This is a genomic window from Methylovirgula sp. 4M-Z18, assembly GCF_037890675.1.
Taxonomy (GTDB): Bacteria; Pseudomonadota; Alphaproteobacteria; order Rhizobiales; family Beijerinckiaceae; genus 4M-Z18.
In genome coordinates this window covers 288,358-344,292 of sequence record NZ_CP149574.1, presented here as the reverse complement: position 1 = coordinate 344,292, position 55,935 = coordinate 288,358, and the positions used below count along the sequence as shown (strand labels likewise).

The 55,935-nt window shown below is 61.5% G+C and carries 56 protein-coding genes (2 of these 56 cut by a window edge); 17 read left to right on the top strand and 39 right to left on the bottom strand.

Going from position 1 to position 55,935, the window contains the following annotated elements; translation table 11 throughout:
* Window positions 1–107 carry the final stretch of a 50S ribosomal protein L31 gene (gene rpmE, locus V9T28_RS01525; protein ID WP_116400463.1) on the top strand. 124 nt of this gene lie to the left of the window's left edge, so 107 of the gene's 231 nt are visible here — the last part of the coding sequence; its start codon lies off the left edge, out of view; its stop codon occupies window positions 105–107.
* 62 nt (window positions 108–169) lie between these two features.
* Here the strand turns inward: rpmE and V9T28_RS01520 are convergent, their stop codons facing one another.
* A complete protein-coding gene (locus V9T28_RS01520) occupies window positions 170–694 on the bottom strand; it encodes a DUF1465 family protein (RefSeq protein ID WP_116400462.1) in 525 nt (174 codons plus the stop codon).
* Between the two features lie 370 nt (window positions 695–1,064).
* On the opposite strand from V9T28_RS01520, the gene V9T28_RS01515 reads away from it, so the two are divergent.
* A complete protein-coding gene (locus tag V9T28_RS01515) occupies window positions 1,065–2,039 on the top strand; it encodes a KpsF/GutQ family sugar-phosphate isomerase (protein WP_116400461.1) in 975 nt (324 codons plus the stop codon).
* 120 nt (window positions 2,040–2,159) lie between these two features.
* Here the strand turns inward: V9T28_RS01515 and V9T28_RS01510 are convergent, their stop codons facing one another.
* A complete protein-coding gene (locus V9T28_RS01510) occupies window positions 2,160–2,939 on the bottom strand; it encodes a TIGR00266 family protein (RefSeq protein ID WP_116400460.1) in 780 nt (259 codons plus the stop codon).
* Window positions 2,940–3,115: 176 nt separating this feature from the next.
* On the opposite strand from V9T28_RS01510, the gene V9T28_RS01505 reads away from it, so the two are divergent.
* Entirely contained in the window at window positions 3,116–4,447 is a 1,332-nt protein-coding gene (locus V9T28_RS01505; RefSeq protein ID WP_158554770.1) for a lytic murein transglycosylase, read from the top strand.
* 64 nt (window positions 4,448–4,511) lie between these two features.
* Complete coding sequence (locus tag V9T28_RS01500) at window positions 4,512–4,724, top strand: hypothetical protein (RefSeq protein WP_116400458.1); 213 nt, start codon at window positions 4,512–4,514, stop codon at window positions 4,722–4,724.
* Between the two features lie 23 nt (window positions 4,725–4,747).
* Here V9T28_RS01500 and V9T28_RS01495 read toward each other — a convergent pair whose 3' ends face one another.
* The 4 genes from V9T28_RS01495 to V9T28_RS01480 all read right to left on the bottom strand — a co-directional run bounded on the left by V9T28_RS01495 (window position 4,748) and on the right by V9T28_RS01480 (window position 8,689).
* A complete protein-coding gene (locus V9T28_RS01495) occupies window positions 4,748–5,791 on the bottom strand; it encodes an ABC transporter ATP-binding protein (RefSeq protein WP_116400457.1) in 1,044 nt (347 codons plus the stop codon).
* 11 nt (window positions 5,792–5,802) lie between these two features.
* Window positions 5,803–6,585: an ABC transporter permease gene (locus V9T28_RS01490; protein ID WP_116400456.1), complete on the bottom strand. Its 783-nt coding sequence runs from the start codon at window positions 6,583–6,585 to the stop codon at window positions 5,803–5,805.
* Window positions 6,582–7,493, bottom strand: coding sequence for an ABC transporter permease (locus V9T28_RS01485; protein WP_116400455.1), 912 nt, complete (start codon window positions 7,491–7,493; stop codon window positions 6,582–6,584). Before V9T28_RS01485 ends, V9T28_RS01490 begins: the two co-directional genes overlap by 4 nt.
* A 95-nt stretch (window positions 7,494–7,588) precedes the next feature.
* The gene (locus V9T28_RS01480) at window positions 7,589–8,689 is read right to left on the bottom strand and encodes an ABC transporter substrate-binding protein (protein WP_199500093.1); all 1,101 of its coding nucleotides are present in this window, start codon (window positions 8,687–8,689) and stop codon (window positions 7,589–7,591) included.
* Between the two features lie 335 nt (window positions 8,690–9,024).
* Here V9T28_RS01480 and V9T28_RS01475 point away from each other — a divergent pair, with 335 nt between their 5' ends.
* The 4 genes from V9T28_RS01475 (at window position 9,025) to V9T28_RS01460 (ending at window position 13,402) form a co-directional block, all read left to right on the top strand.
* Window positions 9,025–10,395 carry an extracellular solute-binding protein gene (locus V9T28_RS01475; protein ID WP_116400454.1) on the top strand — a complete coding sequence of 457 codons (1,371 nt, stop codon included), beginning with the start codon at window positions 9,025–9,027 and terminating at the stop codon, window positions 10,393–10,395.
* A gap of 103 nt (window positions 10,396–10,498) precedes the next feature.
* Entirely contained in the window at window positions 10,499–11,383 is an 885-nt protein-coding gene (locus V9T28_RS01470; protein WP_116400453.1) for a carbohydrate ABC transporter permease, read from the top strand.
* Window positions 11,384–11,400: 17 nt separating this feature from the next.
* On the top strand, window positions 11,401–12,315 hold the full coding sequence (locus tag V9T28_RS01465) for an ABC transporter permease subunit (protein ID WP_116400452.1): 915 nt from the start codon (window positions 11,401–11,403) through the stop codon (window positions 12,313–12,315).
* A 16-nt stretch (window positions 12,316–12,331) separates the two neighbouring features.
* Window positions 12,332–13,402, top strand: a complete 1,071-nt coding sequence (locus V9T28_RS01460) for a sn-glycerol-3-phosphate import ATP-binding protein UgpC (RefSeq protein WP_116400451.1) — start codon at window positions 12,332–12,334, stop codon at window positions 13,400–13,402.
* 34 nt (window positions 13,403–13,436) lie between these two features.
* Here V9T28_RS01460 and V9T28_RS01455 read toward each other — a convergent pair whose 3' ends face one another.
* From V9T28_RS01455 to V9T28_RS01430, 6 genes are all read right to left on the bottom strand, one after another.
* Entirely contained in the window at window positions 13,437–14,210 is a 774-nt protein-coding gene (locus tag V9T28_RS01455; protein WP_116400450.1) for an enoyl-CoA hydratase, read from the bottom strand.
* A gap of 17 nt (window positions 14,211–14,227) precedes the next feature.
* The gene (locus tag V9T28_RS01450) at window positions 14,228–14,716 is read right to left on the bottom strand and encodes a GNAT family N-acetyltransferase (protein WP_116400449.1); all 489 of its coding nucleotides are present in this window, start codon (window positions 14,714–14,716) and stop codon (window positions 14,228–14,230) included.
* Window positions 14,716–15,000: a hypothetical protein gene (locus V9T28_RS01445; protein ID WP_116400448.1), complete on the bottom strand. Its 285-nt coding sequence runs from the start codon at window positions 14,998–15,000 to the stop codon at window positions 14,716–14,718. The genes V9T28_RS01450 and V9T28_RS01445 overlap by 1 nt, the downstream gene beginning before the upstream one ends.
* A gap of 19 nt (window positions 15,001–15,019) precedes the next feature.
* The gene (locus V9T28_RS01440) at window positions 15,020–16,471 is read right to left on the bottom strand and encodes an aldehyde dehydrogenase family protein (RefSeq protein WP_116400447.1); all 1,452 of its coding nucleotides are present in this window, start codon (window positions 16,469–16,471) and stop codon (window positions 15,020–15,022) included.
* Window positions 16,472–16,593: 122 nt separating this feature from the next.
* Complete coding sequence (locus tag V9T28_RS01435; RefSeq protein ID WP_245424061.1) at window positions 16,594–17,664, bottom strand: nickel/cobalt transporter; 1,071 nt, start codon at window positions 17,662–17,664, stop codon at window positions 16,594–16,596.
* 70 nt (window positions 17,665–17,734) lie between these two features.
* Window positions 17,735–18,349 (bottom strand): DUF1007 family protein, encoded by a 615-nt coding sequence (locus V9T28_RS01430; RefSeq protein ID WP_158554769.1) that lies wholly within the window; start codon window positions 18,347–18,349, stop codon window positions 17,735–17,737.
* A 247-nt stretch (window positions 18,350–18,596) separates the two neighbouring features.
* Here V9T28_RS01430 and V9T28_RS01425 point away from each other — a divergent pair, with 247 nt between their 5' ends.
* Entirely contained in the window at window positions 18,597–22,112 is a 3,516-nt protein-coding gene (locus tag V9T28_RS01425; RefSeq protein WP_116400445.1) for an indolepyruvate ferredoxin oxidoreductase family protein, read from the top strand.
* Window positions 22,113–22,148: 36 nt separating this feature from the next.
* Here the strand turns inward: V9T28_RS01425 and ureG are convergent, their stop codons facing one another.
* The 18 genes from ureG to V9T28_RS01335 form a co-directional block, all read right to left on the bottom strand.
* Window positions 22,149–22,766 carry an urease accessory protein UreG gene (gene ureG, locus V9T28_RS01420; RefSeq protein WP_116400444.1) on the bottom strand — a complete coding sequence of 206 codons (618 nt, stop codon included), beginning with the start codon at window positions 22,764–22,766 and terminating at the stop codon, window positions 22,149–22,151.
* The gene (locus V9T28_RS01415; RefSeq protein ID WP_116400443.1) at window positions 22,763–23,461 is read right to left on the bottom strand and encodes an urease accessory protein UreF; all 699 of its coding nucleotides are present in this window, start codon (window positions 23,459–23,461) and stop codon (window positions 22,763–22,765) included. Before V9T28_RS01415 ends, ureG begins: the two co-directional genes overlap by 4 nt.
* 17 nt (window positions 23,462–23,478) lie before the next feature.
* Window positions 23,479–24,138, bottom strand: coding sequence for an urease accessory protein UreE (locus V9T28_RS01410; protein ID WP_116400442.1), 660 nt, complete (start codon window positions 24,136–24,138; stop codon window positions 23,479–23,481).
* 7 nt (window positions 24,139–24,145) lie between these two features.
* Window positions 24,146–24,445: a putative quinol monooxygenase gene (locus V9T28_RS01405; protein ID WP_116400441.1), complete on the bottom strand. Its 300-nt coding sequence runs from the start codon at window positions 24,443–24,445 to the stop codon at window positions 24,146–24,148.
* Window positions 24,446–24,465: 20 nt separating this feature from the next.
* The gene (gene ureC, locus V9T28_RS01400) at window positions 24,466–26,196 is read right to left on the bottom strand and encodes an urease subunit alpha (protein ID WP_116400440.1); all 1,731 of its coding nucleotides are present in this window, start codon (window positions 26,194–26,196) and stop codon (window positions 24,466–24,468) included.
* A gap of 11 nt (window positions 26,197–26,207) precedes the next feature.
* Window positions 26,208–26,930, bottom strand: a complete 723-nt coding sequence (locus V9T28_RS01395) for an urease subunit gamma (RefSeq protein ID WP_116400439.1) — start codon at window positions 26,928–26,930, stop codon at window positions 26,208–26,210.
* Between the two features lie 84 nt (window positions 26,931–27,014).
* Window positions 27,015–27,848, bottom strand: coding sequence for an urease accessory protein UreD (locus tag V9T28_RS01390; protein ID WP_116400438.1), 834 nt, complete (start codon window positions 27,846–27,848; stop codon window positions 27,015–27,017).
* Window positions 27,823–28,518: an urea ABC transporter ATP-binding subunit UrtE gene (urtE, locus tag V9T28_RS01385; protein WP_116400437.1), complete on the bottom strand. Its 696-nt coding sequence runs from the start codon at window positions 28,516–28,518 to the stop codon at window positions 27,823–27,825. Before urtE ends, V9T28_RS01390 begins: the two co-directional genes overlap by 26 nt.
* Before the next feature lies 1 nt (window position 28,519).
* Window positions 28,520–29,275: an urea ABC transporter ATP-binding protein UrtD gene (gene urtD, locus V9T28_RS01380; RefSeq protein WP_116400436.1), complete on the bottom strand. Its 756-nt coding sequence runs from the start codon at window positions 29,273–29,275 to the stop codon at window positions 28,520–28,522.
* On the bottom strand, window positions 29,268–30,398 hold the full coding sequence (urtC, locus tag V9T28_RS01375; protein WP_116400435.1) for an urea ABC transporter permease subunit UrtC: 1,131 nt from the start codon (window positions 30,396–30,398) through the stop codon (window positions 29,268–29,270). The genes urtD and urtC overlap by 8 nt, the downstream gene beginning before the upstream one ends.
* Window positions 30,395–32,002 carry an urea ABC transporter permease subunit UrtB gene (gene urtB, locus V9T28_RS01370; RefSeq protein ID WP_116400434.1) on the bottom strand — a complete coding sequence of 536 codons (1,608 nt, stop codon included), beginning with the start codon at window positions 32,000–32,002 and terminating at the stop codon, window positions 30,395–30,397. The genes urtC and urtB overlap by 4 nt, the downstream gene beginning before the upstream one ends.
* Window positions 32,003–32,370: 368 nt before the next feature.
* Window positions 32,371–33,657 (bottom strand): urea ABC transporter substrate-binding protein, encoded by a 1,287-nt coding sequence (gene urtA / locus V9T28_RS01365; RefSeq protein ID WP_199500091.1) that lies wholly within the window; start codon window positions 33,655–33,657, stop codon window positions 32,371–32,373.
* Between the two features lie 239 nt (window positions 33,658–33,896).
* On the bottom strand, window positions 33,897–35,114 hold the full coding sequence (locus V9T28_RS01360; RefSeq protein WP_116400433.1) for a phosphopentomutase: 1,218 nt from the start codon (window positions 35,112–35,114) through the stop codon (window positions 33,897–33,899).
* Window positions 35,115–35,130: 16 nt separating this feature from the next.
* Window positions 35,131–36,759, bottom strand: a complete 1,629-nt coding sequence (locus V9T28_RS01355) for an ABC transporter ATP-binding protein (protein WP_116400432.1) — start codon at window positions 36,757–36,759, stop codon at window positions 35,131–35,133.
* On the bottom strand, window positions 36,756–37,916 hold the full coding sequence (locus V9T28_RS01350; protein ID WP_116400735.1) for an ABC transporter permease: 1,161 nt from the start codon (window positions 37,914–37,916) through the stop codon (window positions 36,756–36,758). Before V9T28_RS01350 ends, V9T28_RS01355 begins: the two co-directional genes overlap by 4 nt.
* An 8-nt stretch (window positions 37,917–37,924) precedes the next feature.
* Window positions 37,925–39,019, bottom strand: a complete 1,095-nt coding sequence (locus tag V9T28_RS01345) for a microcin C ABC transporter permease YejB (RefSeq protein WP_116400431.1) — start codon at window positions 39,017–39,019, stop codon at window positions 37,925–37,927.
* Window positions 39,016–40,878: an extracellular solute-binding protein gene (locus V9T28_RS01340; protein WP_116400430.1), complete on the bottom strand. Its 1,863-nt coding sequence runs from the start codon at window positions 40,876–40,878 to the stop codon at window positions 39,016–39,018. Before V9T28_RS01340 ends, V9T28_RS01345 begins: the two co-directional genes overlap by 4 nt.
* 218 nt (window positions 40,879–41,096) lie before the next feature.
* On the bottom strand, window positions 41,097–41,639 hold the full coding sequence (locus tag V9T28_RS01335; protein WP_116400429.1) for a c-type cytochrome: 543 nt from the start codon (window positions 41,637–41,639) through the stop codon (window positions 41,097–41,099).
* A 245-nt stretch (window positions 41,640–41,884) separates the two neighbouring features.
* Between V9T28_RS01335 and V9T28_RS01330 the strand changes: the two genes are divergently transcribed.
* From V9T28_RS01330 to V9T28_RS01315, 4 genes are all read left to right on the top strand, one after another.
* A complete protein-coding gene (locus V9T28_RS01330) occupies window positions 41,885–42,613 on the top strand; it encodes a 3-deoxy-manno-octulosonate cytidylyltransferase (protein ID WP_116400428.1) in 729 nt (242 codons plus the stop codon).
* Window positions 42,614–42,723: 110 nt separating this feature from the next.
* Window positions 42,724–43,575, top strand: a complete 852-nt coding sequence (locus tag V9T28_RS01325) for a prephenate dehydratase (protein WP_116400427.1) — start codon at window positions 42,724–42,726, stop codon at window positions 43,573–43,575.
* A gap of 93 nt (window positions 43,576–43,668) precedes the next feature.
* Window positions 43,669–43,920 carry an AbrB/MazE/SpoVT family DNA-binding domain-containing protein gene (locus tag V9T28_RS01320; RefSeq protein ID WP_116400426.1) on the top strand — a complete coding sequence of 84 codons (252 nt, stop codon included), beginning with the start codon at window positions 43,669–43,671 and terminating at the stop codon, window positions 43,918–43,920.
* A complete protein-coding gene (locus tag V9T28_RS01315) occupies window positions 43,917–44,315 on the top strand; it encodes a type II toxin-antitoxin system VapC family toxin (RefSeq protein WP_116400425.1) in 399 nt (132 codons plus the stop codon). Before V9T28_RS01320 ends, V9T28_RS01315 begins: the two co-directional genes overlap by 4 nt.
* A gap of 45 nt (window positions 44,316–44,360) precedes the next feature.
* Here the strand turns inward: V9T28_RS01315 and V9T28_RS01310 are convergent, their stop codons facing one another.
* Window positions 44,361–45,575 carry an acyl-CoA dehydrogenase gene (locus V9T28_RS01310; RefSeq protein ID WP_116400424.1) on the bottom strand — a complete coding sequence of 405 codons (1,215 nt, stop codon included), beginning with the start codon at window positions 45,573–45,575 and terminating at the stop codon, window positions 44,361–44,363.
* Between the two features lie 226 nt (window positions 45,576–45,801).
* Window positions 45,802–47,187, bottom strand: a complete 1,386-nt coding sequence (argH, locus tag V9T28_RS01305) for an argininosuccinate lyase (RefSeq protein WP_116400423.1) — start codon at window positions 47,185–47,187, stop codon at window positions 45,802–45,804.
* Between the two features lie 22 nt (window positions 47,188–47,209).
* On the opposite strand from argH, the gene tlpA reads away from it, so the two are divergent.
* Both tlpA and V9T28_RS01295 read left to right on the top strand, forming a co-directional pair.
* Entirely contained in the window at window positions 47,210–47,878 is a 669-nt protein-coding gene (gene tlpA, locus V9T28_RS01300; protein WP_245424060.1) for a thiol:disulfide interchange protein TlpA, read from the top strand.
* Between the two features lie 98 nt (window positions 47,879–47,976).
* Window positions 47,977–48,810, top strand: coding sequence for an AraC family transcriptional regulator (locus tag V9T28_RS01295; RefSeq protein WP_116400421.1), 834 nt, complete (start codon window positions 47,977–47,979; stop codon window positions 48,808–48,810).
* Between the two features lie 34 nt (window positions 48,811–48,844).
* On the opposite strand, the gene soxR is transcribed toward V9T28_RS01295, so the two are convergent.
* Window positions 48,845–49,279, bottom strand: coding sequence for a redox-sensitive transcriptional activator SoxR (gene soxR, locus V9T28_RS01290; RefSeq protein ID WP_116400734.1), 435 nt, complete (start codon window positions 49,277–49,279; stop codon window positions 48,845–48,847).
* 87 nt (window positions 49,280–49,366) lie between these two features.
* Here soxR and V9T28_RS01285 point away from each other — a divergent pair, with 87 nt between their 5' ends.
* Complete coding sequence (locus tag V9T28_RS01285) at window positions 49,367–50,089, top strand: SDR family NAD(P)-dependent oxidoreductase (protein WP_116400420.1); 723 nt, start codon at window positions 49,367–49,369, stop codon at window positions 50,087–50,089.
* A complete protein-coding gene (locus tag V9T28_RS01280) occupies window positions 50,086–51,117 on the top strand; it encodes an S-adenosylmethionine:tRNA ribosyltransferase-isomerase (RefSeq protein WP_116400419.1) in 1,032 nt (343 codons plus the stop codon). The genes V9T28_RS01285 and V9T28_RS01280 overlap by 4 nt, the downstream gene beginning before the upstream one ends.
* 31 nt (window positions 51,118–51,148) lie before the next feature.
* Here the strand turns inward: V9T28_RS01280 and V9T28_RS01275 are convergent, their stop codons facing one another.
* The 6 genes from V9T28_RS01275 to V9T28_RS01250 form a co-directional block, all read right to left on the bottom strand.
* Window positions 51,149–51,685, bottom strand: a complete 537-nt coding sequence (locus V9T28_RS01275) for an O-acetyl-ADP-ribose deacetylase (protein ID WP_116400418.1) — start codon at window positions 51,683–51,685, stop codon at window positions 51,149–51,151.
* A gap of 100 nt (window positions 51,686–51,785) precedes the next feature.
* Entirely contained in the window at window positions 51,786–52,118 is a 333-nt protein-coding gene (grxD, locus tag V9T28_RS01270) for a Grx4 family monothiol glutaredoxin (protein ID WP_116400417.1), read from the bottom strand.
* A 127-nt stretch (window positions 52,119–52,245) separates the two neighbouring features.
* A complete protein-coding gene (locus V9T28_RS01265; RefSeq protein ID WP_116400416.1) occupies window positions 52,246–52,479 on the bottom strand; it encodes a BolA family protein in 234 nt (77 codons plus the stop codon).
* Between the two features lie 12 nt (window positions 52,480–52,491).
* The gene (gene purL, locus V9T28_RS01260; protein WP_199500087.1) at window positions 52,492–54,684 is read right to left on the bottom strand and encodes a phosphoribosylformylglycinamidine synthase subunit PurL; all 2,193 of its coding nucleotides are present in this window, start codon (window positions 54,682–54,684) and stop codon (window positions 52,492–52,494) included.
* A gap of 57 nt (window positions 54,685–54,741) precedes the next feature.
* The gene (gene purQ / locus V9T28_RS01255) at window positions 54,742–55,431 is read right to left on the bottom strand and encodes a phosphoribosylformylglycinamidine synthase subunit PurQ (protein WP_116400414.1); all 690 of its coding nucleotides are present in this window, start codon (window positions 55,429–55,431) and stop codon (window positions 54,742–54,744) included.
* 27 nt (window positions 55,432–55,458) lie between these two features.
* A protein-coding gene (locus tag V9T28_RS01250; protein ID WP_116400413.1) for a hypothetical protein crosses the window boundary here: on the bottom strand, window positions 55,459–55,935 show its 3' portion. The gene runs 87 nt beyond the window's last position; only the last 477 of its 564 coding nucleotides appear in the window; the start codon falls outside the window, past its right edge; its stop codon occupies window positions 55,459–55,461.

Sequence of the window (55,935 nt, the reverse complement as noted above, 5' to 3'; positions counted from 1 at the left end):
CCACCCATCCGGCCTGGACCGGCGGCTCGCAGCAATTGCTCGACCGCGGCGGCCGTCTGTCGAAGTTCAACTCGCGTTTCGGCAATCTCGGCCTCGGCAAGAAGTAATTTCAAAGATTTAGCGGAAACTCCGTTGAAAGCCCTGGTTGATCGCCGGGGCTTTTTCCGTTCTAGGCCGATGGCCCGGCGAAGGCGCCGCGCAACCGGTCGAATTGTGCCCGCACCGCCGACAGCGGCAGTTCCGTGCGCTTCGCACGCCCGAGTTCGTCCATGCGGACGATCTTGCCCTGCAAGACGAGCGAGCGGGTGCAGAGGTCGCGCAAAGTCTCCGGCAAATCCTCGAAAATCCCTTCGGACGCCGCAAGCGGCTGGCAAACCAGGCGAATTTTTTGCTTGGCGTGGACCGTCTGGGCAGGAGTAAGCTCGCCCTCATGCACCGCTCTGGTCTGCACGAGCCAGGAGGTGAGATGGGTCAAGCGGGTGGTGAGGCGCATGCTCTCGGTCGCGTAGGCCAAAGCCAGCGTGCGCGGCAGGCCGCGCGCCTCGAGCCGGCCGGGGCCGTCGAGATAGGCGGCAGCCGCCTCGACGAGTTCCATGCCCTCACGAAACAGCAGTTTGAACGGATCGGCCGGCATGAACGGCCGGTTGAGCCGCACGACATTTTGCGGATTTGACCGATGAGACGCTTTCACCATCTGCCCCTCGCCGTGGCATTCATGGCCCCGAAAGCGACATCTTAGACGGCGGCGCGGAAAAGCGGGCGTAAAGCTTTTATTAACCTTAATCGGCGAAGAAGCGGTTCCGCCTCCAAAAAAAGCCGCCCGAGGGGCGGCTGAAGTTCTAATCAGGGAGGCGTCAAAGGGAGTGTAGGAGAGCCACTCAGCCCAGCAAAGCTGAACTGAGGAAGAGGCTGCGCCTGATTTGCTAACATAAGGTTAAGAACCAGCGCGGCGCCGCGGATTTCCGAAAGATTCAGCGGATTGAACAGAGCTTGGCCTCATAGGACGCAACCAGTCCCCGTTTGCACTCTCGTCAGCCGAGCTCCGGAATGTTAAGAGCGGCGCCATGATCGAAAATTCCCCCCTCCCTTCCGCGCTCCGGACCCTGGAATGCGAGCGGCTCGGCATCGTCACCCTGGAAGACGCGCTCCGTAACGGCCTGGCCAAAAGTTTCGAGGCCGCCTTCGCGCTGTTGCAAAGCGCCGGCGGCCGGGTGATCGTGACTGGCATGGGCAAATCGGGCCATGTCGGCCGCAAGATCGCCGCAACCCTTGCGTCGACCGGCACGCCCGCGCTCATGGTGCATCCGGCGGAAGCGAGCCATGGCGATCTTGGCATGATCCAGGCCAATGACGTGATTCTCGCGCTGTCCTGGTCCGGCGAAACACCGGAGCTTGCCGACATCATCACCTATTCGCGGCGCTTCCGTATCCCGCTCATCGCCATGACCTCGAATGCCGAGAGTTCGCTCGGCCGCGAAGCGGATGTTTGCCTCGCCCTGCCGAAGGCGAAGGAAGCCTGCCCCAACGGCCTCGCCCCGACGACGAGCACCACCATGCAATTGGTGCTCGGCGACGCGCTGGCCGTGGCGCTGCTCGAGGCGCGCGGCTTCACTGCCCATGATTTCAAAGTGTTCCATCCCGGCGGCAAGCTCGGCGCGCGGCTGATGTATGTGCGCCAAGTGATGCACACGGGAGAGCGCCTGCCGATCGTGCCGCTCAAAGCCGATATGGGCGCGGCGATCGTCGAGATTTCGGCCAAGGGCCTGGGCTGCACCTGTGTGGTCGACGGTAACGGCGCGCTCGCAGGCATCATCACCGACGGCGACCTGCGCCGGCACATGAAGCACGACCTCGTCACCGAGCCGGTCACCGCCATCATGACCCACAGGCCGCTGACCATCGCCGAGGATGCGCTGGCGGCCGAGGCGCTCGAAATCCTGACCAGCACCAAGCGCTCGGTGCTGATCGTGGTGGACGGCGATAACAAGCCGAACGGCGTGGTGCATTTCCACGACCTGCTGCGGCTCGGCGTGGTGTAACGAGTGGGCCGCGCGGCCCTAGAGCATTTTGCGTTCTTTCAGAATCGCAAAATTGCTCTACTTCTTTGTTTTGTCGCATTTTCTTAACCGAAAAGTCGTGCAACTTTTCTGGAAAATGCTCTAATCGTTGCTCGAGCCTAGAAACCCGCCCAGCAGCGTCCCGACTGCCCCGAGCGCGGCGCCCGTCGCCATCGTGCCGGAGGAGGAATTAGCGCCCGTGTCGCCGCCGCTGCCCGGCAGATACCGGCCGATCTCCTCGGCGAGATTCAGGATCGGCATGCTTTGCAGCCAAATATGGCCGGGACCGGTCAACGTCGCGAGAAACAGCCCCTCGCCGCCGAACAGAATGTTCTTGAAGCCCGCGACGCGCTGAATATCGAACCCGACGCTCGGCTCGATCACCCCAACATGGCCCGCATGCACCAGCAGCCGCTCGCCCGGCGCAAGATCGCGCTCGACGAGTTCGCCGGAGAGATCGAGCCAGACCATGCCGGGACCCGTCACCTTTTGCAGCACAAAGCCCGAGCCGCCGAAGAAACCGGCGCCGATGCTTTTCTGCCAGGCGAGTTCCAGGCTGATGGCTTTCTCGGCCACAAGAAAGGTTTCCTTGCGGCAGATCAGCGACTGGCTGGCCTGCAATTGCACCGGGATGATCGTACCCGGAAAGCGCGGCGCGAAGGCCACATGGCCGGCGCCCTGCGCGGTAAAATCGGTCACGAAAAACGAGCCGCCGCCGAAGCTCCGGCGTAAGCCGGCAAGAAAGCCGCCGCCGGTATGGGTATCCATGCGCACCGCATCGTTCATCCACGCCATGCAATTGGTCTGGCTGTAGACCGTCTCGCCGGGCGCGAGATCGATCGCGACCGTCTGCATCACCGTACCGGAAATCTGGTAGCGCATTGTTTACCCCCTTACCCATATACGGCCGGCTTCGCCTTAATGCCGCCGCGGTTCGAATGGATCGTTCTAACCTCTATATCATGGTTAACAACGCGTTAAATCTCCCGTATTTAGAGTCATGCGACCAAGGCCGTGATTCGTTTTCAGTTCCGGCGGAATGGCCTAAGGATCGACCCATGAGCCTCGTCATCGGCAGATTCACGCCGCAGGGCAAGACACCCTCCGCGCAGGATTTTTCAACACCGCTTAAACCCATTCGCTCGACAAGCTGCGCCGCCTCGATGGCGCAGATTCTGCGCATGATCGTGCTCGCGGCCCTGTTCGTCGCGGGCCTGCTCTATCTCTTTCACGCGGGCTACGCCCACGCCAAGGGCCCGCCGCCCGACGCAGGGTTCGCCAAGTTCCTGCAGGAGCTGTGGCCCGATGCGAAAACCCAAGGGGTTTCGCGCGAGACGTTCGACGACGCTTTCGCCGGCGTGACGCCGGACCCGTCGGTCATTGCGATCACCCGCAAGCAGGCAGAATTCGCCCGGCCGATCTGGCAATATCTTGGCGGTGCCGTCACCGAGACGCGCGTGCACAAAGGCCAGGAGATTTCCGCGCAATGGAAATCGACGCTCGACAAGGTCGAGCAGCGATATGGCGTCGACCAGAACGTCGTGCTCGGCGTGTGGGGGATGGAGACGAATTTCGGCGGTGCAGCAGACACCCACTATGTAATCCGCTCGCTCGCGAGCCTCGCTTATGTGCGTTACCGCGGCGACTTTTTCCGTTACGAATTGCTCATTGCTTTGAAAATTTTGCAGAGCGGCCAATTGACTAAGGAAGAGATGCGCGGCTCCTGGGCTGGCGCCATGGGCCAGCCCCAATTCATGCCCTCGACCTTCATCCAATACGCGGTCGATTTCGATGGCAGCGGCAGCAAGGACATCTGGTCGAACGTACCGGATTCCCTCGCCTCCATGGCCAATTATCTCAAGGCGCACGGCTGGATCGCCGGCGAGCCTTGGGGCTTTGAAGTTACACTGCCGCAGGGCTTCGACGCCTCGGCCTTCGATGAATCGCGTTACGTGCCGGTCGGCGAGTTTGCCACCAAGGGCGTAACGCAGATCGATGGGGCGCCGCTGCCGGCACATGGCAATTACGCGCTGATGTTTCCGGCCAGCAGCCATGGCCCGGCCTATCTCATCACCCGCAATTTCAAGGTGATCAAGAGCTACAACAATTCGCTGTCCTATACGCTCGCCGTCGCAATCCTCGCCGACCGGATTGCCGGCAAACCGGGCGTGCAAGGCGCCTGGCCGGTGCATCAGCCGCAATTGAACGAAGCGCAATGCTTCCAGATGCAGCGGCAATTGGTGCGGCTCGGCTACAATGTCGGCAATGTCGACGGCCGCGTCGGCGACCTGATGCGCGAAGCTATCCGCGATTTTCAGCGCAAGCGCGGATTGGTGGCCGACGGCTACCCGACCGTGGCGCTGCTCGACGCGATGCAAAAGGCGCGGTGAGGTATTCGCTAGACGGTATTTTGAGCTAGGCTAGACGCGCTGGGGAGAGCGAACGAGTAAATAGATGACTCACCTTGTTTACTACGTAGCCGCCGCAATCTTTATGATCTCGGCGATTATTGATCTCAAACCTCACGTCGACTGGCGCCGCAGGAGTCGCCGCGAATTTGGCATCGCTCCTGGCGGCTTGATCGAAATGGCGCGATATGATCTTCCTGAGCTAAATGCCTGGCTCAAGTTCGTTGCGGCTGTAGCAGTTTGGGTGCTCTCTATATAAACGTTACTCAATAATCTGAGACTCTATACGACCAGCACATCCTCGTGCCGGAAGCGTAGTTGCACATCTTGACCGGCCTGCGGCGGATGCACGCCCGGTTGGTTGAAAAGATCGAAATGGACTTGGGCGCCGCCCGTCTTGGCTTTCACCCGCATCACCGGTCCGAGGAAATTCACGTCCTCCACCACCGCCGCGATGACGTTCTCGCCGTCCTGGGCGCCGAGGCGGATGGCCTCGGGGCGCAGGGCGATCTTCACATTGCCTGAGCTCGGCAGAGCGCGGCTGGTGATGATCCTTTGCCCCTCGGCGCGCAATTCGCCGCTCGCGGCATTCACCACATCGGCCTGCAGTACGTTGAGCGTGCCGACGAAGGAAGCAACGAAGGGCGTCGCCGGGCTGTTGTAGATCTCCTGCGGCGTGCCGATCTGCTGCGCGATGCCTTCGCTCATCACGACGATCCGGTCGGAGATCGAAAGCGCCTCTTCCTGATCGTGCGTCACGAAAATCGTCGTGATGCCGAGCTGGCGCTGCAGGTTACGGATTTCCTCGCGCAAGGAGACGCGGATTTTCGCGTCGAGCGCTGAAAGCGGCTCGTCCAGCAGCAGGACCTGCGGACGGGCGGCAAGGGCGCGCGCCAGCGCCACGCGCTGCTGCTGACCGCCCGACAATTGATAAGGATAGCGGTCGGCGAGATGCGGCAGCTTGATGATCTCGAGCATTTCCTTCACGCGCGCCGCGATCTCGCTCGACGAGCGTCCGGCGATCTTGAGGCCGAAGCCGACGTTGCCCGCCACGGTCAAATTGGGGAAGAGCGCATAAGCCTGAAACACCATGCCGACATTACGCTTGGACGCCGGCAGATTGGTCAGGTCCTTGCCGTCAACGGTGATATTGCCAGAAGTTGCCGTCTCGAACCCGGCGACCATGCGCAATACGGTGGTCTTGCCGCAACCCGATGGCCCAAGAAAAGAGATGAATTCGCCCTTTTCGATCGCGAGGGAAAAATCCTTAACGACTTGGACCGCGCCATAGGATTTCTTCACGTTTTGAATGTTGAGGAAGCTCATTGGCTGATCCACTATTTCTTGATGCCGGGTGCATTACGCCCGATCACTTGGATGAGGCCCATACAGGCCCAGGTGATGGCGAAGGCGATGATCGCCAAAGCGGAAGGCTCATAGGCTTTATTGGCGCCGACATTCTGAAGATAGGGGCCAAACGCCGGTTGATTGAGCAAGCTGGCAAAGGTGAATTCGCCAATCACGATCGCGAAGGTCAAAAATGCGCCGCTCAGCAAGGCCGAGGAGATATTTGGCAGAATGACGCGAAACAAAATCACGAATGTGTTGGCGCCAAGACTCTCGCCCGCCTCCGTCAACGTACGGACATCAATCGCGCGAAGCCCGGTATCCACCGAGCGATACATGTATGGGAGCGCCAGGGTGACGTAAGCAAAGACCAGCAAGATCTTCGTTCCGATATCAGACCCCGTAAACGGCAGCCAACTTTCGCTATTATAAAGCCGGATATAGCCGAAGACGATGACGATGGCCGGAATGACGAGTGGCAGCAGGGTCACGAATTCGATGAACGGCCGCGCTTTCGGCAAACGCAATTGCGTCCAATAAGCGGTCGGTACGACGAGCAAAATGCCGACAATGATCGTCGCAATCGCCAAACCAATCGAGAAGACGAACGACGATTGAAAGCGCGGATCGACAAGCACGTTACGATAAGCATCGAAACTATATTCATCGCGGCGCAAGCGCAGCGAAAATTCGAATGTCGCGATCAGCGGCAACATAAAATAGAGGATGCCAACGATAACGGCGATCCAATGGCCAAGCTTTGAGTGTTTCATTTCACCCACCTCTCGCCATAGGCGCGCAAGATCAGATAGATGACATTCGAGATGCCGGTGATCACGACCATGCCGAAGGCCATGGCATAGCCCAGATTGGGATTGTGCAACACGTCACCTTGGATTTCCGCGTAAAGCTGGATGGGAACGATATTGAGCGAGGAGCCGGTCAGCGCATAGGCCGTCGCGATGGCGCCGAACGCATTGGCGAACAGCAGAAGCGTCGAGCCCAAAACGCTTGGCCACAGCACGGGAATCGCGACATAGAGCCAATATTGCAAATTGCTCGCGCCCAGATTGGCAGAAGCCTCGCGCCACTCTTTTTTCATGCCGTCAAGGGCGGGCGTGATCACCAGCACCATGAGAGGGATTTGAAAGTACATGTAAGTCAGGGTCAGACCCCAAAGGCTCAGGAGTTTGAAGCCGGCATGATAAATGTTGAGATCGATGCCGATTCTGTCGCCGAATGACGCGAGGATAATCGTGACGAGACCGATGCGGCCCAAGGTGGAGATGAACGCAAACGCGAGCGGCAAGCCGGCGAAATTGGAGGCAACGCCAGAGAAGGTCATCAGCGTGGGGCGCAGCCAAGCGGGAAGGCCGCCGCCGATCACCGCATAGGCGAGAAAGAAGCCGACGAGCGCGCCCAAAATAGAGGAATAGGCGCTGACTTTCAGACTGATAATATAGGAATCGCGGATGGTTTCTTGGGCGAAGAGAGCGACGATATTGTCGAGCGAGAAATGCCCGTCCGCCGATTGGAAGGCGCCGACGAACAGGTTGATGGTCGGCAGGATGAGAAACAAGAGCGCAAAAAGAAAGAACGGCACGACGCCAAGCCAGGATAGAAGGCGCTTGGACCTGGCAGATCCCCCTGTGCGCACGGCCGGAGCGGTTACACTCGTCATGAATTTTCGTTCCGATATGTCAAAGCGTCGCTGCCGGGAGGGATTCCCCGGCATAAAGAATGGGGCGCAACACATGCGCCCCATTCTGTAAAAGCTTACTTCACATTCGCGCCAACGGCCTTATCCCAACCTTCGGTAATGGCCTTCTTGCCGGCGTTCTGCTGATCCAGCGTCGGGAAAGTCGCCTTGGCATAATTTTCTGCCGGGGGAAGTGCGGAGAGCAGATCCGCCGGAACCTTCTTCGCGTTCACCAGATCGTTGAAGCGGACCGGGTGGCAATAGCCCTTCAGCCAACCAAGCTGGCCTTCGTCGGAATAGAGATATTCCATCCAGAGCTTGGCGGCGTTCGGGTGCGGTGCAAAGGCGCTGATGGCCTGGACATAGACGCCCGCGACGACGCCGCTCTTCGGCACGACGACTTCCACCTTCGGATTGCCCTTCAGCGTGTCGCGATCGGCAAGCGCGTTATAGTCCCAGCGGACGACGATCGGCGTTTCGCCCTTCGCCAGCGAGGCGGACTTGCCAATCGTCGGCACGAAGTTACCCGCCTTGTTCAGATCGCCAAAGAACTTAAGGCCCGCGGCAGCTGCCCCGTCGTCCTTGCCGGCGGCCGAGAGGCCAGCGGCGTAAACGGCTTGCACAGCCTGGTTGGCGGTGCGCGGATCACCGGCGAGTGCGACCGAATCCTTATATTCCGGCTTTTGCAGATCGGCCCAATCCTTCGGCGGGTTCTTGACGAGATCCGCATTCACTTCGAAGGACAGAACGCCGTAATAATCGCCGTACCAGAAACCATCCGCATCCTTCTGGTCTGCGGGGATCGTGGACCAGGTTGCAACCTTATAGGGCTGGATCAGGCCGTCGGCCTTGGCGGTCGGGCCGAACGACAGACCGACGTCGATCACGTCGGGGGCCTGCGGGCCCTTGTTGCCTTTGTTGGCCTTGATGGCTTCGACTTCGTCGCCCGAACCTGCGTCGGGGTTGAGCTCGTTGACGGTCAGGCCGTATTTCTTCTTGAAGCCGTCGATCACGTCGCCATAACCGCACCAATCATGCGGCAGCGCGATCACCGTGAGACTGCCTTCCTTCTTGGCTTCGGCGGCGAGAGCATCCAGCGATTGCGCCTTGGCGACACCAGCAAAGGCACTCAGCGCCACCACGGCAGCCGATGCCATCAACGCAAACTTCTTCGTCATGATTCCCCCTGTCAGGATAAGGACCGCTCTTACTCGTCAAGCGCTCGCAACGCGGGTCTAGTCACCTCGTATTGCAATCATGTGACAATCGTCCAAACGGAACTTGCGCCCTTCAGAGAGGGCGAGCTTATAACCTACGATGCCGATCGCAACAGAAATGTGACAATCGCGTGACAATTGTCTACGAACGCCATCAGGCGCCTCGGCACGGATTTGGCCCTTCGGGGCCGTTCCCTGCAAGGCGGCGGGGCCAGCGGGCAATCATGTGTTCACAAACTGTCACATAGACTGATTAGGGCCTTCCTGAGCGGCTCAATGAACGCTGGGGAATAGCCATGACGACCTTCCGAAACATTCCATTCGCGCGCCTGGCGGCGACTGCGGCGATCGGCGCGCTGATGCTCGCCGGAGCCACCGCGCCGGCCTTGGCCGATAAGACCAAGATCGACTTCTGGTTCGGCAACCAGGGCGACATCGCCCAGCGCGTCCAGGACGTCTGCAAGCATTTCAACGAGTCGCAAAGCGATTACGAGGTGGTCTGCACGAGCCAGCAAGGCTACGCCAACGCGCTGCAGAACACGATCGCGGCCTTCCGGGCCGGCAAACAGCCGACCGTGGTGCAGATCTTCGACATCGGCACCCTCGACCTGATGCTGTCGGGCGCCTATTACCCCGTCAACAAGCTGATGGCAGACAACGGCTACAAGATCGACTGGAACGATTATCTCGGCGGCGTGCGCTCCTATTACGCCACCTCGAAGGGCGACATGCTGTCGATGCCGTTCAATTCCTCGACCGCGCTCCTCTACTGGAACCAGGACGCTTTCAAGAAAATCGGCAAGGACGCCGCACCCAAGACCTGGGAAGAGGCCGCCGACGACATGAAGGCCTTGAAGGCGGCGGGATATGATTGCCCGATGGGCATCGACGTCAGCCACGACGAAGTCTGGCAGCTGATGGAGCAGTTTTCCGCGACCGAGAACCAGCCCGTCGCAAGCCTCAACAACGGCTATGACGGATTGGGCGCCGAGCTCGTCTTCAACAAGACGTCCTTCGTCAAATTCGTGACCGATCTCAAGAAATGGTACGATGACGGCCTGGTCAAATTGAAATCAGCGCAAGCTGGCGAAGATTATGTCGCAGCCTTTGCCGACGGCCATTGCCAGATGACCCTGACTTCGGTCGGCGATCATGGCCAGATTTCGCGCACCGCCTCGCCGGACATGCATTGGTCCGTGGCGGAATATCCGATCTATGCCGGCGCCGAGCGCAAGAACTCGCTGGTCGGCGGCGCGTCGCTGTGGGTGCTGCAGGGCAAATCGCCGGCCGAATACAAAGCCGCCGCCGCTTTCCTCAACTTCATCGCCCAACCCGAACAGGCGCTTTGGTGGTCGAGCAACACCGGCTACATCCCCGTGACCAAGACCGGCTACGACTTCATGGTCAAGAACGGCTTTTACGACAAGGCGCCCTACAAGGGCCGCGAAGCCGCCATCCAAAGCCTGACCGCGTCCGACCCGACGCCGATTACCCGCGGTTTGCGTCTCGGCGGCATGCCGCAGATCCGGCAGGAAGTGGGCAATGCGCTGCAGGCCATCTTCGCCAATCAAACTTCGGTCCAGCAAGGTCTCGACGATGCGGTCGCCCGCGGCAACACCGTGCTGCGCCGTTTCGAGCTGACCTATAAGGGCAAGCAGCTCCCGTAAAAGCCGGACTCAAAGGCCGCAGCAGTGGCCTTCGCGTTTCCTTGCGCGGCCGGCACGGGCAATAGGCCCGCGCCGGCCGAGACACTCAATTCGAGACAGCCGGATGCAAAAGCGCGCAATCTTCCAGGCCAAATGGCTCGGCATCGCCTTCATTGTCCCTCAGCTTCTGCTGATCTTCACCTTCTTCTATTGGCCGGCCGGCCAGGCGATCTTCTGGGCCTTCACCCGCCAGCAACCCTGGGGCGGCGGCAACGAATGGGCCGGCCTCGCCAATTTCATCGATGTCCTATCAGATCCCCTTTACTGGTCGTCCGTCGTCCTCAGCCTGGCCTTTGCCTTCCTGGCGACGGGATTGTCGATCGGCTCGGCGCTCATCCTGGCTTTGCTGGTCGATCGCGAACTGAGCGGCAATCGCTTCTACCGCACGATTTTCGTCTGGCCCTATGCCATCGCGGCACCGGCACTCGGCCTCGCCTTCCGCTTCATCTTCGCGGCCGACGCCGGCCCGCTGTCCTTTTTCAATCATGTCTGGCCCGGCTTCTGGGACCCGCGGATCAACGGCACCGAGGCTTTGGCCTGCGTCATCTTCGCCTTCGCCTGGAAATATGTCGGCTATAATTTCATCTTCGTCCTGTCCGCGCTGCAGGGCGTTCCGCGCGCTCTGATCGAGGCGGCGGCGATGGACGGCGCCAAATTCCTGCGCCGGGCGCGCGACATTCAGATTCCGCTGCTGACGCCGACGCTGTTCTTTCTGCTCGTTCTCAACATCACCGACAGTTTCCACGACAGCTTCGGTATCATCGACATCATGACCGGCGGCGGTCCGTACCGCTCCACCAATCTGATGGTCTACAAGATCTATTTCGACGGCTTCAAAGGCTTGGATTATTCCGGCGCCGCGGCGCAAAGCATCGTGCTCATGACGCTTGTCATGGTGCTCACCGTCTTCCAGTTCCGCTTTCTCGAGCGGCGCGTGCATTACAAATAATGAAGTGAGCGAGCGCCATGGTCGAACGCACTCCCATCCTCAACATCGTCACGCAAATCCTGCTGGCGCTTGGTCTCCTCATCACGCTCGCGCCCTTCGTGCTCGCCGGCATCGCCGCGACGCAGGACCTTGCCACCGTCAATGAGGTGCCTATGCCGCTCTGGCCGGGGCACGAGCTCATGACCAATCTGAAGGCCGCCTGGGAGCGTGCGGATTTCGGCACCAAGCTGCCGAATAGCCTGATTTTCGCCTTCGGCGTTGGGTTCGGCAAAGTGATGATCTCAATGATCTCCGCCTATTCCATCGTGTACTTCAACTATCGCGGCCGCACGGTCATCTTCTGGCTGATCTTCGTGACCCTCATGCTGCCGCTCGAAGTGCGCATCGTGCCAAGCTATGCGGTCGCCGCCAATGCGCTGTCGCCTTATCAAACGATCCTCGACATCACCGGCATTTCCTGGCTCGTCGCGACCGTCTCGGGCCTGCGCATCGACCTGCAGTGGAACATGCTCAACTCCCACATGGGCCTCATCCTGCCGCTGATCGCGACGGCGACCGGCACGTTTCTGTATCGGCAATTCTTCCTCACCTTACCCGAGGAATTGGTCGAAGCCGCAAAAATGGACGGCGCCGGCGCGCTGCGCTTCTTCTGGGATATTCTCTTGCCGCTGTCGCGCACCAATATCGTGGCGCTGTTCACGATCATGTTCGTGTGGTCCTGGAACGAATATCTCTGGCCGCTGCTGGTGACGCCGGACAACAATTCGCGCGTCGCCGTCACAGGCCTGCTCGAACTGGTTCCCGGCAAGAACGGCATTCCGGAATGGAACATCGCCATGGCCGGCACGCTGATCGTGATGCTGCCGCCGCTTCTTTTGGTCGTCTTCATGCAACGCTGGTTCGTGCGCGGCCTGATCGCAACGGAAAAATAATTGAGGATTGACTCCCATGACCGAAATCAGCCTGCGCCAGGTGCGCAAAAGCTACGGCAAGATCGAGACCATTCACGGCGTCGAGTTCGACATCCACGATGGTGAATTCATCGTCATGCTCGGGCCCTCCGGCTGCGGCAAGTCCACCTTGCTGCGCATGATTGCCGGGCTCGAGGAGATCACCTCCGGCGAAATCTCCATCGGCGGCCATGTCGTCAACAAGCTGGAGCCGAACGAGCGCGGCTGCGCCATGGTGTTTCAAAACTATGCGCTCTACCCGCATATGTCGGTTGCCGAAAACATCGGCTACAGCCTGAAGATCGCCGGCGTGCCGAAGGCCGAGCGGCAGCAGCGGATCGACAAGATCGCCGCGACCTTGGGTCTGAAGGACTATCTCACTCGCCGCCCAGCGGAATTGTCGGGCGGCCAGCGCCAGCGTGTCGCGATGGGCCGGGCGATGATCCGCGAACCCAAGGTCTTTTTGTTCGACGAGCCTCTGTCCAATCTCGACGCGCGCCTGCGCGTGCAAATGCGCGCCGAATTGCGGCGGATGCACCAGCGCCTGCGGACGACGTCGATTTTCGTCACCCATGATCAGATCGAGGCCATGACGCTCGCCGACCGCCTGGTCGTGCTCAACCAGGGCCATGTCGAACAGATCGGCACGCCGGCCGAAGTCTACAACAAGCCGGCCACCCGTTTCGTCGCGAGCTTCATCGGCTCGCCGCCGATGAGCCTCATCGACGGCAAGATCGACGGCGGCAACATCTTCGTCCAAAGGGACGGCGGCGCGCGTCTTGCCCTGACGCCGAACCGGGCCGATATGGCGGGCCGTCCGGTGACGCTGGGCGTGCGCCCGGAAGCGGCAAGCCTCGCAACGAACGGCGCAGCCGGAACGGTGGCCGCCCGGGTCGATTTCGTCGAGGAATTGGGAGCCGGCCGCATCGTGCAGGCCGATCTCAACGGCACGCCCTTCGCCATCGCCCTCAACGATGAGCGCCGTATCAATTCAGGCGATACGGTCCATATCGACGTGCCGCCGGACGCGATCCATCTTTACGATTTGGCGACCGGGTCGAGACTGTAAAGTTCGGAAGCGGCCGGAAAGCTCCGGCTCGCCCCTACCCGTGCTTGAACTGTGCCGGGCGCTTCTCAACGAAGGCCGCCATGCCTTCCTTCTGGCCTTCCGTCCCCAACAGCGAGTGGAACACGCGGCGTTCGAAGCGGACGCCTTCGGCCAGGGTCGTCTCATAGGCCCGGTTGACGCTCTCCTTGGCGATCATGACGGCGGGCAGCGACAAGGCGGCGATCGTGGCGGCTGCTTTCAAGGCCTCTTCAAGCAATTGCGCGGCCGGCACGACGCGGGCGACAAGGCCAGAGCGTTCGGCTTCCTGCGCGTCCATCATTCGGCCGGTCAAGCACAGATCCATCGCTTTCGACTTGCCGACGATCCGGGTCAGGCGCTGCGTGCCGCCCGCGCCGGGAATGACGCCAAGCTTGATCTCAGGCTGGCCGAATTTGGCCGTGTCGGCGGCAATGATGAAATCGCACATCATCGCGAGTTCGCAGCCGCCGCCCAGCGCAAAGCCCGCCACCGCCGCGATCACCGGCTTGCGGGCGCGGGAAAGCTGCTCCCAGCTCGAAATGAAATCTTCGAGATAGGCGTCCATATAGGTTTTGGACTGCATCTCCTTGATGTCGGCACCGGCCGCGAAAGCCTTTTCCGATCCGGTCAGGACGATACAGCCGATGCCCGCATCCGCCTCGAAGGCGGTCAGCGCAGCATTCAATTCGGTGATCAGCGCGGCATTCAAGGCGTTGAGCGCCTGCGGGCGGTTGAGGCGGATCAGCCCGACCCGGTCATGGGTTTCAACCAGGATCGTCTCGTAACTCATCGTACCTCCCGTCATGCTCATACCTGCCGCTGCATCAGCAGGAGATCCAGAAATTGGTTCTTCTTGTAGCCGACCTGGGGCATCAGGCCAACCTTGTCGAAGCCCATTGCCTTGTGCAGGGCGACCGAGCCATCGTTCGGCAGGGCGATCGCCGCGACCATCATATGCACGCCGCGCTCCCGCGCGATATCGAGGAGCGCGTTCATCAAGGCCCGACCGACGCCCGCGCCGCGCCGCTCGGGCATGATGTAGACCGAATTTTCGACCGTGCGGTGATAGCCGGCAAAGGGACGGAAATCGCCATAGGTGGCGTAACCGGCAAAACCCTGCGCATCTTCGGCGATCAGGAGCGGAAAGTTGCGCGCCCGCTTGTCGTGCAGCCAGGTGCGCCGGTTGTCGAGATCCACCGGATCGTATTGCCAGATCGCGAGACTATTCAGGATAGCGTCGTTGTAGAGGGCAAGCATGGCGGGAAGATCGCGCTCTTCCGCCTCGCGAATCTGCATCAGAATGGCTCCGTCCAGTTTTTACCGGGTTGTTTCTTCAAGTAGCCGGACCGACCGATCCAAAACGGGAGCGCGGTCAGAGCAGAATAGAACAGCAAATACGGAGTCACGCCGAGGTTGAAGGCGTCTCCTCGTATCGCCTGCAGCAGCATAAGAGCGAAGCCGCAAACAATGAGAATCCAGCCAACAACCCATGAGTGGCCCTCCCTGCCAAGGTGATAGCCAAGCATGGGCAGCGTAGAGATAAGAATGAGCGGCAGATGGCTAACAATCCATGAAAGCATACGAAACCTCGGATTGCGATCAATCCTCGCCCCAGTTCAGCATGCCTTTCAATTCGACGAAAGCCTCCAGGCCCCATTCGCCATATTCGCGACCATTGCCGCTTTGCTTGAACCCACCGAACGGCACGGTGAGATCGCCGGCCGGTTCGTTGATATAGATCGAGCCGGCGCGCAGACGGGTGGCGATGTCGCGCACCACCTTCATATCCTTGCCCTGGATGTAAGCGGCGAGGCCATACACCGTGTCATTCGCCTCAACGACCGCCTGCTCCAGATCGGAATAGGGCAGAATCGCCAGGACCGGGCCGAAGATTTCCTCGCGCGAGACTGCCATCTCGTGTTTCACATTAGCGAACACGGTCGGGCGGACGAAGCAACCGCGATTGATGCCCTGCGGCAGGCCGAGGCCGCCGGTCACGAGCGTCGCGCCCTCCGCAATACCGCGCGCGATCAGCCCCTGGATGCGATTGTATTGCGCCGCATAAGCAACCGGGCCGAGCGTCGTTTTCGGATCGCTGGGCGAGCCGACCACGAAAGCCTCCGCCGCCGCTTTGGCGTAATGCGCGGCCTCGTCATGCAGATGCGCCGGCACGAACATGCGGGTCGGTGCGTCGCAGGACTGGCCGTTGTTGACATAGCAATTGTTGACGCCGCGCGTGACCGCGAGCTTCAGATCGGCATCGGCGAGAATGATATTGGGCGACTTGCCGCCAAGTTCCTGATGCACGCGCTTGACCGTATCGGCGGCGGTCTTCGCCACCTGAATGCCGGCGCGGGTCGAGCCGGTGAAAGACATCATGTCGATGTGCGGATGGCGCGACATCGCCTCGCCCACCGAGACGCCATCACCGTTGACGAGGTTGAACACGCCCTTCGGCACACCCGCCTTGCTCAACACTTCGGCGAACAGCAGCGCATCGAGCGGCGACACTTCGCTCGGTTTCAGCACGATGGTGCAGCCCGCCGCGAGCGCAGGGGCGACTTTGCACACGACCTGATTGATCGGCCAGTTCCACGGCGTGATGAGCCCGCACACGCCGACTGCTTCGCGCACGATTTTGGTGACGCCGCGCGTGATCTCGAACGGGAAATGTTCGAGTACGCGGATCATTTCGACGAAATGTTCGCGCCCCGCCGCTACTTGCGACTCGCGGCTGAAGGTGATCGGCGTGCCCATCTCCAAGGTCATGAGCTGGGCGAAATCCTCGGCGTGCTGGTCGTAAACCGCAACGATGCGCTCGAGCAAAGCGCGGCGCTCCTGCGGCGTCGTGCGGGAGAAGCTCGGGAAAGCCCGGCGCGCTGCCTGCACCGCACGATCGACATCCGCCGCATTGCCATAAGCGATTTCGGCGATCGGCTCGTTGGTCGCAGGATCGATGACATCGCCGCGGACGTGGCTAATGGGATCGACCCACGCGCCGTCGATGAAGAACTTCTTGTGCCAAGCGTGGCTGGCGAGCGCCGATGTCATGATGCCTCCGGGGAGCGAATGATCGCATGAAGGCCTGGACTATGCCGGAGAGGAAGATAGGTCAATCCACGCGGCCCGACGCCGCGCGTTCTGAAAGCGACCCTAGGGGCGGGTGCCGATCTCTAAGCGCCGTACTGGATGAGGCCGAACAGCAGGCCGGTGCCGAACAGGAAGATGAAGACCGCAGCGACCACTTCTAAGCCTCGCAAGGCGACTTCTCCCTTGCGCGATTGTGCGCCGGTGAGCCGCAGCGCGACGCCGCGCGCCAAGACCGCCACGCTCGCCAGCGCGCTCGTGGTGATGGCCGTGCCGACCGCCATGGCGAAAGCCGCTGTGACGCCGACCCAGAACACGCCCTGGGCGAGCGCGAAGACCAGGACGAGAATGGCGCCGGAACAGGGACGCGACCCCGCGGCGAACACGGTCAGAAGCGCGCTTTTCCAGGAAAAATCGTCGCCGAGCGTACGCGGATCGGGCGCATGGTAATGCCCGCAGGTCTCGTCATGAATATGGATGGCGCCATAGCCAAGGCCATGCGGATCGAAGCAGGTCAGATCGGCGCTCGGGGGCGCGGCATAATAGCCCGCGGCGAAGGACAGCGCCGGTAAGGCCCGTATCGCGACGAGCCCCTGCAGGGCGCGGAAGAAAGCCTCGCCCTTCGTCCAGATTAGCCACGTGCCGAGCATGGCGATGCCGCCGTAGCTGATGAGCTCGACCTTGTTGGTGGCACAGGTCATGATCGGCGCGGTGGCGTGAAAGCCGATGGCCGCGATGCCGATGATCGCGACGGCGACCATCGCCTGCAGCGCCGAGGCGATGGCCGCGATGACGATGCCACGCTTCAACGCCTGCTCGTTGGCCAGCATATAGGATGCAACCACCGCCTTGCCGTGCCCCGGCCCTGCGGCGTGGAACACGCCATAGGCAAAGCAAACCGCCAGCAGCAGCCACAGCGCCGCCGGACTGGTTTGGGTCGCGCGCACTGCCGCCGCGATCTGCAGGTTGTATTCGCTCTGTTTGCGCAAAATCCAGCCGGTGAACCCAAACGGACTGCCGCCGCCCTCCGTGATGCCCATGCTGAATGGGCTCAGGCCGCCGGGACGGGCGCAAGACAAGGCCGCCGGATGCCAGATCAGGAAGGCGGCGATGCAGGCGGCAGCGACCGTGAGGAAGAAAAGGAGGCGTTTATTCATGCCCAGCGCGTTCCGAATCCTGCTCCCCGTTTCGCTCAAGAGAATGGATAGAGGCCCAATTATGGTTCTTTCAAGGACAGGCGACGACCAATTGGCTGGCGAGCTTGATCGAGAAGGCCGCGTCGAGGGCAAAATTCTCTGACTTTGCCATGGCCAATTCCTGGGTTTCGTTCGCCATCAGCGGCCCCGGCCGGATGACGCTGGCCGAACAGCCTTTCGGCGCATTGATCAAGGTCACCGCATCGTTGCCCTTGGTGACTTCGAAATCGACGAAAAAGGTCGGGTCGTAGACTTTCACCGAAAAGGACTTCTTGGCGCTCGCCGGCTCCTTCAGCGGCAACGTGTAATAGAGCGTCACCGTCTTGTCCGGGTTTTCCTCCATGGCCGCGTCGGTCGGCGTGCCATACTCCAGTTCCTTACCGGCCATTTTGCTCAACGTGTAATAGCCGAGCTCTGCAAGGCTATCGACATTGCTCTTCGCCAGCGGCGCGAGCACTTCGCGCGACGCCGTTTTGCCTGCATCCGCGAGACCCTGAAGGACAAAGGACGAGTACATATCGTCGAAGGTCCAGCTCTGCTTGATAGCTGTGACCTCGCCCTGACTGTTGAAGACGATCGCCGCTTTGGTCGTGACGAAGACATGCGGATGGGCATGGGCCGCGCCGACCGCGCAACCTGTGAGCAAAGCCGCTCCCGTTAGCCTCGTTACCGTCCTGCGAACCGATCTCATCATGTGCTTGCTTTACTCCGCCCAGCCGCCAACGCCAACCGCCCGTAACGGCTGACTCCGGCAAAATCGAGACGCGGGCTTGAACAAACCAGATGTTGACCGGACACGACAAATATGTCAGTAACGCTGACCTATGAAAATGGCCCCGGCGGCCCTATGAATATTGGCACCAGGCCGGATGATTCCGGCAGGAGGAACGCGCATGACCGATGCAGTCAAGGGCCAGTCGGCCCCGGGCGATGTTCACTTGGCTGAAGTTTCTCTCGACGACAAATACGACCTGACGAAATCCCGGGTGTTTGTCTCAGGAAATCAAGCGATTGCCCGTCTCCTGCTGATGCAGAAGGAGCGCGACCGGCAAGCCGGCCTCAACACCGCCGCCTTCGTTTCGGGCTATCGCGGCTCGCCGCTTTCCACCCTCGACCAGACGCTGCTCCGTGCCGGCAAAGTGCTGAAAGCCCAGGATATTGTCTTCCAGCCCGGCCTCAACGAAGAGCTTGCGGCGACCGCCGTCTGGGGCTCGCAGCAGGCGGAGATGCGCGGTGAAGGCAAGTTCGACGGCGTCTTTTCCATCTGGTACGGCAAGGGACCGGGGGTCGACCGCTCCGGCGACGTCTTCCGCCACGCCAACCTCGCCGGCACCTCGCCGCATGGCGGCGTGCTCGCCCTGATGGGCGACGATCATACGGCGGAAAGCTCGACCACGGCGCACCAGTCGGAGTTTCATTTCGTCGACGTGATGATCCCGGTTCTGTCGCCGGCCGGCGTGCAGGAGATTTTCGATTACGGCCTCTATGGCTGGGCCCTGAGCCGCTTCGCCGGGGTTTGGGTCGGCCTGAAATGCGTGAAGGACACGATCGAATCGACCGCCTCGATCGACGGCAGCATCGATCGCGTCCAACCCGTCATTCCGGCCGATTTCAAAATTCCGGAAGGCGGTCTCAACATCCGCCCGCGCGACGGCGTACTTGCACAAGAGGCGCGGCTACAGGATTATAAGCGCGACGCCATCGTCGCCTGGTTACGCGCCAACAAACTCAACCACACCATCATGTCGGGTGGGCCGAATGCCAAGGTCGGCGTGATCACGGTCGGCAAATCCTATCTCGATGTGCGCCAGGCGCTCGACGGTCTCGGCATCGACGAGGTCAAGGCCAATCGAATTGGCCTGCGGCTCTATAAGATCGGCTGCCCCTGGCCGCTCGAGCCGGAGGGCCTGAAGGAATTCGCGCGCGGCCTCGATCTCATCATCGTGGTCGAGGAAAAGCGCTCGCTGATCGAAGTGCAGGTGCGCGAAGAGCTTTACGGCAGCGCGCACCAGCCGACCTGCGTTGGCAAGAAGGACGAACAAGGTAACTGGCTCTTCCCGATCAAGGCCTCGCTCGATCCCAATGACATTGCAGTCGCCATCGGCGAGCGCCTCCTGCGCTACAACCGCGACCAGGATATCGAGCGCCGGGTGCAGCGCCTGCAGCAGGCGCAAGCCATGCTCGCCGAGACCCAGGACGCCGCCCAGCGTGTGCCCTATTTCTGCTCCGGCTGCCCGCACAATTCATCGACCAAAGTGCCGGAGGGCATGCGCGCCTATGCCGGCATCGGCTGCCATTACATGGTGCAATGGATGGACCGCGCCACCGAAGGCTTCACGCAGATGGGCGGCGAGGGCGCAAACTGGATCGGTGAAGCGCCTTTCTCGAAACGCGGCCACATTTTCCAGAATCTCGGCGACGGCACGTTCAACCATTCGGGCATTCTGGCGTTGCGCTGGGCGATCGATACCAACGCGCAGATGACCTACAAGATCCTCTTCAACGATGCGGTGGCGATGACCGGCGGCCAGCATCACGAAGGCGATCTGACGGTCGATCAACTGGCGCGGCAGGTCGCTGCCTGCGGCGCCAAGAAGATCGTGCTGGTAACGGACGAGCCCGACAAATATCCGCCCGGCATACAATGGCCGGCTGGCATCACGATCCATCACCGCAATGAGCTCGATCCGGTGCAGCGCGACCTTGCGCGCGTCGAGGGCACCAGCGTCATGATCTTCGATCAGACCTGCGCCGCGGAAAAGCGCCGCCGCCGCAAGCACGGGCTTTATCCCGATCCCAATAAGCGCGTCATCATCAACGAGCTTGTGTGCGAAGGCTGCGGCGATTGCGGCGTGCAAAGCAATTGCGTCTCGGTGCAGCCGGTCGAAACCGAATTCGGCCGCAAGCGGGTGATCGACCAGTCGAGCTGCAACAAGGATTTTTCTTGCGTCAATGGTTTCTGCCCGAGTTTCGTCACCGTGCATGGCGCGAAAATCCGCAAGGCCACGCGCAACGGTGCGGCGGAAAACGCGCCGCCGACCGACTTGCCCGAGCCGGTGCGGCGCGAGATCGGCGCGACACCTTACGGCATTCTTGTTACCGGCGTCGGTGGCACCGGCGTCGTGACCATCGGCGCCATTCTCGGCATGGCCGCGCATCTTGAAGGCAAGGGCTGCGGCATGATCGACATGGCCGGCCTCGCGCAAAAGGGCGGCGCGGTCTACAGTCATGTGAAACTGGCGCGCAAGCCCGATGACATTCACGCCATTCGCGTCGCGGCTGGCGAGGCGGACCTGGTTCTCGGCTGCGACCTCGTCGTCTCGGGCACGAAGAAAGTGCTTGCGGCCGTGCGCAAGGGCGAGACGGGCGTCGTCGTGAACACCGCCGAGATCTATCCCGGCGATTTCGCCCGTAACGCCGATTATTCGCTGCCGTCCGAGCGGATCAAACGGGCGATCCTCCAGACGGCCGGCGATTCGGCGCGCTTCGTCAACGCCACGGCGATCGCGACCTCACTGCTCGGCAATTCGATTGCCGCCAATATGTTCATGCTTGGGCTGGCCTATCAGCTTGGCTATGTGCCGTTGAGCGCGGCGGCAATCGAACAGGCGATTCATTTGAACGGCGAAGCGGTCAATATGAACGTGTCGGCCTTCCGCTGGGGCCGCCGTATGGCGATCGACCCGGCCGCAATCGAAACGCTCGTTGCCCCGCTGCGCAAAGCCGATCCGATGCTGCAACTCTCGCAGACTCTGGACGACATCGTCGCGCGGCGCGCGCAATTTCTAGCAGCTTACCAGAGCGCTCGTTACGCCCGCCGCTATCAGGCGACGGTACAGAAAATCCGCGAGGCAGAGGCGCGTGCCGTCCCGGGCAAAACCAATCTCAGCGAAGCGGTGGCCCGCTATCTGTTCAAGCTGATGGCGATCAAGGACGAGTATGAGGTTGCCCGCCTCTACACCGATGGGTCGTTCATGCGCCAGGTGCAGGCGACATTCGAAGGCGATCTGCGCTTCGAATTTCATCTCGCGCCGCCGATCCTCGGCCGCCGCGATGCGAACGGCCAGCCGGTGAAAACCGCTTTCGGTCCGTGGATGATGAAAGCGTTCAAAGTGCTGGCGTCGCTGAAAGGCTTGCGTGGCACGCTGCTCGACATTTTCGGCTACATGCCGGAGCGCAAGCACGAGCGCGCCCTTCTCGCCGATTACAAAAAGCTGCTCAACGAAATCGCGCGCGCGCTGACCCCGGGCAACCACGCCGCCGCCGTTGCGCTTGCCGCCCTGCCCGAGAAGATCCGCGGCTATGGCTATGTGAAGGAGCGGAATATCAAAACGGCGAAGGCCGAAGAGGAAAGCCTGCTGCAGCAGTTCCGCGCCCCGCAGCGACAGGTGCGGATGGCGGCGGAGTGAGAGGGTTCCCTTCGCCCCGTTTACGGGGAGAAGGATTCACCCTCGCAAGCCACCCTTCTCCTCGATGAACCTCGCCACTGCGTCGAGTCCTTCACCAGACTTCATATTGGTGAAGACGTAAGGCCGCGTCGGGCGCATCTGTTTGGCATCACGATCCATCACTTCGAGCGAGGCGCCGACATAGGGCGCAAGATCGATCTTGTTGATCACCAGCAAGTCCGAACGCGTGATGCCGGGACCGCCCTTGCGCGGAATTTTCTCGCCGCCCGAGACGTCGATCACGTAGATGGTGAGGTCGGCAAGCTCGGGCGAAAATGTGGCGGCCAGATTGTCGCCGCCGGATTCGATCAGGATCAGATCGAGCTTGGGGAATTTTCGGTTCATCTCGGCGATCGCGGCAAGATTGATCGACGCGTCCTCGCGAATGGCGGTATGCGGGCAGCCGCCGGTCTCGACCCCGATGATCCGTTCCGCCTCCAACGCGCCCGCGTCCGTGAGGATGCGCGCGTCTTCCTTCGTGTAAATGTCGTTGGTGATCGCGGCGATGTCATAGACGCTGCGGAAACGCTTGCACAGCATTTCCATGAGCGCGGTCTTGCCGGAACCGACGGGGCCGCCGATGCCGATGCGTAACGGGCCGTGATGTGATGTCATGAGCGGAACAACCTCGAATATTGCGTTTCATGTTTCAAGCTGGCGATGTCGGAGCGGAACGCTGCGCCGCCAAGATCGTCAAGTGTCGCGGCCTCGGCGAAGTCCGCAAGCGCGCGACAGTGCGGCGTGAGCGCGCGCAAGATTCGCTGTCCCTCGCTCTGGCCGAGCGGCCCGAGCCGCACCGCGGCTGAGACGAGATTCGCGATCAAAGCGAGCGCAAAGGCCTCCAGGCTGACGCGCAACGCAAACCCATGTCCGGCCGCCGCCACGGCGACGGCCACCGGATAGGCGACATCGCCGTCGAAAGCTAAGTCTTGCAAGGCTTTGCAAGGCCAAGCCGCGCGCACCGCCGAAAGAAATGCATTGCCTTGCGCAATCGTTTCCAAATGCCGCTCGCGCGAGGGGCTGAGCGCGATCGCAAGATCGTTGAGCTCTCGCAATTCCGCGTCGCCACCGTCGCGTACGAAACGCCAGGCTTGCGCGAACAGGATGCAATCGTTGTGCGGCGCGCCGTGTTCGAGCAAATCCTTGAGCCAGTTCTCCAACGTCACGCCGTCGGCAATATCACCGCATTCGACCGCCCATTCGATGGCGTGGCTGTAAGCAAAAGCGCCGACGGGAAAGGCCGGCGAAAGCCACAGGAACAGCGGCAATTCATGCAGCGCAGCCCGCCCCTGTTCCGTCTCACCTTCCATTGTGCGAATAAACCGCCTTAGCCGTGTTTGTGCTTGTGATCATGGTGCGCATGCCCGCAGCCGCAAGCGTCGTGATCGTGGTCATGGGGATCGTGCAGCGCGCGGGTGTGCGGATGCTCGTCCACATGGGCGCGCTCGATGTGGCCATGATGATCATGCACTGTGTGGCCGTGATGATGCTGGTGATCATGGTCGTGCCCATGATGATGATCATGGTCATGATGACCGTGCTCGTGATCGTCATGGCCGCCGGCATAGGCGCCGCCCTCCGGATCGAAGGGCGCTTCGATCGCCACCACTTTCGCGCCGAGGCCCTTCAGCATCTCCTCGATCACGTGGTCGGCGCGGATGCGCAGCTTGTTGTTCAGCACCTGCACCGGCAGGTGGCGGTTGCCGAGATGCCAGGCGACGCGGGTCAAATCGGTCGGCGTCGCGCAACGGATTTCGAGCAGCGCTTCCGGCGCGGCAACCACTTCGACCACCCGCCCGTCCTCGAGCGCGAGACCGTCGCCGGAGCGCAACATGAAGGCTTCCGGCAGATCGAGCAGAAACTCGACGCCGCGCACGCCCTTCATGGCGACGCGGCGGCGATGCCGATCGTCAAACTCCAGCACCACGGAATCCGCCGCGTCCTGATGCCAGGAGCCGCGTGCCAAAACTTGGGTTGCCCGTACCATGAATGCCTCACAAAAATTCGACGCCGGCCGGCGTAATCAGTTCGATGCGCGGCGCCTCGGCCAGACACTCGGCCGCCACCGCCGAGAACGCCTTGATATGGGGCGAAGAGAGATGCGCGTCCACGGCGGCGCGGTCTTGCCAGTGTTCGACGAAGCGGAACGTGCCGGGCTCGGTCACGCTTTCGTGCATATCGTAAAGGCCGCAGCCCGGCTCCTGGCGCGTAGCGCCGATACAGGTCCGCGCGGCGGCGATAAGGGCGTCGCGTTTGGCCACCTGGCACTTGAGCGTTGCAATGATGAACAGCATGTTTCCTCCGAAGCGCTATCTTAGAACAGGAAGTAGCGCTGCGCCATCGGGAGAACGGAGGCCGGTTCGCATACCAGCAGAACGCCATCCGCCGTCACCGCATAGGTTTCAGGATCGATGACGATCTTGGGCGTCGCGCCGTTGTGGATCATGCTCTTCTTCGAGATCTTGCCGCGTGTATTCTGCACGGGCACAAGCGTCTTGGCTACTTTCAACGCGCGCGCGAGCCCCTTGTCGAGCGCGGTTTGCGAGACGAAGGTCAGCGACGTTCCCGTGCGGGCCCGGCCATGCGCGCCGAACATAAGGCGGTAATGCACCGGCTGCGGCGTCGGGATCGACGCGTTCGGATCGCCCATCATCGAAGCGGCGATGACACCGCCCTTCACGATCAAATCGGGCTTCACGCCGAAGAAGGCCGGCGTCCACAGGACGAGATCGGCGAGCTTGCCCGGCTCGACCGAGCCGATATGTTTCGACACGCCATGGGCGATGGCGGGGTTGATCGTGTATTTCGCGACATAGCGCTTGGCGCGAGCATTATCGTTGCCGTTTTTGTCCTCAGGCAACGGCCCGCGTTGGCGCTTCATCTTGTCCGCCGTCTGCCAGGTGCGGATAATCACCTCGCCGACACGGCCCATCGCCTGACTGTCGGACGACATCATCGAGAGCGCACCGAGATCATGCAGAATATCCTCCGCCGCAATGGTTTCCTTGCGGATGCGGCTTTCGGCAAAGGCAAGGTCTTCCGGAATCGAGCCGTCGAGATGGTGGCACACCATCAACATGTCGAGATGCTCGTCGAGCGTGTTGCGGGTGAAGGGCCGCGTCGGATTGGTGGACGAAGGCAGCACGTTTTCGAGCCCCGCCACCGACATGATATCCGGCGCGTGGCCGCCGCCCGCGCCCTCTGTGTGGAAGGCATGAATGGTGCGGCCCTTGAACGCCTTGATCGTATCCTCGACAAAGCCGGATTCGTTCAGCGTATCGGTGTGGATCATCACTTGAATATCGTGATCGTCCGCCACCGACAGGCAGCAATCGATCGCCGCCGGCGTCGTACCCCAGTCCTCGTGCAGTTTCAGCGCGCAGGCGCCCGCCTCGATCTGCTCGACAAGCCCCTTGGCCAGCGACGCATTGCCCTTACCGGCGAAGCCCAGGTTCATCGGAAAGTCGTCCGCCGCCTCGATCATGCGGGCGATATGCCACGGGCCGGGCGTGCAGGTGGTGGCGAAGGTGCCGGTCGCGGGGCCGGTGCCGCCGCCCAGCATCGAGGTGACGCCCGACATCAGCGCCTCCTCGATCTGCTGCGGGCAGATGAAATGGATGTGCGTGTCGAAGCCGCCGGCGGTGAGGATTTTGCCCTCTCCCGCGATGACTTCCGTGCCGGGGCCCACGATGATGTCGACGCCCGGCTGAATATCCGGATTCCCGGCCTTGCCGATTTTCGCGATCCGGCCGTCACGCAAGCCCACATCCGCCTTGACGATGCCCCAATGGTCGAGGATCACCGCATTGGTGATGACCGTGTCGACCGCGCCTTCCTTGCGGGTCGCCTGCGCCTGGCCCATGCCGTCGCGGATCACCTTGCCGCCGCCGAACTTCACCTCCTCACCATAGGTGGTGCAATCGCGCTCGACCTCGATGAAAAGCTCAGTATCGGCCAGGCGGATACGATCGCCCGTCGTCGGGCCGAACATGTCGGCATAGGCCGCGCGCGGAAGAGAGGTGGGCTTCCAGTTTTTCTTCGCCATGAATGCCCCCTTCAGCGCTTCTTCGATTTGGTTTTGGCGGCCGGCTTGGCCTTCTTGGCGGCTTTTTTGACCGCCGCCTTCTTGGGCGCGGCCTTTTTAGCCGGTGCCCTGCCCTTCAGCGATCCCATCACATCCTGACGGAAGCCGTAGATTTTCTGAGCGCCGGAGATGGCGACAAGCCGCACCTCGCGGGTCTGGCCCGGTTCGAAGCGCACCGCCGTCCCCGCCGGAATGTCGAGCCGCATACCGCGCGCCGCCGCCCGATCGAAAGCAAGGCCGGGGTTGGTCTCGAAGAAATGATAATGGCTGCCGACCTGCACCGGCCTGTCGCCGGTGTTCGAGACGGTGAGTTGCACCGTATCGCGGTCGACATTCATCTCGATCTCGCCCTCAGGCGTGATGACTTCGCCGGGGGTCAGATCGGACTGCGCCCCGCGGATCGGGTGATGCACGGTCACAAGCTTGGTACCATCGGGAAACGTCGCCTCGACTTGAACGTCGTGGATCATCTCGGCGATGCCGTCCATTACCTGATCCGCGCGCACCACATGGGCGCCCGCTTCCATCAATTCGGCCACGGAGCGGCCATCGCGCGCGCCTTCGACGACATAATCGGTGATGAGCGCAATTGCTTCGGGATAATTCAGCTTCACCCCGCGCTCCAGGCGCCGCCGCGCCACATGGGCGGCCATGGCAATGAGCAATTTGTCCTTTTCGCGCGGAGTTAAATTCATATTCGGGGCCTCAGTTCATTGCGAACCGCGCTTGCGCGGGTTCGCAACATTTTTTTAAAAGGCTGAACTCGGGCATGCCCGAGTTCATTGCCAGACGCGCGGCGCGCTGCGGCGGCGCAAGGCGGCGAGAAGAGATACGATAGAAGCTCGCACATGTTCTGGCGAGGGGGAAATAAGCCGCACGAGCAGCATGCCATTCCAGGCGCTCGCGCCAGCTTCGGCCGATGAATCTTGGAGCGCGGCGCGCGCGACTTCCAGCTTGCTTTCCGCATCCGGTGCGACATGCAGCAGGGTCGCCACCATCCGTGCGCCGTTACCGCAGGCGCGGCGGTCCAGTATCGAAGCGATCGGACCACTGAGGCGAACATCCTCCGCGAAAATCAGGTGCCCATTTCGCTTGACGCGCCAGCGATCCCGGAAGATGCCATGGTGAACTGTCTCGCTACGCGCCAGACGGCCGAAGACAACGCTCTCCATCAACGTCAGCGATGAATCGGTTTCAAGAGACGCATCCAGCCTGCGTGAGAGAAGCGCCTGATCGAACAGGATCGTTTCCTGCGGCAACCATTCGAGGCCTGCCTCCGCGCCGATTTGTAATGTCACACCGACCTGTGTCGTTGCACCCTGGCTGCGGTAAATCTTTTCGGCTGACTGCGTGGTGACCGTGAGGTCGGCCTTGGCCTCCGCGATGAATGAATAGGATGCGTGATCGCCGCCCGCCATGCCGCCGCCGGTATTGATGAGGACGGCTTCGCAGCCCGACGCCACATGGGGGCAGCGCAGGCGCAGGCCGCCATGTTCGTAAGCCTGCATCAGCCGCGTGCGACCTGCCGTCGCGGCAAAACGCGCCCGAATCTCTCCCTTCGCCCGCACATAGGCCGGAACGATCCCCTCAGACGGACATGTAAGCGCGGACATCTGCCTCAACCATCTCGCCCCGCGTGCCCGCCAGCACGATTGAGCCGCGGTCCATCACGGCAAAATCGTCGGCAAGGTCGCGCGCGAATTCGAAATATTGCTCGACCAGCACGATGGCCATTTCGCCCTTGCCACGCAAATAGTCAATCGCCCGCCCAATGTCCTTGATGATCGACGGCTGGATGCCTTCGGTCGGCTCGTCCAACAGCAGCAATTTCGGCCGCGTCACCAGGGCGCGGCCGATCGCGAGCTGTTGCTGCTGGCCGCCCGACAGATCGCCGCCCCGCCGACCCATCATGTCCTTGAGGACAGGGAAAAGATCGAAAATCTCGTCCGGAATATAGCGGTTCGCGCGGGCGACCGGGGAGAAACCCGTTTCCAGATTTTCGCGCACGGTCAGCAGCGGAAAAATCTCGCGCCCCTGCGGCACATAGGCGATACCGCTTTTCGCGCGCTGGTGCGGCGCGGCCCTGGCCATGTCCTTCCCCTGCCACATCAGCGCGCCGGCGGCGATTTTCTGATGGCCGATGATGGCGCGCAGCAGGCTGGTCTTGCCGACACCGTTGCGACCCATGACGCAGAGCACACGGCCCGGCTTTGCCTCAAGCGAAACGCCGCGTAGAGCTTGCGCCGCACCATAGAACAGATCGATCGATTGGATGTTTAGCATCTCATCGTCCTAGATAGACTTCGATGACGCGCGGGTCGGCACTGACCTGGTCGAGCGGTCCTTCGGCCAGAACTGCGCCCTCGTGCAGCACCGTCACCTTGACACCAAGGTCGCGCACGAAGGTCATGTCGTGCTCGACCACGACGACTGAATGATCGCGCGCGATGTCGCGCAGCAATTCGGCGGTCTGCGCGGTTTCGGCGTCGGTCATGCCGGCCACCGGCTCGTCGACAAGGAGAAGCTTCGGATCTTGCGCAAGCAGCATGCCGATTTCCAGCCATTGCTTTTGCCCATGCGACAGATCGGCGGCGAGCCGGGCGCGCTGGGCGTCAAGGCGGATGGTTGCGAGAATCTGATCGATCCGCGCCTTCTGGTCGCGCGCCGCCTTGCCGAACAAGGTCGCGAAGGCGGCCCGCGGCGCCTTGAGCGCCAGCAGGATATTGTCCTCGACCGTGTGGCTCTCGAACACGGTCGGGCGCTGGAACTTGCGGCCGATGCCGAGCGTTGCGATCGCCGCTTCATCGAGCTTGGTCAGATCGGTCTTGCCGCCGAAATAGACATCGCCCTCGTCCGGCCGGGTCTTGCCGGTGATCACGTCCATCATCGTCGTCTTGCCGGCGCCGTTCGGACCGATGATCGCGCGCATCTCGCCGGGCGCCAGCACCAGGGAGAGGCCGCGCAGCGCCTTGTACCCGTCGAAGGAGACGGCGACGCCATCGAGATAAAGCAGCGATGACGTGAGGATGGCTTCATCCATGGTGGGGCTTCTCCACAGGCATAGCCGCAACGTCCTCGCGCCGCAGCACTTGCATCAACTTGCCGAGCACGCCGTTCGCAAGGAACAGGGTGACGAGAATGAACAGAAGGCCGAGTGAAAACAGCCAATATTCCGGCAAAACGCCGGTAAAGAACGTCTTGCCAAAATTGACGAGAAAGGCACCGATCGCCGCCCCCACCAACGTGCCGCGCCCGCCGACGGCAACCCACAGCACCGCCTCGATCGAATTGGCCGGCGCAAATTCCGACGGATTGATGATGCCGACCTGCGGCACGTAGAGCGCGCCGGCGATGCCGGCCATGACCGCCGAAAGTACGAAGACGACGAGCTTATAATTCTCGACCCTGTAGCCGATAAACCGCACGCGCGATTCGGCATCGCGGATCGCCACCAGCACCTTGCCGAATTTCGACGTCACCAGCGCGCGCGCGACGAGATAGCCGGCGAGCAAAGCGATCAGCGACGCGGACAGCAGCACGACACGTGTCGTCTCGGCCTGGACGTTGAAGCCGAGAATGTCCTTGAAATCGGTGAGGCCATTGTTGCCGCCAAAACCCATATCGTTGCGGAAGAACGCGAGCAGCAGCGCATAGGTCATGGCCTGAGTGATGATCGAGAGATAGACGCCCGTGACGCGCGAGCGGAAGGCGAACCAGCCGAAGGCAAGCGCGAGAAGCCCCGGCACGAGCACGACCATCGCCATGGCGTAAGCGAAAGAGGAAAAACCCCACCAGGTGATGGGCAGGTCCTTCCAGTTCAGGAACACCATGAAATCCGGCAGAATCGGATTGGCATAGACGCCGCGCGTGCCGATCTGCCGCATGAGATACATGCCCATGCAATAGCCGCCGAGCGCGAAGAACGCCCCGTGCCCGAGCGAGAGAATGCCGCAATAACCCCACACAAGGTCCAGCGCGATGGCGAGCAGTGCGTAACACGTATATTTGCCAAGCAAGGCGGTGAGATAGGCTTGCGGATGCCAGGCGGAATCGACGGGCGTCATCCACACGAGCAGCGGCATGAGAATCGCCGCGGCGATCAGCACGGCGGCGAAGAGCTTGCCCGGCAGGTCGAGCATTTGCAGGAGGCGCGACAGAATCATTGCTCCACCATCCGGCCCTTGAGGGCGAACAAGCCGCGCGGGCGCTTTTGAATGAATAGAATGATGAAGACGAGCAGCAGAATCTTGCCGAGCACGGCCCCCGCGAAAGGTTCGAGAAATTTATTGGCGATGCCGAGCGACAGAGCCGCGACCAGCGTGCCCCACAGATTGCCGACGCCGCCGAACACCACAACCATGAAACTGTCGATGATGTAATTTTGGCCCAGGTTCGGCGACACATTGTCGATCTGCGACAGCGCCACGCCGGCGATGCCGGCGATGGCCGAGCCGAGGCCGAAGGCCATCATGTCGACGCGGCCCGTGTCGATGCCCATGGCCGAGGCCATGCGGCGGTTCTGCGTCACCGCCCGCATGCGCAAGCCGAAGGGCGTGGCGCGCAAGACGAGCTGCAAGGCGACGAAGACGAAGACAGTGAAGACGATGATCCACATGCGGCCAGAGGTAATTTCGAGACCGCCGAGATGGAACGAGCCGGACATCCAACTCGGCGCGCCGACGTCGCGATTGTCCGCGCCGAAGATTGTGCGCACCGCCTGTTGCAGGATGAGCGACACGCCCCAGGTCGCCAGCAGCGTATCGAGCGGCCGGCCGTAGAGCGAGCGGATCACCAGGCGCTCGATGAGCATGCCGACGGCGCCCGCCACAACGAAGGCGAGCGGCACGGCGATGAGGAGCGAATAATCGAACAGGGCCGGATCGTGATTGCGAATCCATTCTTGCACGGTGAACGTCGTATAGGCGCCGATCATAACCATTTCGCCATGCGCCATGTTGATCACGCCCATCACGCCGAATGTGATGGCAAGGCCGATGGCCGCAAGCAGGAGGACGGAGCCGAGCGACAATCCGTACCAGACATTTTGCGCATTGGCCCACAGGCTGAGGCGAGTTTGCACCGACGCGGCAGCGCTTGCCGCCACCGTTTTTGCCAGCCCTTGCAGGGATGAAGACGCGGTCGTGAGGAGCGCCAACGCATCCTGGTCACCGCGTGACTTCAGGACCGAAATCGCATCGAGTCTTTGCGGATCGGTCGCGTCGGACTTTTGCAGCAGAACGGAGGCTTGCGCTTCCTTCAGAGCGCTTGCGACATTCGCATCGGTTTCCTTCGCGATCGCGGTTTCAAGCGCGGGAAGCGCACTCACGTCACGGGATTTGAACACCGCCTGCGCGGCTTCGAACCGTTTGGTAGGATCCTTCGACAGAAGCGTGAGACCGCCGAGCGCGGCTTCGACCGTGCGGCGCAGGGAATTCTTCAAACGCACGGGTTTCAGCGCGGCGGGATCGACATCGGCCTTGCCGCCCGTGGCCGCGACGCTCAAGGTGCCCGATGCGTCCTTGACATAAACGCCTTTCGGATCGGCCTGGAACAGCAGCCGTTCTTGCTGCAAGGCGCTGAGGATGTCGGCCGCGCGCGGATCACCGCTTGCCGCAACCGCATTGATCGCCTTTTCCGTCTCGTTGAATGAGTCCTTGGTGAAGCCGTAGAGCGCGGTGCTCAAATCTTGCGCCCGCAGCGGTACGACGCAGGCGAAACAGAGAAAAAGCAAAACCGAAAGGAGGCGAAACGCCCGGTGCGTCAGCATTGGGATAACCTTGAATGATCGTATTGTTCTATTTTCAATGGTATCCCCCCAACCGCCATTCCATTGCTGCGGCACACCCGATCCCGTCATTGCGAGCGAAGCGAAGCAATCCATCTCCTGGCCCATGACTTGCGACAGGCGTCTCGGCCGCTCGCCCTCCTTCACAACAAGGGCAACATTTTCTGAGGAAGTGGATGGATTGCTTCGTCGCCTCGCTCCTCGCACTCAACTCGGGCTTGCCCGAGTTGAGCATTCAAATAATGTTGCGAACCCGCGCAAGCGCAGTTCGCAATGACGAGAACGGATACATCGCTGCATTCCATCCAAGAGGGCGGCTCGGCCTAGTCCGCCTTGAGCCTTAAGTGCCCTTACGCGCCGCAGGTATTCGTCTTAATGTTGAAATTGCCGCACTTCTTGTCTTTCCAATCGCCGACAAGATCCTTCGAGCCGTCGAGATATTTCGACCACGCGTCGCCGGCGACCAGACCGTCGGTCTTCCACACCACGTCGAATTGGCCGCTTTCCGCGATCTCGCCGATGAAAACCGGTTTGGTGAGATGATGATCCGGCAGCATTTCGGCGACGCCGCCCGTGAGATTCGGTTGCTTGATGCCGATCATCGCATCGAGCACCGCGTCGGTGCTGGTCGTGCCGGCCTTGGTCACGGCCTGCACCCACATGTTGAAGCCGATATAATGGGCTTCCATCGGATCGTTCGTGACACGCTTCGGATTCTTGGTGAAGGCCTGCCACTTTGCGATGAAGTCCTTGTTTTCCGGCGTGTCGATCGATTCGAAATAGTTCCAGGCCGCCAGATGGCCGAGGAGCGGCTTGGTATCGATGCCCGCAAGCTCTTCTTCGCCGACCGAGAAGGCGACGACCGGAATGTCGGTCGCTTTGATGCCCTGGTTGCCGAGCTCTTTGTAGAAGGGTACGTTCGCGTCGCCGTTGATGGTCGACACCACGGCCGTCTTCTTGCCCGCCGAGCCGAATTTCTTGATGTCGGAGACGATCGTCTGCCAATCGGACTGACCGAACGGTGTGTAATTGATCATGATGTCGTCGGACGAAACGCCCTTGCTCTTGAGATAGGCTTCCAGGATCTTGTTGGTGGTGCGTGGGTAAACGTAATCCGTGCCGGCCAGCACCCAACGTTCCACCTTCTCCTCACTGATCAGATAATTGACGGCCGGAATTGCCTGCTGATTTGGCGCGGCACCGGTGTAGAAGACATTGCGCTCGCATTCCTCGCCCTCGTATTGCACCGGGTAGAAGAGGATGGAGTTCAGCTCCTTGAACACCGGGAGCACCGACTTGCGCGACACCGAGGTCCAGCAGCCGAAGACGGCAGAGACCTGATCCTTCGAAATCAATTCGCGCGCTTTTTCCGCGAACAGCGGCCAGTTGGACGCGGGGTCGACGACCACGGGCTCGAGCTGCTTGCCAAGCACGCCGCCCTTGGCGTTTTGCTCGGCGATGAGCATCAGCATGACGTCCTTGAGCGTGGTTTCGCTGATGGCCATCGTGCCGGAGAGCGAATGCAGAATGCCGACCTTGATCGTCTCAGCCGCCTGTGCGCCAAAACTCGAAAACGCGGCGGCGCCGCCCACCATGGCGCCCGTTGTCCGCAAGAAACTCCGCCGTGAAATGGTCATCTGCATCCCCTCTGCATTGATGCGCGCAGCCGCCATCGTCTCGCGGATCGAGCGCGCTTTTGTCCGCCCACGCGGACTTGGTCAGAGAAATAGCAATGTGCGTGCCAGATGCTCGCAACTGCACAAATGATTGAGAAACATGACTGCGCGATGCCGAGGCCGCAGCGGCATCGCAAGACGATGGCCATCAATTAGGCATACGCGGCCGCGATGCCAAAAAAATGGGCGGCATGTATTCGTTAGAGCCAGGATTGGCCGGAACCGCCGCGTGGAAGCTTGAGCCAGTCGAGCACGGTGGCGCCGATATCCGAAAAGCTTTCGCGGCGCCCAATCGGCCGTGGCGGCAAATCGCGGCAATAAGCCAAGATCGGCACATGCTCGCGGGTGTGGTCGGAGCCGCGATAGGTTGGATCGTTGCCGTGATCGGCGGTGACGATCAAAATGTCATCCGCCTTCAGCGCGGCCAGCAATTCCGGCACGCGCGCATCGAATTGCTCCAGACAGGCGGCATAGCCCGGCACATCGCGGCGATGACCGTAATCGGTGTCGAAATCGACGAGATTGGTGAAAATCAGGCCGCCGTCGGGCAGGTCTTGCAGAACGGCCAGGGTCTGATCGACATGCTCCATATTGGAGGCGCCCTTCATCTCGCGCCCGGTGAACTGGTGGGCGAAAATGTCGCCGATCTTGCCGATCGTCACCACGATGCGGCCGGCTTCCACTGCGCGCTGCAGCATGCTGCCGGCCGGCGGCGGCACGGCAAAATCCTTGCGGTGGGCGGTGCGCGTGAAATCGTCCCGATGGGTGCCGACGAAGGGCCTGGCGATGACGCGGCCGATATTCAAAGGATCGCACAGTCGCCGCACGACCTTGCACAGGTCATACAGCCGCTCTAGGCCGAAGCTTTCCTCGTGCGCGGCGATCTGCAGGACCGAATCGGCCGAGGTGTAGCAAATCGGCTTGCCCGTCCGCATATGCTCTTCGCCGAACTCCTCGATAATGCCGGTGCCGGACGCGTGCTTATCGCCAAGAATACCCGGCAGATGGCCTTCCCGGATGATCGCCGCGGTGAGATCGGCCGGAAACGCGGGCTCGGTGTGCGCAAAATAGCCCCAGGTGAATGGCACCGGCGTGCCGGCGATTTCCCAATGGCCGGAGGGCGTGTCCTTGCCGCGCGAGACCTCGACGCCATAGCCCCAGGACGCCGCCTTCTCACCGCGTGTGAAGCCCGGCGGGAAATGGCCTGTGGACGCTTCCGCCGCGAGGCCAAGGCCGAGCGCATCGAGATGCGGCAGATGCAGTGGACCAAGGCGCAGACCGGCGCGGTTGCCGCGCCCCAGCGCGCAAGCCTCCGCAATATGGCCGAGCGTGTCAGAGCCCACATCGCCGTAATCGGCGGCGTCCTTGGCCGCGCCGCAACCAAAGGAATCGAGCACGAGAACCAGGGCGCGGGGCATTGCTCACTCCTATCGGCTATTGGCTGACGACTTGTTCGCGCGCCTCGATGCGGAAAGCTGCCGCGAAGAGCGCGCGCGTATAATCGCTTTGCGGATTGGCGAAGATCGGTGCCGCAGGCCCCGCTTCCATCACCTTGCCATGCCGCATCACGATCAGATCGGTCGCGAGCGCCCGGACCACTTTCAGATCATGGCTGATGAACATATAGGCGAGCCCCCTCTTCTGCTGCAGATCGCGCAGCAGATCCACAATCTGCGCCTGCACCGTCATGTCAAGCGCCGAGGTCGGCTCGTCCAGTACCACGAATTTCGGCCCCACCGCCAAAGCGCGCGCAATGGCGATGCGCTGGCGCTGGCCGCCGGAAAATTCGTGCGGGTACCGGTCCATGCTCGCCGGATCGAGGCCGGTTTCGGCGAGCGCCCGCGCGACGATCTCGCGGCGCTGGCGGGCGGACAGGTTCGGGTTCTGGACAATCAGCCCTTCCTCGACGATGCCTGCAACCGACAGGCGCGGCGAGAGCGAACCGAAGGGGTCCTGGAAGACGATTTGCATATGACGCCGCAGCGGCCGCATGGACTTGCGGTCGAACGCATCGATGCGCTGGCCCATATAGACGATCGGCCCGTCGCTCCTGATGAGGCGTAGCATGGCAAGGCCCAACGTCGTCTTGCCCGAGCCGGACTCGCCGACCACCCCCACCGTCTGCCCCTCGCGCACGGTAATGGAGATCTCGTCCACCGCCTTGATATAGCCGGACGTACGGCGCAACAGGCCGGTCTTGATCGGGAACCATACTTTGAGATTTTCCGCGGTGACCACGGGCGAAGCGCCTGCGTCGACCGCCGGCGGTTGGCCTTTCGGCTCGGCGGCGAGCAATTTGCGGGTGTAGTCGTGCTGCGGGTTGTTGAACACATCCGCGACAGGGCCGGCCTCGACGATTTCGCCTTGGCACATCACCGCGACATCGTCGGCGATGCGGCGCACGATGGTGAGGTCGTGGGTGATGAACAGCATCGCCATGCCGAGCTTTTCCTGCAGCTCCTTCAGCAATTTCAGGATCTGCGCCTGCACCGTCACGTCGAGCGCCGTCGTCGGTTCGTCGGCGATGAGAAGATCGGGGCGGTTGGCGAGCGCCATGGCGATCATCACGCGCTGGCGCTGACCGCCGGACAATTGGTGCGGATAGCTCGCAAGCCGCTTCGCCGGCTCGGGAATGCCGACCTCGCCCAGCAATTCGACCACCCTTTGGCGCAGCTTCGCCCCGCCGCGCGTGCCGTGCAATTCGAGAATCTCGCCGATCTGCTTCTCGATCGTATGCAGCGGATTGAGCGAGGTCAGCGGCTCCTGAAACACCATCGTGATGTCGCTGCCGCGCAACGCGCGCAGCCTTCCGGGCTTCGCCTTGAGCAACTCCTCGCCCTTGAAGCGGATACTACCGGACGGATAATGCGCCGCGGCGACGAGTTGGACGATCGAGAGCGCCGTAACCGATTTGCCCGACCCCGATTCACCGACCAGCGCCAGTGTGCGGCTGCGCTCCAGCTTGAACGACACGTCGTTCACGACGCGCAGCTCCTGCGCGCCCTGCTGGAAGGCGATGCTTAAGTTATCGACCGCGAGCAGCGGCGCCGATGCGTCGCTCATTGGAACGTCTTTCGCGGATCGAAGGCGTCGCGCACGGCCTCGCCGATGAAAACGAGCAGCGACAGCGTGATGGCGATGGCGAAGAAGGAGGTGAGGCCGAGCCATGGCGCCTGCAGATTGGACTTGCCCTGCAGCAGCATTTCGCCCAGCGACGCGGAGCCGGGTGGCAGTCCCAGGCCGAGATAATCGAGCGCCGTCAATTGCTCGATCGAGCCGGACAGAATGAAGGGCAGAAAGGTGAGCGTCGCGACCATGGCGTTGGGCAACAGATGCTTGGCCATGATCCTGATGTCGGAGAGCCCAAGCGCCCGCGCGGCATTGACATATTCGAAATTGCGCGCCCGCAGGAACTCGGCCCGCACCAGATGCACCAACGACACCCAGGAAAAGAGCAGAAGGATGCTGAGCAGCACGAAAAAGCCCGGCACGAAGATGCCGGCGAGAATGATGAGAATGTAGAGGCGTGGCAGCGACGACCAGATCTCGATGACGCGCTGGAAAATCAAATCGACCTTGCCGCCGAAATAGCCCTGCACCGCCCCCGCCATGACGCCGATGACCGACGAGATGCCGGAGAGAATCAGCGCGAACAGGATGGAGATGCGGAAACCATATACGAGCCGCGCGACGACATCGCGGCCCTGATCGTCGGTGCCGAGCCAGTTCCACTCGACCTCGTCGCAGGATTTGATCGTCGCGGTCGTGCAATAGTCTTTCGGCAACGTCCAGGTCGGAGCGAAAGGCGCGCTGCGCGCAACGGGGCCCGGCCCCTTCGGCGCGTCGAGATTGACCGTATTGTAGGAGAAATGAATCGGCGGCCAGATCATCCAGCCGTGCGCCTTGATTTCGTCCGCGATGACCGGGTCGCGATAATCGGTGGTGGCAAGGAAGCCACCGAATTTCTCTTCCGGATAATCGACGAAAACCGGAAACAGAATCTCGCCCTTGTAGGAGGCGACGATCGGCCGGTCGTTGCAAAGGAATTCGGCGAAGAGCGACAGGATGAACAAGATCATAAAGATCAAAAACGACCAATAGCCGCGCTTGTTCGCCCTGAAATTGGCGAGTCGCCTTGCGTTGACCGGCGAGAGGCCAAGCAGGCCCTTTTTTGGCAGCGGCGGCGCGAGGTCGGTAGAACGGTCGAGCGTCATGCTCATGCTTTCGGTCAAACCTCGCGCGTTTCGAAATCGATACGCGGATCAACCCACGTATAGGTGAGATCGGAGAGAAGATTCACCGCTAGTGCCAGCAGGGCGTAAATGTAGAGATTGGCGAAAACCACCGGATAATCGCGGTTGATGATCGATTCATAGGAGAGGAGGCCCAAGCCATCGAGCGAGAAAATATTCTCGATCAGCAGCGAACCGGCGAAGAAGGCCGAAATGAAGGCGCCGGGAAAACCCGCAATCACGATCATCATCGCGTTGCGGAAGACGTGGCCATAGAGAACGCCGCGCTCGGAGAGGCCCTTCATGCGCGCGGTGAGCACGTATTGCTTGCGGATCTCGTCGAGGAAGGAATTCTTGGTCAGGAACGTCGTTGTGGCGAAAGCGCCAAGCGCCATCGAGGTGACAGGCAAAACGATATGCCACAGATAATCGACGATCCTATCCGGCCAGGACAGCGTCGCCCAATCTTCGGACACGATGCCCCGGGACGGAAAGATATTCCAGAACGATCCGCCGGCGAAGAGAACGATGAGAAGAATGGCGAACAGGAAACCGGGAATGGCATAACCGATAATGACGACGCCGGATGTCCAGATATCGAACCGCGAACCGTCCGCGACCGCCTTGCGGATCCCGAGCGGAATCGAAATCGCGTAGGAGAGAATCATCATCCAGAGGCCAAGCGAAATCGAAACCGGCAGCTTTTCCTTGATCAGCTCAAGCACATCGGCGTCGCGGAAATAGCTCTTGCCGAAATCGAAACGGGTATAATTCTTCACCATGATCCAGAAGCGCTCATAGGCCGGTTTGTCGAAACCGAATTGCTTGTTCAGCTCTTCGATGAATTTCGGATCGAGCCCCTGGGCGCCGCGATAGCGCGACGTATCGCCGCCTTGCTGCATGCCCGCCTGCGACGACGCATCGCCCCCGCCGCCGCCGACGCGCGAGCCATTGTCGAGGCCCTGCAATTGCGCGATCACCCGCTCGACCGGGCCGCCCGGCGCGAATTGCACGATGACGAAGGAGATCAGCATGATGCCAAAAATCGTCGGGATCATCAGCAACAGGCGGCGGATGATATAGGCGATCATTCGCTCATCCCGATCTGCTTGGCCTTGGCGTCGTCCCACCACCAGGTATCGGGCGCGCCGGTGCCGAATTTCGGCTGCGTCGCCGGCCGGGCATAAGCGTCCCAATAGGCGAGCCACACATCAGCGCGATACCAGCAGAAGACGCTGTAACGGCCGGCGCGCAAGAGGCGGTCGAGGACGCGACACGACGTTTGCAGGTCGTCCTTCGAATTCGTCGTGGCGATCCGCTCGACGATCGCATCGATGGCCGGATCGCTGATGCCGGAAAGATTGAGGGAACCAGGCGTATCGGCAGCGTGCGATGTGAAGATGCTGCGCAAGTCGGCGCCCGGATAGAATCCACGGCCCAGATTGGTGACCACGATGTCGAAATCGTAACTGTCGGTACGGCGCTTGTGCTGGGCCGCATCGACCGCCCGCGAGGTAGCGCGAATGCCGAGTTTGCGCAAATTGGCGATGAAGGGGGCCTGGATCGGTTCGAACAGGGACGTAGAGTCGAGAAACTCGATCTCCAACGGCGAGCCATCCGGCAATTTCAACATGTCGCCATCGCGTTTGCAGCCGGCCTGCAGCAAAAGCTGATTGGCTTTCTGCAACAGCGCGCGATCGCTGCCTGAGCCATCGGACACGGGCGGCAGATAAGGCTCGCCAAACACTTCGTCAGGCGCCTTGCCGCGCCAGGGCTCTAGCAGCGCCAATTCTGCAGGGCTCGGCTTGCCGCTCGCGGCATTCGGCGAATTCGGAAAATACGATGTCGTGCGCGTGAAGGACGAGTACATGATGTTCTTGTTCGTCCATTCGAAGTCGAAACACAGGCCGATCGCCTCGCGGACTCTTGAGTCCTTGAACTTGTCGCGCCTCGTGTTGAAATTCCAGGTCTGGCATGACGCCGGCAGGTTGTTCGGCAGCGTTTCCTTCTTGACCTTGCCGTCGTTGAAGGCCGGAAAATCGAAGCCGGTGTGCCATTGTTTCGATGTCGACTCACCCCAATATGTCACGCGGCCAGCCTTGAACCCTTCAAAGGCGATCTGCCGGTCGCGGAAATACTCAAAGCGGATATGGCTGAAATTGTTGGCGCCGACATTCACCGGCAGGTCTTTGGCCCAATAATCATCGACGCGGTCGAACTCGATAAAGCGGCCCTGTTCGAAATTGCCGACCTTGTAAGCGCCCGACCCGAGCGGCGGCTCGAGTGTCGAGGCTTCGAAATCCCGCGTCGCCCAATAGGCAGCTGGAAAGATCGGCATGGCGACGACATACATATGCGCATCGCGGCTGCGCTTCGGCACGAATTGAACCCGCACAACATCGTCGGTTTCCGCCACCGCCTCGGCCATGTCGATGAGGTTGAAATGATAATTGGGGTGGCCTTTCTCCTTCAAAATATTCAGCGAGAAGGCGACGTCTTTCGCGGTGAGCTTCGATCCGTCGTGGAACCGCGCCTCGGGCCGTAGAAAGAATCGATAGGTCAGTTTGTCCTTGGAAACCTTAACCTTCTGGGCGACCAGCCCATAGGCCGCATTGGGCTCATCGGCGGTCCCCGCCATGAGCGAATCGTAGATGGCGCTCATGCCGGCGGCGCCGGCGCCCTTCAACACATATGAGTTCAGCGTATCGAAGGTCTCGAAGCTTTCGTTGCCGCTATAACCCAAAACCGTCATCACCAATTTACCGCCCTTGGGCGCATCCGGATTGACATAGGCGAAATGCTTGAAATCGGACGGCAATGCTAAGTCGCCGAAGATCGAGAGACCGTGGCTCTCAACGTCGCCATCAGCCGCAAAGGCCGGCTTGAGCACCAGGCTCGCCCCCAGCGCGGAGCCATATTTGAGCACGGAGCGGCGGTCGATCAACGTCACGTCACAATCCCCTTTTCGCGCCGAAGCGGCGCCTTTCGCATGATTCGCCGAGGATTATGTCGGATTTTCGAATCGGTGCCATCCGGCCCCAGCAGCCATCAAAGCCAAGCTTGGTTAAGGAAAGCACAATGGTTTTCGGTAAGAGCGTGGCCTTTCGGAAACAACAAAAAAGGCCGGGTCACCCCAGCCTTTCTCAACATTCTGCTGGTCAAGCCGTCTTATTTCGGGAAATCGACCGGGCTGTCCGAGAGGGTACGCAGATAGGCGAGGATGTCGGCGCGGTGGCCCGCATCCTTCTCGCCGGCAAAACCCATCTTGGTGCCGGAAACGAAACCGCGCGGGTTGGTGATGAAGGCGTTGATATCGTCATACGACCAATCGCCGCCCTTGCCCTTCATGGCGTCCGAATAGGCGAAACCCGCGACGCTTCCCTTCGCGCGGCCAACGACACCATAAAGCGGCGGGCCGACCTTGGCCGGGCCGCCCTTGTCGAAGCTGTGGCAAGCCTGGCAGGCCTTGGTGAACTGCTCGCCCTTCTTCGGGTCGGCCTTGGCCAGCAATTCGGGCAGCGGCACCGCCGGCGCCGCATCCTTCGGCGCGACGCCACCAGCGGCATTGTCGGCAACGGCCGGCAGGTCATAGCCGGGCTTCGCCGGCTTCTCTTGCGAGAAGATGGCTTCCGAGAACAGCCCCAGTGCGAAGGTGAAAAGAAGGGTTCCGAGAACCGCTCCTGCAATCTTGTTAAACTCGAAGGAATCCATGAGTTCTAGGGCTCCGGCTGCGCAACATCCTGATATTCGTACCTTTTCCGCCCCAGGACCGCATGATCCCCCCAACAGGCGCAAAATGGGCACGCCCCAAGCGGCCCTGGCGAGCCGTTTGACTTGGAAAGTGATTACATGCTTTGCGCCCCGCTTGGCAACACGTATAAGCGACGGCTCGTTGCTACTTTTTGCCGCCAGCGCGACCCGCAAGGACCAAATCAGGATCATCAGGCTCCAAATTCATGCCAAATCCCATCATTCTCATCCCGGCCCGCATGGCCTCGACCCGGCTGCCGGGCAAGCCGCTCGCTGACATCCACGGCGTGCCGATGATCGTCCACGTGTGGCGGCGGGCGATGGAGGCCAAGCTCGGCCCCGTCGTGGTGGCGACCGACGACATGATAATCAAGCAGGCGATCGAGGCAGCCGGCGGCCAGGCGGTGATGACCGGCGTGCACCATCAATCGGGCTCCGACCGGATCTGGGAGGCGGTCGGAATTGCCGACCCACAGGCTCGGCACGACGTCATCATAAACGTCCAGGGCGATCTGCCGACCCTCGACCCCGAGATCACCCGCGCCGTGATGCTTCCGTTGAGCGACGCGTCCGTCGACATCGCAACCCTCACCGCCATCATCCGGCGCGAGGAAGAAAGGGGCGATCCGAACATCGTCAAAATGATCGGCACCGAGATCGCCGCGCGCCGTTACCGCGCGCTCTATTTCACCCGCGCCACCGCGCCCACCGGCGAAGGGCCCCTGTTCCATCACATCGGGCTCTATGCCTACCGCCGCGCGGTTCTGGAGCGTTTCGTGCACCTTCCCCCCTCGCCGCTCGAAAAGCGCGAGAAGCTCGAACAATTGCGGGCGTTGGAAGCCGGGATGCGCATCGACGTGATGGAGGTCGACACCGTGCCGCTCGGCGTCGACAATCCGCACGAACTCAAGCGCGCACGCGAATTACTGAGATAGAGCATTTTCCAGAAAAGTTGTTCGACTTTTCGGTTAAGAAAATGCGACAAAACAAAAAGTTAGAGCAATTTTCCGAGTCTGGAAGATCGGAAAACTCAGTTGAGGCAAAAATGAAAAAGATCATCGCTTATCAGGGTGAGCCGGGCGCCAATTCCGATATTGCCTGCCGCGACGTCTATGCCGGCTGGGAGACATTGCCCTGCCCGACCTTCGAGGATGCACTGACCGCCGTGCAGGACGGAAACGCAGCGCTCGGCATGATCCCGATCGAGAATTCGCTCGCCGGCCGTGTCGCCGACATCCATCATTTCCTGCCGAACACCGACCTTCATATCGTCGGAGAATATTTTTTGCCGATTCACTTCCAGCTTATGGCGATCAAGGGCGCCAAGCTCAAGAATATCAAATCGGTCTACAGCCACGTCCACGCGCTCGGCCAATGCCGCAACATCATCCGCCAGCACGGATTTAAAGCGGTGACCGCCGGCGACACGGCCGGCTCGGCCCGCGAGGTGCGCGACTGGAACGACCCGACCCGCGCGTCGCTCGCAACGAGCCTCGCGGCGGAGATCTACGGCCTCGACATTCTCGCCCACAATGTCGAGGATGCCGCGCACAACACGACGCGCTTCGTCATTCTGGCGCGCGAACCGCATTACCCGGAAGCGGGCGGCGACAATGTCACCACCTTCATCTTCCGCGTACGCAACGTGCCGGCGGCGCTCTACAAAAGCCTTGGCGGCTTTGCCACGAATGGCGTCAACATGACCAAGCTCGAAAGCTACATGGTCGACGGGGAATTCACCGCGACGCAATTCCTCGCCGACGTAGACGGCCATCCCGATGATCCGCCGGTGCGCCGCGCCTTGGAAGAAGCGCGCTTCTTCTCGCGCGAGGTGCGGATCCTGGGCTGCTATCCGGCGCATCCGTTTCGCATCGAGACACAAAAAGGCGCAGAGTGAACGGACCGCGGCCCTCTGGGCCGCGAGCTTTTGGACCATTGAAAATAAGGCATAAATGCCTTACATTTGAACGTAGATGTAAGGAGATTGTCTATGAGCACCCTGACGGTTACGGCAAAAGGGCAGGTCACTTTGCGGAAAGACCTTCTCGCACACCTCGGCGTTCATCCTGGCGATAAGATCGAGGTCGAAAAGCTTCCCAACGGCCGGGTCGAAGTTCGGGCCGTGGCTGCTCAGAGACATATTTCCGACCTTTTCGGCGTCTTGAAGCGCAAGAATCGCCCCGCCTTGTCCATCAACGAGATCAACGAGGCGACGGCGAAAGGATGGGCCGGCGAGAAATGAAAATTGTCGCCGACACCAATGTATTGCTTCGCGCTTTTGTCAACGATGACCCCGCACAGAGCGAGTCCGCCCAGACGGAACTCGCAAAAGCCGAGACGATTGCCGTTGCGACACCGGCATTATGCGAGCTCGTGTGGGTTCTCGCCCGAAGCTACAAAGTGTCTGCGACGGAAATTTCGCATATCCTCCGCTCTCTCTTGAACATGTCCAATGTCGCGTTGAACCGCTCGGCGGTCGAAGCCGGGTTGGAGATGCTCGAAGCCGGCGGGGACTTCGCCGATGGCGTGATCGCATACGAAGGTCGCTGGCTGGGAGCCGATACGTTCGTTTCGTTCGATAAGACCGCAGTCGAGCTGTTGCAAAAACAAGGCAAACAAGCGCGCCTATTAGTCTAGCCTCGGATCGATGGAGCGGGCTGGAAGCCCGCGCTCCATTCACTCTCAAAAGAACGCCTGCAACCCCGTAATGGCGCGGCCGAGGATCAACGCGTGCACGTCGTGCGTGCCCTCGTAGGTGTTCACCGTTTCCAGATTCTGCGCGTGTCGCATCACATGATATTCCTGCGCGATGCCGTTGCCACCATGCATGTCGCGGGCCTGGCGGGCGATGTCGAGTGCTTTGCCGCAATTGTTGCGCTTCACGAGCGAAATCATTTCGGGCGCAACCCGGCCTTCGTCGAAGAGACGGCCGACACGCAAAGAGGCCTGCAGCCCAAGCGTGATCTCGGTCAGCATATCAGCAAGCTTCTTTTGCACGAGCTGGGTTTGCGCAAGCGGCCGATTGAATTGCTTGCGGTCGAGCGTATAGGCACGGGTGCGATGCAGGCAATCTTCCGCCGCGCCGAGCACGCCCCAGGAAATGCCGTAGCGGGCGCGGTTCAAACAGCCGAACGGCCCCTTGAGCCCCGCAACGTTGGGCAGCAGCGCGCTCTCGGGAACGACAACGCCGTCTAGCACGATCTCGCCGGTGATTGAGGCGCGCAAGCTCAATTTGCCTTCGATTTTTGGCGCCGACAGGCCCTTCATGCCCTTTTCCAGGATGAAGCCGCGGATTTGATTGTCATGCGCCACCGACTTCGCCCAGACGATGAACACGTCGGCGATGGGCGAGTTGGAAATCCACATTTTCGAGCCGGTCAGATGGTAGCCGTCGGCTACTTTTTCGGCGCGGGTCTTCATGCCGCCGGGATCGGAGCCCGCGTCTGGCTCGGTAAGGCCGAAACAGCCGACCCATTCGCCGCTCGCGAGTTTCGGCAGATATGTCTTCTTCTGCTCGTCGCTGCCATAGGCGTAGATCGGATACATGACGAGCGACGACTGCACCGACATCATCGAGCGATAGCCGGAATCGACCCGCTCGACCTCGCGCGCGACGAGGCCATAGGAGACATAGGACGCGCCGGCGCAGCCATATTCCTCCGGCAAGGTAACGCCGAGGAGCCCTAGCTCACCCATCTCATTGAAAATGCCGCGATCGGTCTTTTCATGCGCATAGGCGTCGATGACGCGCGGCAACAGTTTCTCTTGCGCATAGGCGCGCGCTGTATCGCGAATGAGCCTTTCGTCTTCTGAGAGCTGATCGTCGAAGAGAAAAGCGTCGTCCCACTGGAACTCCGCCAGTTTGGGGGACGATTTGGTTGCTGCAACGATATTCATTCTTCACTCCCTAAAACACATGTTGACGCGAATCCCGTCTCGCGCAAGCGGTGAGGGCATGCACCTCTCCCGTCATTGCGAGGAGCGAAGCGACGAAGCAATCCATCCGCTCCTCAAGAACCAGTTACAACCCATTGGTTAGGAGATGGATTGCTTCGCTTTGCTCGCAATGACGCGGATACGTGTGTGCGGCAACCCACCTGCCGGAAGTAGGAAAGGCGTTCAATCATTCCTGTTGCAACCTCTCCAACCATCTATCCGCCTGCGCCATCACATTGCGCGGCGCAGTGCCGCCATAGCTCACGCGGCTTTGGACCGACTTATCCACGCCCAGCACGCCGAACACCTCCTGGGTGATGCGCGGCTCGACGCCTTGCATTTCGGCAAGCCCAAGCTCTTCCAATCCGACATTCTTGGTCGATGCCAGTTTGACGATCGCGCCGGTGACATGATGCGCCTCGCGGAAGGGCATTTTCAAGCTCCGCACCAGCCAATCGGCAAGATCCGTCGCCGTCGCATAGCCGGCGCCCGCCGCCTTCTTCAGCCGCTCCACATCGGGCTGCAAATCGTTGACCATGCCGGTCATGGCGGCAATGCATAGCGACAGGCTGTGCACGGCGTCGAACAGGCCTTCCTTGTCCTCCTGCATGTCCTTGGAATAGGTCAGCGGCAGGCCTTTCATCACGATCAGCAGGCCGTTCAGCGCGCCGATGATGCGGCCCGTCTTGCCGCGCACCAGTTCCGCCGCGTCCGGATTGCGCTTTTGCGGCATGATCGAGGAGCCGGTCGAAAACTTGTCCGAAAGCTTGGCGAAACCGAACTGCACCGTCGCCCAGAGCACGATCTCTTCGGCGAAGCGCGAGAGATGCACGGCACAGATCGAGGCGGCCGACAGCACTTCGAGCGAAAAGTCGCGGTCGGCCACGCTGTCGAGCGAATTGGCCGTGGGGCGGTCGAAGCCGAGCGCCTCGGCTGTCATGTGCCGGTCGATCGGGAAGCTCGTGCCCGCGAGGGCCGCCGCGCCGAGCGGGCATTCGTTGAGACGCACGCGTGCGTCGTGCAGGCGGCCCCGGTCGCGGCCGAGCATTTCGACATAGGCGAGCAAATGATGCCCCAAAGTCACCGGCTGGGCCGACTGCAGATGGGTGAACCCCGGCATGACCGTGCCGGCGAAGGTTTTGGCCTTCGCGGCCAACGCCCGCTGCAGGTCGCGCAATTGGACATCGAGCGCATCGACCGCATCGCGCACCCACAGACGCATATCGAGCGCCACCTGATCGTTACGCGAACGCGCCGTATGCAGCCGCCCCGCCGTCGGGCCGATCAGCGCGGCAAGGCGCGACTCCACATTCATATGGATGTCTTCGAGGGCGCGCGAGAACGTGAACGAGCCACTCTCGATTTCGCCCAAAACCTGATCTAAACCCGCAGCGATGGCGGCGGCGTCTTCTTCAGTGACGATTCCGGTCTTGGCGAGCATAGCGACATGGGCTTTCGATCCCTGGATGTCCTGGCGTGCGAGGCGGTAGTCGAAGCCGATGGATGCGTTGATTTCCTCCATGATCGCATCCGGGCCTGTCTCAAACCGGCCGCCCCACATTTTGTTGCTCATGTTCGCTCCAGAAAGTTCAAAAATGACCGGACCGCAAAATTCCAGCCCAGCGCCGAAGTCGCGTCTGCCCGTGCTTATCGGGGCAATCGCCGTGATTTTGGCGCTTGGCCTGTCGCTATACTGGAAGATGGGCTCAGGGGGCAAGGAAGGCGCGGAAAATACCGCAGCAGCCAATTGCCCGGCCGCCAAAGCGCTGAGCGAACGGCTCGCCCCTCTGATGCAGGGCGAAGTCGCCGGCGTGATGGCCGAGAGAGCGCCACAGCCTGCCCCCGACCTGCATTTCACCGGCCCCGACGGCAAGGCGCTGACCATGGCGGATTTTCGTGGGCGAGCCGTGCTGCTGAACCTGTGGGCGACCTGGTGCATCCCCTGCCGCAAGGAAATGCCGGCACTCGACGCGCTGCAGGCAGCGGCGGGCGACGGCAATTTTGAAGTCGTGGCGGTGAATACGGACACCAGCCGGCTCGAGCGGCGCCAGCAATTTCTCGAGCAGGCCGGCATCCAGCACCTCGCCTTCTATGCCGACCCGGAAGGCGGAAGCTTTCAAAAGATGAAAAGCATCGGCAAGGGTTTCGGCCTGCCGACCTCGCTGCTGATCGACAAATCCGGCTGCATGGTCGCCTCGATCGAAGGCCCTGCCGAATGGGCGAGCGAGGATGCGCAACGGCTCGTGGCGGAGTTGAAGAAATAACGAGCAACTTTTCTGAAAAATGCGCCAGAGCGCAAGCGCGATCAAATGGCGGCATGGCGATGGCGCTATAGCGGCTAGGTGAGTGACGTGAGAGCCCCATGACTCCGATTGGCAAGGCTTTGTGGTTCATCGAAAGTCATTTCGCGCAAGATATTGCGCTCGATGACATTGCCGAGGTCGCGCAAGTGTCGCGTTATCATCTGTCGCGCAGTTTCGGCGAAACCATTGGCTATTCCATCACCGCCTATCTGCGCGGCCGCCGCCTGAGCGAATCGGCCCGCGCATTGGCGAAGGGCGCGAGCGATATTCTGCAAGTCGCGCTCGACGCCGGTTATGGCTCGCACGAAGCATTCACCCGTGCGTTCCGCGAACAATTCGGCCTTACGCCGGAGGCTTTGCGGGCACACGGCCATCTCGATGATCTCATGCTTGTGGAGCCTTTCGACATGAACACGCTTGCGCTTTCAACGATCGAACCCATTCGCTTCGAGACTGCCGGAGCCAAAATCATGGCGGGTTTGAGCCGGCCATGCACGGTCGCAACCATCGCCGCCATTCCCGCGCAATGGCAGAGCTTCGCGCCGCATATCGGCCATGTGCCGGGACAGATCGGTGGGGACGCGTATGGCCTGCACTGGAACTTCACCGACGACGGCGAATTCGAATATATGTGCGCGGTCGAAGTGCGCGGCGGCGATAAATTGCCGGAAGGGTTTTCGCAAGCGAAGCTCGCGCCGCAGCGCTACGCCGTCTTTCTGCATCGCGACCATATTTCGGCCATCCGCAACACTTGGGCGGCGATTCACAACGTCTGGCGTCCGGCCACATCGATCGAACCGCAGCACGCGCCGAGCTTCGAACGCTATGACGAACGCTTCGATCCGCGCACCGGAACAGGCGACGTGGAGATTTGGATTCCGGTGAAAGCCTGAATGTCGGATCTCTGAATTTCTACGCCCGCGATTGTCACTCAAGCAGATAGCGTGCGCCCGGCCCCGCGCGGCCGGCACGGTCGGCCGGGTTTGCCAGACGGCACCGGTCGATCGACAGGCAGCCGCAGCCGATGCACTGCGAGAGGCCGGTTTTGAGACGCTGCAATTGCGCGATCTGCCGATCGATCCGCTCCGTCCACGCGCCCGACAAACGTGTCCAGTCGCGACGGGTCGGAACGCGATCAATCGGAAGCTTAGCAAGTTCGGCGCCGATTTCCTCAAGCGACAGCCCGATCCGTTGGGCGAAGACGATGAAGGCGATGCGGCGCAGGACGGATCGCGGATAGCGACGGTGCCCCGATCCGGCCCGCTCCGAGGTAATCAGCCCCAATTGCTCGTAATAACGCAAGGCTGACGACGCAACGCCGCTTCGCTGCGAAATTTGGTTGATGGTCAGCACCTTGTCCATATCCGCAGTCATGCACGATTTGCGCTTGACTTCAAGTTCACTTGAACTTGTATCAGTACCTCCTCTTGCATTGAGAGGAGATCGCCGATGACAACGGACATTGATTTCAAAAGATTGCGCGTGGCCGTCACAGGCGGAACATCGGGTTTGGGGCTGGCGCTTGTCCGGCTGTTTGCCGCGCGCGGCGCCAAACTCGCCTTCGTCGCCCGCACCGCCGCGAATGTTGAGCGCACCACAGCGGAAACCGGCGCGCATGGAATTGTCGGCGATATTGGCCGCAAGGAAGAGATCTACCCGATCGCCTTGCAGATGCTCGGCGCCCTGGGTGGACTCGACGTCCTCATCAATTGTGCGTCGAGCCTTGGACCGACGCCGCTAGCACTTCTAGCCGACACTGAATGCGAGGATCTTGAACGCGCACTCGCGGTCAATCTGCTCGGGCCGTTCCGCTTGACCAAAGCCGTGTTCGGCGCTCTCGCCGCTTCGGCGCGCGATCGGCGCGGTGCAGTCGTGGTCAACATTTCCAGCGATGCGGCCATCCAGGCCTATAGTGGTTGGGGCGCTTACGGCGCGAGCAAGGCGGCGCTGCGGCACATGACGAGCATCTGGGGTGAAGAGGCGGCGGCGGAAGGCGTGCATTTCCTCTCGATCGACCCTGGCGACATGGATACGCCGCTGCACGCCTTGGCCGTGCCCGACGCCGATCGGGCGAGCCTAAAACGCCCCGAGACCGCCGCCGCGGAGATTTTCGAAGCCGTCACCGCGCTGTTGTCAAGGCGTGTCGGCCGTTCCGCGGGGGCGACGCGATGATTGCGGCGGACCAACTTGAGAGACAGACCGCCAAGCTCCTCGCGATCAGCGCGGATGGAACGACGCGGCATTTGCAGCGCACCGACCTCGCCGCACTGTTCCGCCCCGGAGATCTCGTGGTCGCCAATGATGCGGCGACCCTGCCGGCAAGCTTGCATGGTCGGCACTGCGCCACCAATGAGCCGATCGAGATCCGCCTCGCCGGATGGATCTGCGCGGGCGATCCCACGCGGTTTATCGCCCTGGCGTTCGGAGCTGGAGATTGCCGGATGCGCACCGAGGACCGCGCGCCGCCCCCGCCGCTTTCGGCGGGAGACCGGTTGGCGCTGGGCCCGTTCATCGCTATCGTCGAGCACCTGCTTGACCATCCGCGCCTCTTCGAATTGCGCTTCCTCGGCGATCGCCGAACCATTCTGGCAGGTCTCGCGCACCACGGTCGGCCGATTCAATATGCGCATGTGGCGGAACGCCTGGTCTTGTGGGATGTGTGGACGCGGATTGCCACCGAGCCCTTTGCATTCGAGCCGCCTTCCGCGGGTTTTAGCCTTAACTGGCACACCCTCGCGGCCTGGCAACGGCGCGGCGTCAAATTCGCTACGCTCACCCACGCTGCCGGGATCTCATCCACCGGTGATCCCGTGCTCGACCTCCGCCTACCGTTCGACGAACCTTATCGCATTCCGCTGCGGACCGCGAAGGCCATCGCAAGGGCCAAGGCAGCCGGCGGGCGCATTATTGCGATCGGGACGACGGTGGTCCGCGCCCTCGAATCCGCCGTCGAAACCGATGGCAGCATTTGCCCGGGCGATGGGATTGCGCACGGGCGCATCGGGCGAAAAACCCCGCTACGCGTTGTCGATGCCATCCTGACCGGCGTGCACATGCCCGGCGAAAGCCATTTCGAACTCCTTCGGGCCTTCGCTGACGACAAGGTTCTCGACCGGATGTCCGCGGAACTCGCCAAGAACGGCTACCAGCCGCACGAGTTCGGCGATTCCGTGATCCTGGAACGTCACCTTTCCGCGTAGAGAATTCGCGTGGCGTGCAGTCTGCGCGATGTCAGGAGAGACGTTCCAACAGCTCGACATAATCCCGCGCCGCGCGATCAGAAAAGCAGCAGAAAATGATCTCGCGCAGCGGCGGCGCGGTCTGCGCGACGCAAGTCTGCACCGCAATGCGTGCCGCCTCGCGCGCGGGATAGCCATAGGCGCCGGTGGAAATGGCGGGAAAGGCGATCGCGGTCAGATCGTGTTGCTTCGCCAGGCCCAAGGAGCGGACATAACACGAGGCGAGCGCATCCGCTTCGCCCTTGCTACCGCCGTGCCACACGGGGCCGACCGTGTGGATGACGAATTTGGCCGACAAGCGGTAGCCGCGCGTAATCTTGGCATCGCCCGTCGCGCAGCCGCCCAAAGTGCGGCATTCTTTCAGAAGGTCGGGGCCGGCCGCGCGGTGAATGGCACCGTCGACGCCGCCCCCGCCCAAGAGGCTGTTGTTGGCCGCATTGACGATCGCATCGACCGCCAGCGCCGTGATGTCGCCAACCGCGACGCGGAACAGAACCTCTTGCCGCTCAAGGCTAAAGACCGGCTCCATGATCGCCTCGCCTCACGCCGGGTGCGCCAGGACCGCGGACGTCTCGCCCGCTCAAACCATGCCATTTTGCGGCCGAGACGGCCGCGGTCCCAATGCCGGCTCAGGCCGCCTTGACGGCAACACCGGCTTCCTTCAGGTGATTGGCGAGTTCGCCCGACTGGAACATTTCGGTGACGATGTCGCAGCCGCCGACGAACTCGCCTTTGATGTAGAGCTGCGGAATGGTCGGCCAATTGGCATAGTCCTTGATGCCCTGGCGGATCGCATCGTTTTCCAGCACATTGACGCCCTTATAGGGCACGCCGACCTTGTCGAGGATGAAGGCAACCCGCTGCGAGAAGCCGCACATCGGAAAATCCGGCGTGCCCTTCATGAACAGGACAACGTCGTTGGATTTCACTTCATGGTCGATCTGGTCGTGGATGCTGGTCATGGGTCTCACTCTGTAAAAAGGGCCGGAAAAAGAAGGTTTTCAGCCTATATAGAGGGTCTTCGCACAACGGCAAATGCGGTTTTAAGGTCGCAGGCGGCCGCAGCGCGAAAAAGCCGGCACCGAGTGTCTATTCTGGCGAGCTCGTCTGCAGGGCGAGGGCATGCAGCACGCCGCCCATCTGGCCTTTCAGCGCGGCATAGACCATCTGGTGCTGCTGTACCCGGCTTTTGCCCTTGAAGACGCTCGACACCACAGTCGCGGCATAATGGTCGCCATCGCCGGCCAGGTCGCGAATTTCGACCTTGGCATCCGGCATGGCCTCTTTGATCAAACGTTCGATTTCAGCGGCTTCCATCGCCATGTCGTTTCTCCGTTAGTGGCCGGCGGCCATATAGTCCGGCAGCCAGGATTCGTGCGCGTGCTCCAATGTGGCGAGGCTGACCGGCGCATCCTGCCCCAGGACGACCGCATCGCCGCCGGTGCGGCCGATGATTTTCGCCGGAACGCCGGCCGCCTGCGCTTCCACCAGGATTTTCTGGGTTTCGGCGTCATCCGCGACGAGCACATAGCGCGCCTGATCCTCGCCGAACAGCGCGGCGTGATCGTCGCTGTCGATCCGCGCGCCGATGCGCGACGCGAGCGCCATTTCCGCCACGGCCACAGCGAGACCACCGTCGGAAATGTCGTGCACGGCACTCACCCGGCCGGCCACGATCAGGCCGCGGACGAAATCGCCGTTGCGGCGCTCCGCGGCAAGATCCACGGGGGGCGGCGCGCCTTCCTCGCGGCCGCAAATGTCGCGCAAATACAGCGACTGGCCGAGCCAGCCCTTGGCGTCGCCGATCAGCACGATCGCCTCGTCGGCGGCCTTGAAGGCGATGCGCGCCGTCTTGGTCACGTCCGCCACCACGCCGACGCCGCCGATGCTGGGTGTGGGGAGAATGCCGCGTCCCTGCGTCTCGTTGTAGAGCGAGACATTGCCCGAGACGATCGGGAAGTCGAGCGCACGCGCCGCCTCGCCGATGCCCTCCAGACAGCCGACGAACTGCCCCATATATTCGGGCTTTTCCGGATTGCCGAAATTCAGATTGTCGGTGAGCGCCAAGGGCTTTGCGCCGGCGGCGGTGAGATTGCGCCATGCTTCAGCCACCGCCTGCTTGCCGCCCTCGACCGGATCCGCCTCGCAATAGCGCGGCGTCACGTCGGTGGTGAAGGCGAGGCCCTTGGGTCCTTTGTCGATACGCACGATCGCGGCGTCGCCGCCCGGTTGCTGCACCGAATTGCCGAGGATCAGATGGTCATATTGCTCCCAGACCCAGCGCTTGGAACACAGGTCCGGCGTCGCGAGCAGCTTCGCCAAGGCCTCGCCGTTCGAGACCGGCGGCTTCACGCTTGCGGCGTCGATCTCTGGCTTTTTCGGCGTCGGCACCCAGGGGCGGTCGTAGAGCGGCGCCTCGTCGCCGAGTTCCTTGATCGGCAGATCGGCCTTTACCTCGCCATGGCGCTTGACGACGAAACGCAACGTGTCGGTGGTCTTGCCGATGATCGCGAAATCGAGGCCCCATTTGACGAAAATCGCTTCCGCGACCTGTTCCATGCCGGGTTTGAGCACCATGAGCATGCGCTCCTGGCTTTCCGACAGCATCATCTCGTAAGCCGTCATGGCCTCTTCACGGCACGGCACTTTGTCGAGGTCGAGCTCGATGCCGAGATTGCCTTTCGCGCCCATTTCGACCGCCGACGAGGTGAGCCCGGCAGCGCCCATGTCCTGAATGGCGATCACCGAGCCGGAGGCCATCAGTTCGAGGCAAGCCTCCAGCAGCAGCTTTTCGGAGAACGGGTCGCCGACCTGCACGGTCGGGCGCTTTTCCTCGGCATCGGCCTCGAAAGACGCGGACGCCATGGTCGCGCCGTGGATGCCGTCGCGGCCGGTTTTCGAGCCGAGATAGACGATCGGATTGCCGACGCCGGTGGCCTTGGCGTAGAAAATCTCGTCCGATTTGGCGAGGCCGACCGCCATGGCGTTGACGAGAATATTGCCGTCATAACGGGTGTGGAACCCGACCGAACCGCCCACCGTCGGCACGCCGAAGGAATTGCCGTAACCGCCGATGCCCGCGACCACGCCGGCCACGAGATTGTGGGTTTTCGGGTGCTCGGGCGCGCCGAAGCGCAACAGGTTCAAACAGGCGATCGGCCGCGCGCCCATGGTGAAAACGTCGCGCAGGATGCCGCCGACCCCCGTCGCCGCGCCCTGGTAGGGCTCGATGAAGGACGGGTGATTGTGGCTCTCCATCTTGAAGACGCAGGCCTGGCCGTCGCCGATGTCGATCACGCCGGCATTCTCGCCCGGTCCCTGAATGACCCACGGCGCCTTGGTCGGCAATTTGCGCAAGTGGATGCGCGAGGATTTGTACGAGCAATGCTCGTTCCACATGGCCGAGAAAATGCCAAGCTCGGTGAAGGTCGGCTCACGGCCGATGAGCTGCAGGATGCGCTCGTATTCATCGGGCTTCAGGCCGTGCGAGGCAACGAGGTCGGGGGTGATTTGCGGTTCTTGAGTCACAACAAAGGTCCACGGTGATCGCTTCTCCTCGTTCACGGGGAGAAGAGGAAATAAAGGTCACGCCGCTTTCATCAGGCTCGCGAACAAGCCGCGCCCGTCGATACCGCCGACGAGATCGTCGATCAGATTTTCGGGATGCGGCATCATGCCGAGCACGTTGAATTTTTCCGAATAGATGCCGGCGATGTCGTTGGTCGAGCCATTGGGATTGGCCGCGCCGCCGACCGCGCCGTTCGCGTCGCAATAGCGGAACGCCACGCGGCCCTCCGCCTCGAGCGCGCGGATCGTTTCTTCATGCGCCTCGTAATTGCCGTCGCCATGAGCGATGCAGACCTTGATCACCTGGCCCGCGGCATAAGCCCGCGTGTAGCGCGTGTCGTTCCGCTCGACCTTCAGATGCTGCATCTTGCACACGAAGCGCAAGTCGCGGTTACGCATCAACACGCCCGGCAGCAGGCCGCTTTCGCATAGGATCTGGAAGCCGTTGCAAATGCCGAGCACCAGCCCGCCGGCCGCCGCATGTTTGCGCACCGCCTCCATGAGATGCGCGCGGCCCGCAATGGCGCCGCAGCGCAAATAATCGCCATAGGAAAACCCGCCGGGCAGCACGACAAGATCGGTGCCGCGGGGCAATTCGTAATCCGCATGCCACAGGCGCGCCGGAGCCTGGCCCGTGGCCTGCTGCAAGGCATCGGCCACATCGCCGTCGCGATTGGAGCCGGGGAAGGTGATGACTGCGGATTTCATGATCGGTCCTTCATCGTCAAATAGTGCCTATGGCAGCCAATCGAGGCGTGCGTAGCGAGAAGCAATTGCCTGCGTCGACGATATTGCAAAAACCACCTCCGGCGTGTTTTGCCTGACGAGGATACGCATGCGATAATGCAGAAGCGTGCCCTGTGCCGATGTCGCCGTTCCAGACATGTCAACAGTGGCATTTTTTTGATCGATCGCCGTGTGCGTGACCGTCATCGACGCGCCGGGCATATCCTGCGCAACGCGGCTTGTCATCATCCGCCCCAATAACGTGCCGAGCCCGGCGGAATTGTAGACACCTGACCGGATTGCGTCTTCAGCGGTGACACCGCTTTGAGGCACGGCAGCTTTTACCCGTCCCGTGACGAGTCCAACCGGTGCGCCACATCTCGAAGCGGGGCACGCATAGGCCCCCGTGATCGTCGTGTTCGGAGCAATATGTATATCGGCGGGAATCGGCGCGGGGGCGAATCCGGCTTGCAACAGATCCGAATT

Excerpts from the sequence above, each read along its gene's own strand:
- V9T28_RS01520 (WP_116400462.1), bottom strand. The coding sequence starts at position 694 with ATGGTGAAAGCGTCTCATCGGTCAAATCCGCAAAATGTCGTGCGGCTC.
- V9T28_RS01515 (WP_116400461.1), top strand. The coding sequence starts at position 1,065 with ATGATCGAAAATTCCCCCCTCCCTTCCGCGCTCCGGACCCTGGAATGC.
- V9T28_RS01510 (WP_116400460.1), bottom strand. The coding sequence starts at position 2,939 with ATGCGCTACCAGATTTCCGGTACGGTGATGCAGACGGTCGCGATCGAT.
- V9T28_RS01505 (WP_158554770.1), top strand. The coding sequence starts at position 3,116 with ATGAGCCTCGTCATCGGCAGATTCACGCCGCAGGGCAAGACACCCTCC.
- V9T28_RS01500 (WP_116400458.1), top strand. The coding sequence starts at position 4,512 with ATGACTCACCTTGTTTACTACGTAGCCGCCGCAATCTTTATGATCTCG.
- V9T28_RS01495 (WP_116400457.1), bottom strand. The coding sequence starts at position 5,791 with ATGAGCTTCCTCAACATTCAAAACGTGAAGAAATCCTATGGCGCGGTC.
- V9T28_RS01490 (WP_116400456.1), bottom strand. The coding sequence starts at position 6,585 with ATGAAACACTCAAAGCTTGGCCATTGGATCGCCGTTATCGTTGGCATC.
- V9T28_RS01485 (WP_116400455.1), bottom strand. The coding sequence starts at position 7,493 with ATGACGAGTGTAACCGCTCCGGCCGTGCGCACAGGGGGATCTGCCAGG.
- V9T28_RS01480 (WP_199500093.1), bottom strand. The coding sequence starts at position 8,689 with ATGACGAAGAAGTTTGCGTTGATGGCATCGGCTGCCGTGGTGGCGCTG.
- V9T28_RS01475 (WP_116400454.1), top strand. The coding sequence starts at position 9,025 with ATGACGACCTTCCGAAACATTCCATTCGCGCGCCTGGCGGCGACTGCG.
- V9T28_RS01470 (WP_116400453.1), top strand. The coding sequence starts at position 10,499 with ATGCAAAAGCGCGCAATCTTCCAGGCCAAATGGCTCGGCATCGCCTTC.
- V9T28_RS01465 (WP_116400452.1), top strand. The coding sequence starts at position 11,401 with ATGGTCGAACGCACTCCCATCCTCAACATCGTCACGCAAATCCTGCTG.
- V9T28_RS01460 (WP_116400451.1), top strand. The coding sequence starts at position 12,332 with ATGACCGAAATCAGCCTGCGCCAGGTGCGCAAAAGCTACGGCAAGATC.
- V9T28_RS01455 (WP_116400450.1), bottom strand. The coding sequence starts at position 14,210 with ATGAGTTACGAGACGATCCTGGTTGAAACCCATGACCGGGTCGGGCTG.
- V9T28_RS01450 (WP_116400449.1), bottom strand. The coding sequence starts at position 14,716 with ATGCAGATTCGCGAGGCGGAAGAGCGCGATCTTCCCGCCATGCTTGCC.
- V9T28_RS01445 (WP_116400448.1), bottom strand. The coding sequence starts at position 15,000 with ATGCTTTCATGGATTGTTAGCCATCTGCCGCTCATTCTTATCTCTACG.
- V9T28_RS01440 (WP_116400447.1), bottom strand. The coding sequence starts at position 16,471 with ATGACATCGGCGCTCGCCAGCCACGCTTGGCACAAGAAGTTCTTCATC.
- V9T28_RS01435 (WP_245424061.1), bottom strand. The coding sequence starts at position 17,664 with ATGAATAAACGCCTCCTTTTCTTCCTCACGGTCGCTGCCGCCTGCATC.
- V9T28_RS01425 (WP_116400445.1), top strand. The coding sequence starts at position 18,597 with ATGACCGATGCAGTCAAGGGCCAGTCGGCCCCGGGCGATGTTCACTTG.
- ureG (WP_116400444.1), bottom strand. The coding sequence starts at position 22,766 with ATGACATCACATCACGGCCCGTTACGCATCGGCATCGGCGGCCCCGTC.
- V9T28_RS01415 (WP_116400443.1), bottom strand. The coding sequence starts at position 23,461 with ATGGAAGGTGAGACGGAACAGGGGCGGGCTGCGCTGCATGAATTGCCG.
- V9T28_RS01410 (WP_116400442.1), bottom strand. The coding sequence starts at position 24,138 with ATGGTACGGGCAACCCAAGTTTTGGCACGCGGCTCCTGGCATCAGGAC.
- V9T28_RS01405 (WP_116400441.1), bottom strand. The coding sequence starts at position 24,445 with ATGCTGTTCATCATTGCAACGCTCAAGTGCCAGGTGGCCAAACGCGAC.
- ureC (WP_116400440.1), bottom strand. The coding sequence starts at position 26,196 with ATGGCGAAGAAAAACTGGAAGCCCACCTCTCTTCCGCGCGCGGCCTAT.
- V9T28_RS01395 (WP_116400439.1), bottom strand. The coding sequence starts at position 26,930 with ATGAATTTAACTCCGCGCGAAAAGGACAAATTGCTCATTGCCATGGCC.
- V9T28_RS01390 (WP_116400438.1), bottom strand. The coding sequence starts at position 27,848 with ATGTCCGCGCTTACATGTCCGTCTGAGGGGATCGTTCCGGCCTATGTG.
- urtE (WP_116400437.1), bottom strand. The coding sequence starts at position 28,518 with ATGCTAAACATCCAATCGATCGATCTGTTCTATGGTGCGGCGCAAGCT.
- urtD (WP_116400436.1), bottom strand. The coding sequence starts at position 29,275 with ATGGATGAAGCCATCCTCACGTCATCGCTGCTTTATCTCGATGGCGTC.
- urtC (WP_116400435.1), bottom strand. The coding sequence starts at position 30,398 with ATGATTCTGTCGCGCCTCCTGCAAATGCTCGACCTGCCGGGCAAGCTC.
- urtB (WP_116400434.1), bottom strand. The coding sequence starts at position 32,002 with ATGCTGACGCACCGGGCGTTTCGCCTCCTTTCGGTTTTGCTTTTTCTC.
- urtA (WP_199500091.1), bottom strand. The coding sequence starts at position 33,657 with ATGACCATTTCACGGCGGAGTTTCTTGCGGACAACGGGCGCCATGGTG.
- V9T28_RS01360 (WP_116400433.1), bottom strand. The coding sequence starts at position 35,114 with ATGCCCCGCGCCCTGGTTCTCGTGCTCGATTCCTTTGGTTGCGGCGCG.
- V9T28_RS01355 (WP_116400432.1), bottom strand. The coding sequence starts at position 36,759 with ATGAGCGACGCATCGGCGCCGCTGCTCGCGGTCGATAACTTAAGCATC.
- V9T28_RS01350 (WP_116400735.1), bottom strand. The coding sequence starts at position 37,916 with ATGAGCATGACGCTCGACCGTTCTACCGACCTCGCGCCGCCGCTGCCA.
- V9T28_RS01345 (WP_116400431.1), bottom strand. The coding sequence starts at position 39,019 with ATGATCGCCTATATCATCCGCCGCCTGTTGCTGATGATCCCGACGATT.
- V9T28_RS01335 (WP_116400429.1), bottom strand. The coding sequence starts at position 41,639 with ATGGATTCCTTCGAGTTTAACAAGATTGCAGGAGCGGTTCTCGGAACC.
- V9T28_RS01330 (WP_116400428.1), top strand. The coding sequence starts at position 41,885 with ATGCCAAATCCCATCATTCTCATCCCGGCCCGCATGGCCTCGACCCGG.
- V9T28_RS01325 (WP_116400427.1), top strand. The coding sequence starts at position 42,724 with ATGAAAAAGATCATCGCTTATCAGGGTGAGCCGGGCGCCAATTCCGAT.
- V9T28_RS01320 (WP_116400426.1), top strand. The coding sequence starts at position 43,669 with ATGAGCACCCTGACGGTTACGGCAAAAGGGCAGGTCACTTTGCGGAAA.
- V9T28_RS01315 (WP_116400425.1), top strand. The coding sequence starts at position 43,917 with ATGAAAATTGTCGCCGACACCAATGTATTGCTTCGCGCTTTTGTCAAC.
- V9T28_RS01310 (WP_116400424.1), bottom strand. The coding sequence starts at position 45,575 with ATGAATATCGTTGCAGCAACCAAATCGTCCCCCAAACTGGCGGAGTTC.
- argH (WP_116400423.1), bottom strand. The coding sequence starts at position 47,187 with ATGAGCAACAAAATGTGGGGCGGCCGGTTTGAGACAGGCCCGGATGCG.
- tlpA (WP_245424060.1), top strand. The coding sequence starts at position 47,210 with ATGACCGGACCGCAAAATTCCAGCCCAGCGCCGAAGTCGCGTCTGCCC.
- V9T28_RS01295 (WP_116400421.1), top strand. The coding sequence starts at position 47,977 with ATGACTCCGATTGGCAAGGCTTTGTGGTTCATCGAAAGTCATTTCGCG.
- soxR (WP_116400734.1), bottom strand. The coding sequence starts at position 49,279 with ATGGACAAGGTGCTGACCATCAACCAAATTTCGCAGCGAAGCGGCGTT.
- V9T28_RS01285 (WP_116400420.1), top strand. The coding sequence starts at position 49,367 with ATGACAACGGACATTGATTTCAAAAGATTGCGCGTGGCCGTCACAGGC.
- V9T28_RS01280 (WP_116400419.1), top strand. The coding sequence starts at position 50,086 with ATGATTGCGGCGGACCAACTTGAGAGACAGACCGCCAAGCTCCTCGCG.
- V9T28_RS01275 (WP_116400418.1), bottom strand. The coding sequence starts at position 51,685 with ATGGAGCCGGTCTTTAGCCTTGAGCGGCAAGAGGTTCTGTTCCGCGTC.
- grxD (WP_116400417.1), bottom strand. The coding sequence starts at position 52,118 with ATGACCAGCATCCACGACCAGATCGACCATGAAGTGAAATCCAACGAC.
- V9T28_RS01265 (WP_116400416.1), bottom strand. The coding sequence starts at position 52,479 with ATGGCGATGGAAGCCGCTGAAATCGAACGTTTGATCAAAGAGGCCATG.
- purQ (WP_116400414.1), bottom strand. The coding sequence starts at position 55,431 with ATGAAATCCGCAGTCATCACCTTCCCCGGCTCCAATCGCGACGGCGAT.